The 57,671-nt window shown below is 44.3% G+C and carries 52 protein-coding genes (1 of these 52 only partly in view); 19 read left to right on the top strand and 33 right to left on the bottom strand.

Annotation, left to right across the window (positions count from 1 at the left end):
* Positions 1 to 100: 100 nt before the first annotated feature.
* Together J4N37_RS06295 and J4N37_RS06290 are read left to right on the top strand one after the other, a co-directional pair.
* Positions 101 to 730: a LysE family translocator gene (locus J4N37_RS06295; protein ID WP_252041929.1), complete on the top strand. Its 630-nt coding sequence runs from the start codon at positions 101 to 103 to the stop codon at positions 728 to 730.
* A 523-nt stretch (positions 731 to 1,253) separates the two neighbouring features.
* Positions 1,254 to 2,681 (top strand): APC family permease, encoded by a 1,428-nt coding sequence (locus J4N37_RS06290; protein WP_252041928.1) that lies wholly within the window; start codon positions 1,254 to 1,256, stop codon positions 2,679 to 2,681.
* A gap of 61 nt (positions 2,682 to 2,742) precedes the next feature.
* On the opposite strand, the gene queD is transcribed toward J4N37_RS06290, so the two are convergent.
* Entirely contained in the window at positions 2,743 to 3,105 is a 363-nt protein-coding gene (gene queD, locus J4N37_RS06285; RefSeq protein WP_010447667.1) for a 6-carboxytetrahydropterin synthase QueD, read from the bottom strand.
* Between the two features lie 300 nt (positions 3,106 to 3,405).
* Between queD and J4N37_RS06280 the strand changes: the two genes are divergently transcribed.
* Positions 3,406 to 5,031, top strand: a complete 1,626-nt coding sequence (locus J4N37_RS06280; protein ID WP_252041927.1) for a methyl-accepting chemotaxis protein — start codon at positions 3,406 to 3,408, stop codon at positions 5,029 to 5,031.
* 187 nt (positions 5,032 to 5,218) lie between these two features.
* Positions 5,219 to 6,619 (top strand): asparagine--tRNA ligase, encoded by a 1,401-nt coding sequence (gene asnS, locus J4N37_RS06275; RefSeq protein WP_045387711.1) that lies wholly within the window; start codon positions 5,219 to 5,221, stop codon positions 6,617 to 6,619.
* 108 nt (positions 6,620 to 6,727) lie between these two features.
* On the opposite strand, the gene J4N37_RS06270 is transcribed toward asnS, so the two are convergent.
* From J4N37_RS06270 to J4N37_RS06260, 3 genes are all read right to left on the bottom strand, one after another.
* Positions 6,728 to 7,141: a hypothetical protein gene (locus tag J4N37_RS06270; protein WP_038887355.1), complete on the bottom strand. Its 414-nt coding sequence runs from the start codon at positions 7,139 to 7,141 to the stop codon at positions 6,728 to 6,730.
* A 30-nt stretch (positions 7,142 to 7,171) separates the two neighbouring features.
* On the bottom strand, positions 7,172 to 7,393 hold the full coding sequence (locus J4N37_RS06265) for a hypothetical protein (protein ID WP_010447660.1): 222 nt from the start codon (positions 7,391 to 7,393) through the stop codon (positions 7,172 to 7,174).
* Between the two features lie 98 nt (positions 7,394 to 7,491).
* Positions 7,492 to 8,883 carry an aminotransferase-like domain-containing protein gene (locus J4N37_RS06260; RefSeq protein ID WP_252041926.1) on the bottom strand — a complete coding sequence of 464 codons (1,392 nt, stop codon included), beginning with the start codon at positions 8,881 to 8,883 and terminating at the stop codon, positions 7,492 to 7,494.
* Between the two features lie 177 nt (positions 8,884 to 9,060).
* Between J4N37_RS06260 and J4N37_RS06255 the strand changes: the two genes are divergently transcribed.
* The 4 genes from J4N37_RS06255 to J4N37_RS06240 all read left to right on the top strand — a co-directional run bounded on the left by J4N37_RS06255 (position 9,061) and on the right by J4N37_RS06240 (position 12,878).
* Positions 9,061 to 9,291 carry a hypothetical protein gene (locus J4N37_RS06255; RefSeq protein ID WP_010447656.1) on the top strand — a complete coding sequence of 77 codons (231 nt, stop codon included), beginning with the start codon at positions 9,061 to 9,063 and terminating at the stop codon, positions 9,289 to 9,291.
* A gap of 222 nt (positions 9,292 to 9,513) precedes the next feature.
* Positions 9,514 to 9,813: a hypothetical protein gene (locus J4N37_RS06250; RefSeq protein ID WP_045387721.1), complete on the top strand. Its 300-nt coding sequence runs from the start codon at positions 9,514 to 9,516 to the stop codon at positions 9,811 to 9,813.
* A 226-nt stretch (positions 9,814 to 10,039) separates the two neighbouring features.
* Positions 10,040 to 11,506, top strand: coding sequence for an HD-GYP domain-containing protein (locus tag J4N37_RS06245; protein WP_252041925.1), 1,467 nt, complete (start codon positions 10,040 to 10,042; stop codon positions 11,504 to 11,506).
* 181 nt (positions 11,507 to 11,687) lie between these two features.
* Positions 11,688 to 12,878, top strand: coding sequence for an amino acid aminotransferase (locus J4N37_RS06240; protein WP_010447647.1), 1,191 nt, complete (start codon positions 11,688 to 11,690; stop codon positions 12,876 to 12,878).
* A gap of 77 nt (positions 12,879 to 12,955) precedes the next feature.
* Here the strand turns inward: J4N37_RS06240 and J4N37_RS06235 are convergent, their stop codons facing one another.
* Positions 12,956 to 13,597, bottom strand: a complete 642-nt coding sequence (locus tag J4N37_RS06235; RefSeq protein WP_252042114.1) for an outer membrane beta-barrel protein — start codon at positions 13,595 to 13,597, stop codon at positions 12,956 to 12,958.
* 217 nt (positions 13,598 to 13,814) lie between these two features.
* Between J4N37_RS06235 and J4N37_RS06230 the strand changes: the two genes are divergently transcribed.
* Positions 13,815 to 15,704, top strand: a complete 1,890-nt coding sequence (locus J4N37_RS06230) for a DUF294 nucleotidyltransferase-like domain-containing protein (RefSeq protein ID WP_038887348.1) — start codon at positions 13,815 to 13,817, stop codon at positions 15,702 to 15,704.
* 8 nt (positions 15,705 to 15,712) lie between these two features.
* On the top strand, positions 15,713 to 16,432 hold the full coding sequence (locus J4N37_RS06225) for a 3'-5' exonuclease (protein ID WP_171052052.1): 720 nt from the start codon (positions 15,713 to 15,715) through the stop codon (positions 16,430 to 16,432).
* A gap of 69 nt (positions 16,433 to 16,501) precedes the next feature.
* On the opposite strand, the gene J4N37_RS06220 is transcribed toward J4N37_RS06225, so the two are convergent.
* Positions 16,502 to 18,385: a methyl-accepting chemotaxis protein gene (locus J4N37_RS06220; RefSeq protein ID WP_138942330.1), complete on the bottom strand. Its 1,884-nt coding sequence runs from the start codon at positions 18,383 to 18,385 to the stop codon at positions 16,502 to 16,504.
* A 220-nt stretch (positions 18,386 to 18,605) separates the two neighbouring features.
* Positions 18,606 to 20,177 (bottom strand): BCCT family transporter, encoded by a 1,572-nt coding sequence (locus J4N37_RS06215; RefSeq protein ID WP_010447637.1) that lies wholly within the window; start codon positions 20,175 to 20,177, stop codon positions 18,606 to 18,608.
* Between the two features lie 395 nt (positions 20,178 to 20,572).
* Between J4N37_RS06215 and cosR the strand changes: the two genes are divergently transcribed.
* Positions 20,573 to 21,049, top strand: a complete 477-nt coding sequence (gene cosR / locus J4N37_RS06210; protein WP_010447635.1) for a MarR family transcriptional regulator CosR — start codon at positions 20,573 to 20,575, stop codon at positions 21,047 to 21,049.
* Between the two features lie 61 nt (positions 21,050 to 21,110).
* Here the strand turns inward: cosR and J4N37_RS06205 are convergent, their stop codons facing one another.
* The 6 genes from J4N37_RS06205 to J4N37_RS06180 form a co-directional block, all read right to left on the bottom strand.
* Positions 21,111 to 21,749, bottom strand: a complete 639-nt coding sequence (locus J4N37_RS06205) for a response regulator (RefSeq protein ID WP_038885655.1) — start codon at positions 21,747 to 21,749, stop codon at positions 21,111 to 21,113.
* On the bottom strand, positions 21,742 to 23,097 hold the full coding sequence (locus J4N37_RS06200) for a cache domain-containing protein (protein WP_252041923.1): 1,356 nt from the start codon (positions 23,095 to 23,097) through the stop codon (positions 21,742 to 21,744). The genes J4N37_RS06205 and J4N37_RS06200 overlap by 8 nt, the downstream gene beginning before the upstream one ends.
* 105 nt (positions 23,098 to 23,202) lie before the next feature.
* Positions 23,203 to 24,489, bottom strand: a complete 1,287-nt coding sequence (locus J4N37_RS06195) for a TRAP transporter large permease (RefSeq protein ID WP_252041922.1) — start codon at positions 24,487 to 24,489, stop codon at positions 23,203 to 23,205.
* 12 nt (positions 24,490 to 24,501) lie between these two features.
* The gene (locus J4N37_RS06190) at positions 24,502 to 25,041 is read right to left on the bottom strand and encodes a TRAP transporter small permease subunit (protein ID WP_010447628.1); all 540 of its coding nucleotides are present in this window, start codon (positions 25,039 to 25,041) and stop codon (positions 24,502 to 24,504) included.
* Between the two features lie 137 nt (positions 25,042 to 25,178).
* Positions 25,179 to 26,273, bottom strand: coding sequence for a TRAP transporter substrate-binding protein (locus J4N37_RS06185; protein WP_010447626.1), 1,095 nt, complete (start codon positions 26,271 to 26,273; stop codon positions 25,179 to 25,181).
* A gap of 413 nt (positions 26,274 to 26,686) precedes the next feature.
* Positions 26,687 to 27,076 (bottom strand): hypothetical protein, encoded by a 390-nt coding sequence (locus J4N37_RS06180; protein ID WP_010447624.1) that lies wholly within the window; start codon positions 27,074 to 27,076, stop codon positions 26,687 to 26,689.
* A 269-nt stretch (positions 27,077 to 27,345) separates the two neighbouring features.
* Between J4N37_RS06180 and J4N37_RS06175 the strand changes: the two genes are divergently transcribed.
* Positions 27,346 to 28,014 carry a DUF2982 domain-containing protein gene (locus tag J4N37_RS06175; RefSeq protein ID WP_252041921.1) on the top strand — a complete coding sequence of 223 codons (669 nt, stop codon included), beginning with the start codon at positions 27,346 to 27,348 and terminating at the stop codon, positions 28,012 to 28,014.
* 12 nt (positions 28,015 to 28,026) lie between these two features.
* On the opposite strand, the gene J4N37_RS06170 is transcribed toward J4N37_RS06175, so the two are convergent.
* The 15 genes from J4N37_RS06170 to nrfB form a co-directional block, all read right to left on the bottom strand.
* Positions 28,027 to 28,683, bottom strand: coding sequence for an MBL fold metallo-hydrolase (locus J4N37_RS06170; RefSeq protein WP_005430620.1), 657 nt, complete (start codon positions 28,681 to 28,683; stop codon positions 28,027 to 28,029).
* Positions 28,684 to 28,813: 130 nt separating this feature from the next.
* Positions 28,814 to 29,362 (bottom strand): peptidoglycan L,D-endopeptidase MepK, encoded by a 549-nt coding sequence (mepK, locus tag J4N37_RS06165; protein ID WP_252041920.1) that lies wholly within the window; start codon positions 29,360 to 29,362, stop codon positions 28,814 to 28,816.
* A gap of 171 nt (positions 29,363 to 29,533) precedes the next feature.
* Positions 29,534 to 31,096, bottom strand: a complete 1,563-nt coding sequence (locus tag J4N37_RS06160) for a L,D-transpeptidase family protein (RefSeq protein ID WP_503048323.1) — start codon at positions 31,094 to 31,096, stop codon at positions 29,534 to 29,536.
* A gap of 131 nt (positions 31,097 to 31,227) precedes the next feature.
* Positions 31,228 to 32,310: a DUF1513 domain-containing protein gene (locus J4N37_RS06155; protein ID WP_088880973.1), complete on the bottom strand. Its 1,083-nt coding sequence runs from the start codon at positions 32,308 to 32,310 to the stop codon at positions 31,228 to 31,230.
* Complete coding sequence (locus J4N37_RS06150) at positions 32,291 to 33,328, bottom strand: imelysin family protein (protein ID WP_252041919.1); 1,038 nt, start codon at positions 33,326 to 33,328, stop codon at positions 32,291 to 32,293. The genes J4N37_RS06155 and J4N37_RS06150 overlap by 20 nt, the downstream gene beginning before the upstream one ends.
* Positions 33,329 to 33,338: 10 nt before the next feature.
* Complete coding sequence (locus J4N37_RS06145) at positions 33,339 to 34,721, bottom strand: di-heme oxidoreductase family protein (protein WP_252041918.1); 1,383 nt, start codon at positions 34,719 to 34,721, stop codon at positions 33,339 to 33,341.
* Positions 34,722 to 34,813: 92 nt separating this feature from the next.
* Positions 34,814 to 36,076 (bottom strand): imelysin family protein, encoded by a 1,263-nt coding sequence (locus J4N37_RS06140; RefSeq protein WP_252041916.1) that lies wholly within the window; start codon positions 36,074 to 36,076, stop codon positions 34,814 to 34,816.
* A gap of 176 nt (positions 36,077 to 36,252) precedes the next feature.
* Positions 36,253 to 36,900, bottom strand: coding sequence for a GTP cyclohydrolase II (locus J4N37_RS06135; RefSeq protein ID WP_010447607.1), 648 nt, complete (start codon positions 36,898 to 36,900; stop codon positions 36,253 to 36,255).
* A gap of 266 nt (positions 36,901 to 37,166) precedes the next feature.
* Positions 37,167 to 37,343 carry a hypothetical protein gene (locus J4N37_RS06130; protein WP_010447597.1) on the bottom strand — a complete coding sequence of 59 codons (177 nt, stop codon included), beginning with the start codon at positions 37,341 to 37,343 and terminating at the stop codon, positions 37,167 to 37,169.
* Between the two features lie 158 nt (positions 37,344 to 37,501).
* Positions 37,502 to 37,933: a cytochrome c-type biogenesis protein CcmH gene (locus J4N37_RS06125; RefSeq protein WP_252041915.1), complete on the bottom strand. Its 432-nt coding sequence runs from the start codon at positions 37,931 to 37,933 to the stop codon at positions 37,502 to 37,504.
* Positions 37,896 to 38,423, bottom strand: a complete 528-nt coding sequence (locus tag J4N37_RS06120) for a DsbE family thiol:disulfide interchange protein (RefSeq protein ID WP_252042112.1) — start codon at positions 38,421 to 38,423, stop codon at positions 37,896 to 37,898. The genes J4N37_RS06125 and J4N37_RS06120 overlap by 38 nt, the downstream gene beginning before the upstream one ends.
* Positions 38,407 to 40,311, bottom strand: coding sequence for a heme lyase CcmF/NrfE family subunit (locus J4N37_RS06115; protein ID WP_010447591.1), 1,905 nt, complete (start codon positions 40,309 to 40,311; stop codon positions 38,407 to 38,409). Before J4N37_RS06115 ends, J4N37_RS06120 begins: the two co-directional genes overlap by 17 nt.
* A gap of 9 nt (positions 40,312 to 40,320) precedes the next feature.
* Complete coding sequence (nrfD, locus tag J4N37_RS06110; protein WP_252041914.1) at positions 40,321 to 41,292, bottom strand: cytochrome c nitrite reductase subunit NrfD; 972 nt, start codon at positions 41,290 to 41,292, stop codon at positions 40,321 to 40,323.
* Complete coding sequence (gene nrfC / locus J4N37_RS06105; protein ID WP_252041913.1) at positions 41,289 to 41,975, bottom strand: cytochrome c nitrite reductase Fe-S protein; 687 nt, start codon at positions 41,973 to 41,975, stop codon at positions 41,289 to 41,291. The genes nrfD and nrfC overlap by 4 nt, the downstream gene beginning before the upstream one ends.
* Before the next feature lies 1 nt (position 41,976).
* Positions 41,977 to 42,579, bottom strand: a complete 603-nt coding sequence (nrfB, locus tag J4N37_RS06100; RefSeq protein WP_071235526.1) for a cytochrome c nitrite reductase pentaheme subunit — start codon at positions 42,577 to 42,579, stop codon at positions 41,977 to 41,979.
* Positions 42,580 to 43,030: 451 nt separating this feature from the next.
* Here nrfB and nrfA point away from each other — a divergent pair, with 451 nt between their 5' ends.
* Entirely contained in the window at positions 43,031 to 44,458 is a 1,428-nt protein-coding gene (gene nrfA / locus J4N37_RS06095) for an ammonia-forming nitrite reductase cytochrome c552 subunit (RefSeq protein WP_252041912.1), read from the top strand.
* Between the two features lie 122 nt (positions 44,459 to 44,580).
* Here nrfA and J4N37_RS06090 read toward each other — a convergent pair whose 3' ends face one another.
* The 3 genes from J4N37_RS06090 to gyrA form a co-directional block, all read right to left on the bottom strand.
* Positions 44,581 to 45,135: a hypothetical protein gene (locus J4N37_RS06090; protein ID WP_252041911.1), complete on the bottom strand. Its 555-nt coding sequence runs from the start codon at positions 45,133 to 45,135 to the stop codon at positions 44,581 to 44,583.
* A gap of 41 nt (positions 45,136 to 45,176) precedes the next feature.
* On the bottom strand, positions 45,177 to 45,800 hold the full coding sequence (locus J4N37_RS06085) for a TPR domain-containing protein (RefSeq protein WP_252041909.1): 624 nt from the start codon (positions 45,798 to 45,800) through the stop codon (positions 45,177 to 45,179).
* Positions 45,801 to 45,921: 121 nt separating this feature from the next.
* A complete protein-coding gene (gene gyrA, locus J4N37_RS06080) occupies positions 45,922 to 48,561 on the bottom strand; it encodes a DNA gyrase subunit A (protein ID WP_252041908.1) in 2,640 nt (879 codons plus the stop codon).
* Positions 48,562 to 48,870: 309 nt separating this feature from the next.
* Here gyrA and ubiG point away from each other — a divergent pair, with 309 nt between their 5' ends.
* The 4 genes from ubiG to yfaE all read left to right on the top strand — a co-directional run bounded on the left by ubiG (position 48,871) and on the right by yfaE (position 53,856).
* Positions 48,871 to 49,578: a bifunctional 2-polyprenyl-6-hydroxyphenol methylase/3-demethylubiquinol 3-O-methyltransferase UbiG gene (gene ubiG, locus J4N37_RS06075; protein WP_010447571.1), complete on the top strand. Its 708-nt coding sequence runs from the start codon at positions 48,871 to 48,873 to the stop codon at positions 49,576 to 49,578.
* A gap of 502 nt (positions 49,579 to 50,080) precedes the next feature.
* A complete protein-coding gene (gene nrdA / locus J4N37_RS06070) occupies positions 50,081 to 52,363 on the top strand; it encodes a class 1a ribonucleoside-diphosphate reductase subunit alpha (RefSeq protein WP_010447570.1) in 2,283 nt (760 codons plus the stop codon).
* 81 nt (positions 52,364 to 52,444) lie between these two features.
* The gene (nrdB, locus tag J4N37_RS06065; protein WP_010447569.1) at positions 52,445 to 53,578 is read left to right on the top strand and encodes a class Ia ribonucleoside-diphosphate reductase subunit beta; all 1,134 of its coding nucleotides are present in this window, start codon (positions 52,445 to 52,447) and stop codon (positions 53,576 to 53,578) included.
* Entirely contained in the window at positions 53,578 to 53,856 is a 279-nt protein-coding gene (yfaE, locus tag J4N37_RS06060; RefSeq protein ID WP_010447568.1) for a class I ribonucleotide reductase maintenance protein YfaE, read from the top strand. Before nrdB ends, yfaE begins: the two co-directional genes overlap by 1 nt.
* 88 nt (positions 53,857 to 53,944) lie before the next feature.
* On the opposite strand, the gene J4N37_RS06055 is transcribed toward yfaE, so the two are convergent.
* Entirely contained in the window at positions 53,945 to 55,177 is a 1,233-nt protein-coding gene (locus J4N37_RS06055; RefSeq protein ID WP_252041907.1) for a CinA family nicotinamide mononucleotide deamidase-related protein, read from the bottom strand.
* Positions 55,178 to 55,376: 199 nt separating this feature from the next.
* Between J4N37_RS06055 and J4N37_RS06050 the strand changes: the two genes are divergently transcribed.
* Both J4N37_RS06050 and J4N37_RS06045 read left to right on the top strand, forming a co-directional pair.
* Positions 55,377 to 56,279, top strand: a complete 903-nt coding sequence (locus J4N37_RS06050) for a DUF3943 domain-containing protein (RefSeq protein ID WP_010447565.1) — start codon at positions 55,377 to 55,379, stop codon at positions 56,277 to 56,279.
* Between the two features lie 241 nt (positions 56,280 to 56,520).
* Positions 56,521 to 57,033 carry a glycine cleavage system transcriptional repressor gene (locus tag J4N37_RS06045; protein WP_010447563.1) on the top strand — a complete coding sequence of 171 codons (513 nt, stop codon included), beginning with the start codon at positions 56,521 to 56,523 and terminating at the stop codon, positions 57,031 to 57,033.
* A 73-nt stretch (positions 57,034 to 57,106) separates the two neighbouring features.
* On the opposite strand, the gene nspC is transcribed toward J4N37_RS06045, so the two are convergent.
* Positions 57,107 to 57,671 carry the 3' end of a carboxynorspermidine decarboxylase gene (nspC, locus tag J4N37_RS06040; RefSeq protein ID WP_252042110.1) on the bottom strand. It continues 569 nt past the right edge of the window, so only the last 565 of its 1,134 coding nucleotides appear in the window; its start codon lies off the right edge, out of view — the gene reads right to left on this strand; it ends in the stop codon at positions 57,107 to 57,109.

Genomic DNA, 57,671 nt, shown 5'->3' with positions numbered 1-57,671 from the left:
GTACATCGACTGGAGATGTGCTTTGTTTTCTATTCTTATCCGTGTAAAGTCTCGTTTTATTTGCCTTTAACGTTACTCATCTGTCGTAATTGGAATCATAATGAACATCGACACCCTCTTAGCCTTCGGTGGCATTGTCTTTTTCCTCGCTATTGTCCCTGGCCCAAATGCACTATTAATCCTGTTCACAGCACTTACACAAAGCCGTCGTTTTGCTGTTGCTAACATTCTCGGAGTCGCTCTGGGTTTTATGATTCACGCGTTTGTATCCGCAAAAGGTTTGAGCTTACTGCTTTCTCAATCCGCACTGGCATTCAACGTTCTAAAATGGATGGGCGTCGCTTACTTAGTATGGTTGGGGATTAATAACTTAAAAAGCGGTCTCAAGCTGGCAGACCAGAAGTTAAAGCTCGAACGTAAGATTGAAGAGCAGACTCTTAAACAAGCCTTTGTGAAGGGGTTGCTAACCAATCTCCTGAATCCGAAAATCGTTTTGTTCTATCTATCAATCTTCCCTCAGTTTGTGCAACCAGCACATATTTTTGAGCAAAGCATGATATTAGGTGCACTTCAGGCAAGCATTGTCGCAAGCTGGTTTTTGTTTGTGATCTTCTTTGCCACCAAAGTGAAAACGCTGCTGACGTCGTCAAAAACCAGTAAGTGGCTGAACTATGTCAGTGGTGGGTTGTTTATCTTCTTCGGCATTGGTTTAGCCAACACTCGTTTTTAGAGCCTAATGGCAGACATAAAAAGCACGCCCGAGAGCGTGTTTTTATTGCTTTTAAGTTAGCCAAAAATGGCAGCCAACACTAAGATTCCAACAAACAAGACCGCAACTAACCCTAGTAAATACGAGAGCTTTCCGGTTCCCCCTTTTGGCGCTTGATTACAGCATCCCATCATATCCTCCACTTTCTCACATACTCTGATAGCTTTAAACCTAGGCCCTTACCCAAGGGGAGAGTCAAACGTTCATTATGGCTCCTAGCTCTCTCTTCTTTTAGTACCAAATGAATCAATATAAACACTATTGTTAACATACAAATTTTGAATCAAAATTTCGTTTTCCAACCAGAGCAAACGTTTAAATTGATTACAAATAAGCCTCTGACACATCTATTCATTTTTGGGTAAATACATACCATTTTTAGCTATATACCCGCAGATTCTGGCAGCCCTACAATACGCGCGTCTTACTTGTAGCACGCGTGTTCTCCTATTGAGGCACGAGGCTCAATCACTAAAGGTATCGAATGAGCAGTATCGCCAAATCCGCCGTCAAACTCAGTGTCTTTTCTGTCATCATGATTACGGTCACATCCGTCGACAGTATCAGGAACATTCCGGGTGCCGCCTTATTTGGTAGTCACGCCATCTCTTTCTTCCTATTGGCTGGCTTTTGCTTCTTTGTTCCTACGGCGTTGGTATGTGCAGAGCTCAGCACCACCTACCCTCAGCAAGGTGGCGTCTATTTGTGGGGTAAAGAGACCATAGGTCCTAATTTCGGTTTTACAACGGTATGGTATCAATACGCTGAGAATATCGTTTACTACCCTCCGCTCATCTCCTTTATTGTTGCGACGGGTGCGTATCCTTTCTTCCCGGAACTGGCGCAGAACAACATCTTCATGTTGATCATGATTAACGTGATTTTCTGGGCGCTTACCTTGGTGAATATCTTCGGTCTACGTTTGTCTTCACTTATCACTAACGTGTTCGGCACTTTGGGACTTATCTTTCCTATCCTGCTGATCATTGGTTTAGGCGGATACTGGGCGTACACCAATCCAAGTGAATCACATATCTCACTGCGCCATGCGTCAGATTGGTTACCAGACTTTTCTCAAGATGGCATTGGGGCGGGATTTACTGCTGTCGTACTATCATTGACTGGCCTTGAAATTACAACCTCTTACGCGAGTGAAGTCGATAATCCACAAAAGACCTATCCGAAAGCACTTATCGTATCAACAGTGCTGATTTTAGTTTCTCTAACAGCATGTTCACTATCAATTTCTTCCGTAGTATCGAGCGATCATTCAAGCTTGAGTGAAGGGGTCATTCTGGCGTTCAAAGCGTTCTTCGATGATTTGAACATGTCATTCATGCTGCCAGTTATCGCGCTTGCGATAGTCTTTGGTAGCTTAGCGAGTTTGAACAACTGGATCATAGCGCCAACTAAGAGCTTACACGTGGCAGCGAAAGACCACTTTATGCCAATGACATTAGCAAAAGAAAACAAGAACCAAGCGCCGGTGCCACTCCTGCTCTTACAAGGGGCAATTGTAAGCGTCCTTTCTTTGGTGTTTATCTTAGTGCCAAATGTTAACCAAGGCATGTGGCTACTAAACATCCTGATGACCCAACTCTACATGGTGATGTACATCTGCATCTTCGTCTGCTTCTTAGTGTCACGTCGCAAGCATGCAGATATTCAACGCCCATTTCGTGTTCCGGGAGGAAAAGTGGGAATGATGCTGGTGGCTACTCTCGGCTTAGTAAGCTGTTCTGTAACGATTTTTGTGTCGTTTGATGTCCCTGCTGGCATAAGTGCAGAAACTGGTGCATACGCATTGATTCTTGGCTTTATTGCGTTCAGTTTACCTGCCATTGCTGCCGTAATGTACCGTAACCGTCAGCGCCGCCGAGACACACAATTGATTGAAGCCGTAGCAAACTAGCCTAAATACGCAACGATCAAAAAAAGCCAGACTGTGTCTGGCTTTTTTATTGGTAGTACGCTTACTCACCGGTATAAATACAACCTGCAGTACACGTCTCTTTAATTTCTACTTTGCTTAGTAGCGGTAAATTTGGCTTAAGCTGTTGCCAAATCCACTTAGAAAGGACTTCACTTGTTGGGTTTTCAAGACCTTCAATATCATTTAGGTAGTAATGGTCTAGGCGATCATAAATCGGTTTGAACGCAGCTTTAATTTCTGCAAAATCCACAACCCAACCAGTGTGCGGATCAACTTCACCTTCAACGTAAAGGCGAACAAGGAAAGAGTGTCCGTGTAAGCGACCACATTTGTGTCCTTCTGGTACATGAGGAAGGTGATGTGCAGCTTCAAACATGAACTCTTTGTATAGTTCGGTTCTCATTTTGGTTCTCGGGCTTTAAAAAAGACACGCAATACTAAGTAATTCACCCACAAGTAACAAGTGTCGCTTCTGTTAATAAAAACAATGGTAACCAAGCAATCGGTTAGCTGTGTCGTTTTTATAAAGCAGGATGAAGTGTCGCAAATTTGGCACAGCGCCAATCGTTTGATTACATGTTACTCACATCACATTTACATAACCACATTATGTTTATGGTCACAATCATTCGTCAGCCTCATCGCTATACCTTACATAAGCCTCTAAAATTATGGCGTTTATTCCAATAACTTTATAAATATTATGCGCTCAACAATAACATTTAAGCTCTTAGTCGCGTTAATCGCAGTCTTTAGCTGTGTATTAGCTGTGTCTACCGGATACCAGTACTATCAACAAAAATCACTTATTAATGATGTACTGAGCGAACAACTGCATGACAAAGCAAGTAACTATTTTGACAGCCTAAATATGATGATGCTGACGGGCACAATGGTTCAAAAAGAAACATTGCGCCAAAAAGCCCTCGCTCAAGACGGAATCGAACAGGTTCGGGTCTTAAGAGCGGACAGCGTGTCAAAGTTTTATGGGCCAGGCAAAGAGAACCAACTGCCACAAGATGATATCGATCGCCGAGCTTTAGCTGGTGAACTCGTTATTGAGCCGTTTACTGCGGAATGGGGTCAGGGAATGGTGGTGGCTTTACCAATGAAGTCCAGTGAAAATTATCGCGGAACCAACTGTGTAGCCTGCCATATTACTCCTGAGGGTGAAGTGCTTGGTGCGATTCGTCTTGAGTACAACATGAATCATGTGAATTCAATGATCAACAAACAGGCCATGTTTGCGATTGGCATCATGTCCTCTATCGCCTTTATTGGCTTCCTCATTACCATGGGCCTAATCCGCAAAATTATCGTTCGCCCTATCCAAAAGGTTTCACGCTTTATGTCTAACGTGAGCGCAAGTAAAGACCTATCGCAACGCTTGGAGCAGAAACAGAAGGATGAAATGGGGTTACTCTCACAATCTATCGACTCATTTATGGACACCGTTTCCGATAGTTTGGAAAGAGTACAAGATACCTCTCACTCACTTGCAGATTCCGCAAGCAAACTCACAAACGTCGCGCAATCAACCGATGAAGCCGCAGACAACCAGCAAGTAGAAACCAACGAAGTACAAAGCAACATCAATGACATGCTGGATCAACAAGCAAATGTAGAACAAGCGACGGTTGACGCCACAGGGTTAATCAATCATACGGTAGACGTGGCCACACAAAGCGCGACTCAGGCTCATGGCGTGAGTGAAGATATTAAAAATCTAGTCGGCGATATCGATCATGTAAGAGAGAAAATTTCGACGCTCAACCAACAAACTGAAGAAGTTTCCTCAATCCTTGACGTTATCAAAGGCGTGGCGGAACAAACTAACCTCCTTGCACTCAATGCGGCGATTGAAGCAGCACGTGCGGGAGAACAAGGACGTGGCTTTGCCGTTGTCGCGGATGAAGTGCGTAACTTGGCTTCAAGAACAACGGAAGCAACGACTAACATCGAAAATATTATAACTCAGTTCCAACAAGGCAGCTCAGAGTCACTTTCTTCTGTGGATGCGGTTTGTCATCACGCACACCAACGTTCCGTAGATGTTGAAGAGCTATCCAATGCGATGAGAAATGTTGTCAGTGAAATGCATCAAGTTCTTCAACATGCGCAGAATATTCAGCACCAGACACAAGCCACTTCTGAAGTAAGTAAACATATTCAAACTAAAGTCGATACCATAACCAAACACGCTAATGACACATCCGAGTCAGCGACTCTAACGCGAGACATCAGTGTGGATTTAGAACAATTGTCAGACCGACTAGAGCAATTACTTAACCAATTTTGCTTATCTGAAGAGAAAAGTGGACTCAAATGATAAAAATCTAGCCTTCAAAACAATATAAAGGTTGAAGCTGACGATTTGACAGGTAATATGTTCCGTTGAATCTAAAAAATTCTATCCAGCTCAATGCTTCGCTTGTTTTTTAAACAAATCCGTTTTAAGACAACTACTTTTGCAAGCGTTGAGTTGAATTTTTACCTCAATGGAGAATATTGAAAACATGACTTACGCGCCTGTATCAGACGTTTTGAAAGGTCAGCTAGCAGTAGACAGTGAAGTTACTGTTCGTGGCTGGATCCGTTCACGTCGTGATTCCAAAGCTGGAATCTCTTTCCTTGCCATTTACGACGGCTCTTGTTTCGACCCGATTCAGGCCGTGGTCCCTAATAATCTTAATAATTACGAAAACGAAGTGCTTAAGCTAACTACAGGCTGCTCTGTTGAAGTAACTGGTAAGATTGTTGAGTCTCCAGCGGCTGGTCAAGCGTTCGAACTTGCTGCAACTGACGTTAAAGTTGTAGGTTGGGTTGAAGACGCTGACACTTACCCAATGGCAAAAACTCGTCACTCTATCGAGTATCTACGTGAAGTTGCGCACCTACGTCCGCGCACAAACGTAATCGGTGCGGTAGCACGTGTACGTAACTGTCTATCTCAAGCGATTCACCGCTTTTACCACGAGCAAGGTTACTTCTGGGTATCTGCACCACTAATTACAGCTTCTGACGCTGAAGGTGCTGGTGAAATGTTCCGCGTTTCTACGCTAGACATGGAAAACCTACCTCGCACAGACAAAGGCGATGTGGACTACAACGAAGACTTCTTCGGTAAAGAAACTTTCCTAACCGTATCTGGTCAGCTAAACGCTGAAGCTTATGCTTGTGCACTAAGCAAGGTATACACGTTTGGCCCTACTTTCCGTGCTGAAAACTCAAACACAAGCCGCCACCTAGCAGAATTCTGGATGGTTGAGCCTGAAGTGGCGTTTGCAGAACTGGATGACGTAGCGAAACTTGCTGAAGACATGCTGAAATTCGTATTTAAAGCAGTTCTTGCAGAGTGTCGCGATGACCTTGAGTTCTTTGCTCAACGCATCGACAAAGAAGCAATCACTCGTCTAGAGCAATTCGTATCTTCTGACTTTGCACAAGTAGACTACACTGACGCAATCCAGATCCTTCTTGATTCAGGTCGTGAATTCGAATTCCCAGTTGAATGGGGTATCGATATGTCTTCTGAGCACGAGCGTTTCCTTGCGGAAGAGCACTTCAAAGCGCCAGTAATCGTAAAGAACTACCCGAAAGACATCAAAGCATTCTACATGCGTGCTAACGATGACGGTAAGACGGTAGCTGCAATGGACGTACTAGCACCGGGCATCGGTGAGATCATCGGTGGTTCTCAGCGTGAAGAGCGTCTAGAAATCCTTGACGAGCGTATGCGTGAAGTGGGTATCGACCCAGAACACATGAGCTGGTACCGTGACCTACGTAAATACGGCACAGTGCCACACGCAGGCTTTGGTCTAGGCTTTGAGCGTCTAGTATCTTACGTGACTGGTATGGGCAACGTACGTGACGTGATCCCGTTCCCACGTACACCTCGCTCTGCGAACTTCTAATCACTGCTGAGTGATAAAGAATTAAAAAAGACCTCCCTTGTGGAGGTCTTTTATTTTGTAGTAATTACGGTAAATATTGCACGTAATGCTTTGATTATGCGCTTTTAACTATTGGCTCAACTTCACGCTCATGATACTTGCAGATTCTGTTACCTCCACATTGTCATTCTCATCGCTCATAACCGTGTGATGGTAGACACCACCAATCAAAACCGGCTTTTCGAGGTCTTTCTGCTTAATAACCAACGACGTGTTAATCTGATTTGTTGCATGTTTAATCTTGCTTGCTTTAATCACCGAGACATCTAATAGGTAGTCGGGATGAAGCTTCTTCACCGTTCCCGATAAATCGATACGTTCTTTATCATTGTCTACATGAGCTTCAAAATGATCATCAGCTTGGATCTCAGCCGTCAGTTTAGATTGATCATAAATCAAAGTGACGGATTTAGGCTCAACGTCCTGATTAGCAGCGCAACCAAACGTGAACACAGATAACACAAGCAAGATTGAACTCTTCATTCAATTTATTCCTAATTTTAAATGTGACTATTAAGGGTCGTTATCCTCGTCTTTATCTGCATGGGCGGCATACTTAACACCCAATACGCACAAACCAAACATAATAAAAGGGATAACTGCGGCGGTGTACTCAGTCCACGCCATATGAGAGAAAGACTTCGCCAAAATAAGATGTGCAAACACAAGTAAGAATGCACTAAAAATGGCAACGGCGATGAGCCTCAATTCATGTTTTACCAACTGCTTTTTCATTGTCACTCCTCCTTATCGATGACTCTATGGAAGAGTGAAACACAACCTTTCTAAACCGTTCTGATACAGTTAGTCGGAAAAAAGATCAAACAGTTCCGTTAGTGAAGCAAATCACCCAATTTACAGATGGCTTGCTCTACATTTTCATCTGCCGCTAATGAGGTATTAAGCCGCAGATAGTTTTCAAACTGTGCATCCAAAGAGAACAACTTGCCATGAGCAATGGTCACCTGTTCGGCAAGCAATGCTTGATAGAGCGTTTTACTACTGACACCTTTTGGCAGCGCTAACCAAAGAAAATACCCACCTTGCGGTAAATAAAAATTAACTTGCGCAGGAAGGTACTGTTCAAGAAGCTCAATAAATCGTTGTTGACGCCGTTGGAGCGTCTTACGCAACTTTCTTAGGTGATTATCGTAGCTATCGTTTTGAAGGTAATGTGCGACCCCCTGCTGAATAGGTGCACTGCCTGACAAGGTCGACATCAGTTGCAGCTTTTGGATTGCTTCATTAAAGCGCTTATTCACGACCCAACCTAAGCGATAACCTGGGCACAGGCTTTTCGACAGTGATCCGCAATGCAGTACACGCTCTTGTGTATCAAAGCTTTTCAATGCCACCGGCTTGCTATCGGAAAAATACAGCTCAGCATAAACATCATCTTCTATCACATAGACATCGTGTTGATTCGCAAGCTCAATGACACGCTGCTTTTTCTGGGCAGAGAGAGAGGTTCCTGTTGGATTATGAAAATTTGTCATCAGCCAGCAAGCTTTGATGTCGTGATTTTTAAATACTTCCGCTAGCTGCTCTAATGAATGGCCATCCTCCGCATCAACAGACACTTCTATCGCGTTTAAGCCCAATCGCTCGATGGCTTGCAGTGCACCATAGAAGGTCGGGGATTCTACGACTACGGTATCACCGGGTTGAGTGACAGCTTGTAGGCTAAGGTTAAGAGCCTCTAACGCACCAGAGGTGATCACAATATCATCATGAGTTAAACTCATGCCTTGCTGTATATAGCGCTGTGCAATCAAGCGACGAAGCGCTTCACTGCCGGGTGGAAGGTTATCTAATAAAGAATCCGGGGCCATTTTACGCCCAGAACTGGCAAGATTACGGTTTAACGCGTCCAATGGAAACAATGTCGGATCAGGAAATGCTGAGCCAAGCTTTATCGCCTCTGGTAACGCTTGATGCTTAAGAAAACCATACAACTCATCGTTGACTGACACTCGCAGAACGCTGCTTTCTGAATTTGAAGCTTCTAATCGTTCGAGCTCGGCGGTAACAAAGTACCCTGATTGCGGCTTTGCCGTCACCCACCCTTGAGCTTCTAACAATTGATAAGCTTGCAATACAGTTCCGGCACTCACCGAATGGCTCTGGCTTGTTATGCGAACTGAGGGCAATTTCTCCCCTGCTCTCCATGTGTTCTGTTGGATCTGAGTTTTAAACAACTCTGCCAATTGTCGATAGCGATTCATAATTCCCTCTTAAGCACCCGAAATGGCAAGATAGCATAAATCATCCCAAAAATTCCTAACGCTTTGTGCCAATGTTGTAAGATAACTTCTCAAACTTTGCCTTAGCATTTTACAGCGCAAAGTGTCATTTTATGTTCCATACTTTCAATGACATGAACACTCTCTCTGGAGGTAACGATGAAACTGTTTACCATGGACGATCTATCTTATAGGGGTACACATAAAGGCGTTCATAGTTGGGATCACCCTGATAGTGATACTCCGTACTACTGGCACCCCGACTGGCTCCATATTGCAGAGGATGCGTTAGGCTTACAGCCTAAATGTGAACTAGAAGTTCCGGATGGCGAAACGGCTACAGAAGAACACGCGAAAGAAGCCATTGTTAAGCATCTAAACAATGAATGATTCAGTTCACTCCGTTGGCTGCTACTCTTGTAGCGACCACCTTAAACCTTGAGTTAAGCCGTTAATTTGCGTGCTAAAATTATTAATTGAGACGTTTACACTTTATTGGCGTTAATATCGACGACATAAATAGATTACTGTCACATTATTTTTGCAGGCATCTGTTACATTTATAACGTAATGGTGACATACCTCAACTCATGAACATGAGAGAAGATAATAATGACTAAGTACAACGAAAACGATATTAAATACAAAGGTGAGACTAACGGTGTTCATACGTGGAGCACAGCATCCGGTCAGCCTTATTACTGGCATCCAGATTGGCTGCATGTTGCTGAAGATGCGACAGGATCGCACCCAAAACAAAAACTAGAAGTTGAAGCAACTGAAGCGCCAACTGAAAAGCATGCCTTAAAAGCAATTCTGAAACACATGAATGACTGGGCGACAGAAAAGCTGTCAAGCAAACCAGACATTGAAACCAATGCTGTAGAATCAGAAATTAACCTAAAGAAATAGGTTTAATGATCCATTTCAAAGCCCCGCTTAGTCGGGGCTTTTTTAATTATTGAGCTAATTAATAACAAAAATCTATCAATGCGTGCAATCTATCGATAAAATTCCTGGTCTTTGATTTTACAAATTTAATATCAACTACGTATCTATCACATCCAAAGCCGCTTCTGTCTATTCAGTAAGCCAAAAAATAGAGTGAACGGTACGCTTTGATAAGGTAAAACTAACTATGGTGAATACTAACTACAATGCACCACTGACATTTAAACTCTATTTAGCGGCTGCATTTTTCTTTGGAACCTACGGTGGGCGTGTGTGCCCAATGCTTAGTACATTAAATGCATTTGAAGTCATTCTGCATTGTACGGTTGTCTTCTCAATTCTTTTTATAGTTCGACACTATATTCTCTCTCGACATCCTCTCATTGCAGATAACAGACAAGCTCTACTTGACGCCTCTTTATTTACTATTGCGAGTATCCCTTTCGCTGCGTTTTATAATCTGCAATATGACTTTACTTTGGACAGCAACGTAAAGGTTTTATTGGGTATGGCCTTGTTTGGTTTTCTTACTGGCCTTATCCTTCAACTACAAAGTAAGCTCGTTCACTTTGATGCTTTAAGCCACAAAAAGCGCTTCGATTTTGCACTCTCTGGCCAACGTCAATCCATTATTAAACAAATGATTGGAATGATGATCGTACTGCTCATCACCTTGACGACTATATTAACCATGGTTGCTGTGAAAGATATCTATTGGCTAGAGCAAAACCCAGAGCAAATCACCAACGGGCTCGGAAAGATCAGCTTCATTAAAGAGCTTGTCTACATTGCATTAGTCATTGGTGGTTATGTTATAGCTATCATGGTGCTGTGGACAAAACTGATGCAGAAGATTCTCCTTAGCCAGGAGGATGCATTAAAAGAAGTGACCCAAGGTAGATTAGAACATCGACTACCGATATTTGAGCATGATGAACTCGGCGCGATGGCCTGTCTAACTAACCAAATGTTAGACAGTCTGCAAGTCTCTCAAAATGAGGTAAAAACAACGCGTGACGTTGCTATCGTCAGCCTTTCTGCACTTGCTGAATCTCGTGATAATGAAACAGGCGCCCATATTCTGAGAACCCAAGAATACGTCAAAGTATTAGCAGAATATCTATCCAAGAATACCGCATACCAATCTTTGCTGACTCCAAACTACATCGAGCTGCTTTATAAATCCGCACCGCTACATGATGTCGGTAAAGTCGGTGTGCCTGACAGCGTCCTATTGAAGCCAGGTAAACTTACCGACGAAGAATTTGAGATCATGAAGGGTCATGCTGAAATTGGTGCAGAAGCACTATCAATAGCAGAAAAGCAACTAGGAAGTAGTTCATTTTTACGAGTTGCTAAAGAGATTGCCCTCACCCACCATGAAAAATGGGATGGCAGTGGATATCCAAACCAACTTTCTGGGGAAGAGATTCCTCTTTCAGGCCGTCTAATGGCGCTGGCTGATGTTTATGACGCACTAATTTCAAAACGTGTATATAAACCTGCATTCAGTCATGGCAAGGCGAAAGCAATCATCTTAGAAGGAAAAGGCAAACATTTTGATCCTCAGATTGTCGATGCTTTCCTTGCGATCGAAGCTGAGTTTCAGCGTATTGCACAGCAATATCAAGATGAACAAAATATAGCCGCCTAGCCAATTATCCCCCTCTGAATCGCCAACTTAAGAGGGGTTTACATAACAAAAAACCTTGTTATGTTAGAATTCTGTTTCAAATCAAAACTTTTTTAAGTTTTCTTATCACTAACTGTTGTAACGAATATTGCTGAAAGGTATAAATGTCAGCAGACCCCTTCGATTAACATGGATGAAGATTATGTTTGAAAAAGTAGTTGCCGCTCCGGCTGACCCTATTCTTGGCCTTACTGAAGAGTTTAAAAAAGATACCCGCGCTGAAAAAATTAACCTAGGCGTTGGTATTTACAAGAACGAGCAAGGTGAAACCCCTGTTCTTGCAACTGTTAAAAAAGCCGAAGCCGCACTGATTGAAACGGAAAAAACCAAATCTTACCTAACGATCGAAGGTACAGCGGAATATGGTCTAGCTGTACAAAAACTGCTTTTCGGTGCAGATGCTGAAATCGTTGCTGGCAAGCGTGCGAAAACGGCTCAGGCGCCTGGTGGTACTGGTGCTCTGCGCGTTGCTGGTGAGTTCATTAAGCGTCAACTTGGCGAAGTAAAGATCTGGATCAGTAACCCAACTTGGGCTAACCATAACGGCGTATTCACAGCTGCAGGTATCGAGACAGCACAATACAGCTACTACAACGCAGAAACAAAAGACAAAGACTTCGATGCAATGCTAAATGATTTGCAAGCTGCTTCAGAAGGCGATGTTGTTTTGCTTCATGGATGCTGCCACAACCCTACTGGTATTGATCCAACAGCGGAAGAGTGGGAAACGCTAGCGAAGCTGGTCGCTGAGAAGAAACTACTGCCTCTATTCGACTTTGCGTACCAAGGTTTTGCTAAAGGCGTAGAAGAAGACGCTTCAGGTCTACGTACATTCGCTAAGTACAACAAAGAGATCCTAGTCGCGAGCTCTTTCTCTAAGAACTTTGGTCTATACAACGAGCGTGTTGGTGCATTTACGCTAGTGGCTGAGTCAGAAGAAGTTGCAGCAACGGCATTCTCGCAAGTGAAAGCGATCATCCGCTCAATCTACTCTAACCCACCAGCACACGGTAGCGCCGTGGTTACTCACATTCTTGGCAATTCTGAATTGCGTGCAGAATGGGAAGCAGAAGTCGCTGAAATGCGTGATCGTATCCAAGAGATGCGTGAGCTATTTGTAGCAACACTGAAGGCTGAAGGTGTAGTCGCAGACTTTAGCTTCATCGAGCGTCAAAACGGCATGTTCTCATTCTCTGGTCTGTCTAAAGAGCAAGTAAACCGTCTGAAAGAAGAGTTCGGTATTTACATCGTAGGCTCAGGTCGAATCAGTGTAGCGGGTATGACGAAATCAAACATGGGACCACTGTGCAAAGGCATTGCTGCGGTTCTATAATTAATTGCTCGTAGAGCAAACTGGATTATTAAAAAAGGTCAGCGAATGCTGACCTTTTTGTTTTAGTAGATAATGTTTTAGTAGATAAACTTGAATCCGATACCAACTTCGTTGATGTGTTCAGAGCTTGAACCACGATAGTCTGTGTCTCTTAACTGATAATACACGCCCGTTCCGATGACCTTATGCCACTGGTAATTAAACGCTAGCTTATAGTTGTTTTCATCTACAATATCACTGCGGTTAATGCTTATTTCAGCAGTGCCTATTAACTTTTCACTGAATAAGTAATTTGCACCAAAGGTCGCAGCCTGAATAAACTCGCTCTCTGATGAAATAGTGCGATCTGTGGTGTCATTTTTTGCTTTTGCTTTGATTGCACCTAAGCCATAAATGCCATACACATCAAAAACATCATTGATCCCATAACGATAACCACCCCCAAACAATAAACGGTCTATACGTAAAGTGAAGTCGTCTGGGTGGAAAAACTGAGCGGAGTAATCAACATTGAACAACCAATTGTCTGCAATTAAATAGTTGCCGCCAAGCACAATGGTTGTTGCGTTGGAGTTATCTAGCCATTCTTCATTTGTTGTTCCTGCTCCAAGCTCTAATTGGATATGCTCATACCCAAACTTCTCCGCTTGTTCAGATTCTGAGGCAATGCTCATTAAAGGTAATGCTACAAGAGGCGCAGCTAACAATATTCTTACCATTTTAATTCCTTGCATGAGTGCCATTTATAGGTGTTTTTATTGTTAAAACGGATAAAAAACGCACTCAATGATCCTAGTCACAAATCAAACCTACTCAATCTTAGCGTAAGTTTATTACTAATTTTATCACGAACTGGGGTTTTGTGTGATCCGATAAGATTCTGTTTTAAAACTAAGTTATGATTAACCTATCATTTGCGAAGAAAAAGGCACCTTCATGGATGCAGAGCTGTTAGAGATTTATAATTTTCTCGTCAAGTACCCTCCTTTCAATGAATTACCAGAAGAAACGCTGAACAAAATTACCGAGAATATCGAGATTTCTTACTATCGACAGGACACTCCTGTCATTCACTTCGGCGATCAAATTAATGACCTATATATGGTCAGAAGCGGTGTGGTAGAAGTTTATCGACGCAAAGGGGAACTGTATAACCGACTAGACGAAGGTGATCTCTTTGGCCAAATGGGCCTGCTCACCAACAATAAAGTACGCTTCCCAGTCAAAGCGATTGAAGACACCCTCCTTTACTGCATCCCTGGCGATATATTCCAAGAGCTATACGACAGCTTTGATTCGTTTGCAGACTTTGTTGAAGTTGAAAATAGCGCTCGCTTAAGACAAGCCGTATCTGAAAATAGCGATGCAAATGACCTAACGACCTCAAAAGTAAAGACATTGCTAACACGCGATGCACCTACTATTGAACGAGGACAAACCATTCAAGAAGCGGCTCAGTTGATGGCGCAAGACAATGTCTCATCGCTACTGATCGTTGATCCTGACTTTGTACTAGACGAAGAAGATCCGCAATCACCTGTCGTCGGCATCATTACCGATCGAGATTTGTGTACTAGAGTGTTAGCTGAGGGGTTGTCTCCTCTCGATGAAGTGTCAACCGTAATGACAACTGAGGTTATCTCACTCGACCACAACGCCTATGTTTATGAAGCCATGCTAACGATGCTTCGATACAACGTACACCATTTGCCAGTAGTGAAAGATCAAATGCCAATCGGCATTATTGAAGCAACAGATATCGTCCGTTATGAATCTCAAAACTCACTACTTCTTGTGAGCAGCATATTCCAACAGCAAACCATTGAAGACCTCGCTATCGTCGCTGATGAAGTGAAGAGCAGCTTTGTGCGCCTTGTTAATGAAGATGCCAACTCCCATATGGTTGGTAGCGCTATGTCTGTGATAGGCAGAAGCTTCAAACAGCGCCTAATAGAGTTAGCCGAGCAAGAGCTTGGGCCACCACCGGTCCCTTATTGCTTCTTAGCCCTTGGCTCAATGGGACGAGACGAGCAATTACTTGTTACTGACCAAGATAATGCCATCATTCTCGATGACACGTATAAAGCAGAGAAGCACGGCAAGTACTTTGAAGCTTTGGCCAAATTCGTAAGTGACGGCTTGGACGCGTGCGGCTATAAGTACTGCACCGGGGACATCATGGCAACCAACCCTATGTGGAGAATGACGCGCTCTGAATGGGAAGCGTGCTTCGCAGATTGGATTGATGACCCAAACCCGAAAGCGCTACTCAATGCGTCTATCTTTTTCGACTTAGATGGTGTTTATGGACGTTTAAAATGGGCAGAACAACTAACCAGCTTCATTGTCCGTCGTGCGCGTAAGAATAATCGCTTCCTCGCATGCCTTGCCAGAAATGCCCTTAATCGAACGCCTCCACTTGGGTTCTTTAAAGATTTCGTGATGGAGAAAGATGGCCAGCATAAAAACTCGATCAACTTAAAACGAAGAGGCACCGCTCCCCTCGTCGACCTAATTCGAGTTCACTCACTAGCAGTAGGCTCGCGTGCTCGAAACTCCTTTGAACGGTTAGATGACATAATTGATGCAGGTATTTTGCCCAAAGGACGCGCGCAGGACTTGAAGGACGCGATGGAATTTATCTCTATGGTTCGTATTCGCCACCAAGCGATTGACGTAGAGTTAGGTACCGAGCCGGATAACAACATCGAGCCAGAAAACTTATCGGACTTTGAAAGACGCAACCTTAAAGATGCGTTTCAAATATTAAGTAATGGTCAGAACTTCCTTAAGTTCCGCTATCAGGCTAGCAACAAGTTTAAGTGAGGCAAGGAATGATAAAGAAGTTGTTTCAAAAGCCTTCCATTCAATGGCCAATGAAGTTTCAGCAAAAACTGGAAAGGGCAACAGATGAGCGCCTAATCGCTTTTTATGGGACAGAGCTACCTGCGCCAGACACGCCATTATCTCAAGTAGAGTTTGTCGCGCTCGATTTCGAGACCACGGGGCTCAACCCACAGAAAAATGGCATCATCACAATTGGTCTAGTGCCCTTCAATCTCAATCGAATTTTTTTGCGCCAAGCCAAGCACTGGAAAGTTCGACCACAAGAGAAGCTGGATGAAGAGTCAGTCATCATCCATGGTATCACCCACAACGAACTCATTGATGCGCCTGATCTTGGAGATATTCTTGAAGAGCTCCTACCAAGCCTAGCTGGCAAGGTGGTGGTCGTTCACTATCGCCGCATAGAGCGAGAATTTCTCAACCAAGCTCTTCAAGTACGTATTGGTGAAGGTATAGAGTTTCCAGTCTTAGATACGCTTCAAATAGAAGAAGACATCCAGCAGAGACTCTCTGGGGGGCTTTGGAACAAGTTGAAAGGTAATAAACCCGGCTCACTGCGGCTAGCACAATCTCGTCGTCGTTATGGGCTGCCAGACTACACACCACACCATGCTTTGACAGATGCCATCGCCACTGCAGAGCTACTGCAAGCACAGATCGCCCATCACTATAGTGCTGACCAGCCTATAAGCAGCTTATGGTTGTAGTTCCAATGAGCGTTCTAGCTTAAAGAAAAAAGGAGCCAAGTGGCTCCTTTTTAGTCGGTATTCGCTGAACTATAACTTAAAGCGTTTGATTTCTTGCTCTAGTTCATGAGACAGCTCAGACAACTGTGCAGCTTGCTCTGCAGCATGTTGTGCTTCAGAAGACAGCTCGTTTGAAACATCACGAATACCTTCAGTATTGCGTGTAATTTCGGACGTTACTGATGCTTGCTCCTCAGCCGCTGATGCAATTTGAGTAGCCATATCGTTGATGCGTTCTACTGCAGAATGGATTTGCGTTAGGCTTGCCGCTGCAGAGTTCGCATCATCCACGCTAGTATCAGCCAAGCGACGACTGTCATCCATAATGCCGACAGCTTTCGCTGTTGTACCTTGCAGCATTTCAATCGTCTCTTGAATTTCTTGCGTTGAAGCGTGAGTTCGTTGGCTTAGTACGCGCACTTCATCCGCAACTACCGCAAAACCTCGGCCTTGCTCACCTGCACGCGCGGCTTCAATTGCTGCGTTCAGTGCAAGAAGGTTAGTTTGCTCAGCGATACCTTGAATGGTCGATAAAATGGTATTGATGCTGTTACCATGCGCTTCCAACTCTTGGATAACATTGGTTGCTACTTGAACTTCTTGCGCTAAGTTCTGGATAGAACCTTGTGTTTGCGTTACTTGGCTCGAACCATGTGCACATGCTTCTACGGCTTCTTCAGAATTTTGAGCCGTATTCTCTGCATTGCCCGCAATCTCTTGCGTTGCCGCAGCCATTTCATTTACCGCAGTCGCTACCATGTTGATTTCATCTTGTTGGTACGCGATACGTTGACTACGCTCTTCCGCCTGCTGAGCGGTTTGGCGTGATTGTTGAGAAAGTGCCGCTGATACATGGCTAAGCTTAGTTACCATGGTATGCATGTTACCAACAAAGCGGTTAAAGTTTTCTGCAAGCTTGCCAACTTCATCATCACTGCGAGGTTCAAGTCGCTGTGTAAGATCACCTTCACCAGAAGCGATTTCTTCTAGCGCTTGTGAAACACGGCCCAAATCACGGAACAAGAAACCGACTAACCAAGATACCGCAGCAATAACCGCGATGGTAATCAGTACAGCTGTAATCATCATTTCTCTTAGTAATTGTGAATGACCAGCTTCTTCAGTCGCGCGATCCATTTCAATTGCAAACATCCAATGTGTGCCTGGAACTTTGCTGAAATAATACAGCTTCTCTTGACCATTAATTGTCGCAGTTTCGATGGTTCCGCTATTTGCTGCACGCTCAATAGAATCTTTAGAAAAATCACTTGAAAGGTTGGCGATAGGTTTAAGCGTTAAGCTTTTGTTTGGGTGAGCAAGGAAAGTGCCATCACTCATGTCGATCAGCATCGCGTGCGCATTTTCACCAGCATCTAAGCTAATTACGTCATCAATAAGCTGATCAATCAGAACGTCAGCGCCAACCACACCAACAAAACGACCACTCTGGTATACAGGCTCAGCGATAGTCACTAACAGAGCATTGGTGATCGCATCTTGATAAGCCGTTGTAATGATTTGTTTGCCAGCGGCGTTAGCGTCTTTGTACCAAGGACGAGTGCGTGGATCATAACCTGCACGGTTGCGCTCTGGATGAGAGCGATACATACCGCCTTCCGGAGTACCTAGGAAGATGTCATCAAAACCACCCGCCTTGCGTGCTTGTTGTAAGAAAGGGACAACGTCTTGCTCAGTAGAGTAATCGTTGAAAGCCGTCGCGATGTCTTTACGAATGGCAACCCAGTCAGCAATACCTTCAGATGCTGCATTGCTTAGACTCTGTGCACGTGAATATACACCAGCACGCGTCTGATCAAACAATTGACCAGCCGACAACCACGTCAATGCTGCTGCCATGACAACAACAGCAGACAGACTAGCGCCAATGAGCTTTTGTTTTAGTGATAGTTTCATAGTTTATTTTTTTGTTGGGAGAACAGTAAGTGAGCAGCGAGTTTACACAGAATTGACGTTAAGCGCACCAAATTTCACACTTATCAATAGGCAAATAAGTCATTGTAAAAAAAGAAAATTTTTTCGCCATTTTTTTGTCGAGCGTCAGAATTTTCGCACAAAAAAAGCCAGCAATAATGCTGGCTTTAAGTTTATAAATTAAGCTTTATTTTACAGTAACTTAGTGTTTCTCTGTTCTCATACCCATCAATAGACTGACACACATCGCCAGTAAAACTAGGGTAAATGGTAATGCGGTAGAAATCGCGCCCGCTTGCAGTGCTTGAACCGCTTCCGAGCCGCCAATCCACAGTAGCGCAACTGCAATTGCGCCTTCCATGAAGGCCCAGAATACGCGCTGCAGAACCGGTGCATCCACTTTACCACCAGCGGTAATGCTGTCGATTACTAGTGAACCTGAGTCTGACGAGGTAATGAAGAATACCAATACCAGCACAACTGCAATGATTGATAGCATGTTACCGAATGGCAATACATCAAACATTTGGAACATTGCTAGCGAAACATCGGTAAGACCGTTTGCGCCAAGCTCGCCAACATTATTGATCACTTGGTCGATAGCTAGACCGCCAAATACCGACATCCAAACAAGTGTTACCGCCGTAGGAACAATCAATACCGCAGTGATGAACTCACGCACAGTACGGCCACGAGATACACGAGCAATGAACATACCTACGAATGGAGACCATGAAATCCACCAAGCCCAATAGAATACAGTCCAACCTTGGAACCAAGCTTCATCAGTACGACCAAATGGGTTACTAAGTGGAATGAGGTTCTCTACATAAGCCATCAACGTGGTAGGAATCGAACCTAAGCTCACCGCCCATCCGATCAAACCAACAAGGATTAACAGTAAAAATGCAATCACCATGTTGATATTACTAATGACTTTAACACCGCCATCAATACCACGAACGACTGAGACAACCGCTAGTAAGGTAACGACTGTAATCACAACAATCTGCAGACCTAGACCAGGCTCAACACCAAACACATGGTGAATACCACTCGCTGCTTGTTGTGCACCAAGGCCCAGTGACGTCGCAAGACCAAATAGTGTCGCGAGTACCGCAAGGATATCTACAATATGACCTGCCCAGCCCCATGCACGATCACCCAACAGTGGGTAAAAAATCGAACGCATAGACAGCGGTAGGCCTTTGTTATAAGTAAAGAAAGCTAATGATAGCGCAACGACACCATAAATCGCCCATGGGTGTAGACCCCAGTGGAACATAGTTGCACCTAATGCGAGTTTGGCAGCTTCTGGGGTATTCGCTTCAACACCCAATGGCGTTTCATACCAACCAGTGAAATAAGCCACTGGCTCAGCCACACTCCAGAACATCAGACCGATACCCATACCTGCAGCAAATAGCATTGCAAGCCACGAAACAAACGAGTAATCAGCGACAGCATCTTTACCACCTAGGCGAATCTTGCCCATTGGCGACACAATAAGTCCTAAACAGAAGATAACGAAGATGTTGCCTGAGATAATGAAGAGCCAATCAAATGAACCGATAATTTTCCATTTGATTCCGTCTAACGCGGTTTTGGCTGTATGCGCATCAAGAACTAACGCCGCAATAAGAAATAGTGCAATGAAACCTGCACTGATACCAAAAACAGGATTATGTACATCAAAACCCCATTTTTGTACGTTATCTTGACCAACCGTATAGTCGGTACTGTCGATACTGTACTTATCTATACCTTTTGTCATTGTTCCTCTCTTTTGCATTCTAATTTTTTTTGGCATAACGCAAAAAACCTTCGAACACGATACATTTTATTTTCCATGAAAGTGGAAGATCCTACCATTTTAGGCATTTTTGTCTATATTTTGCTGATAAAAAATCCAATAACTTACTTTTCAATCAGAAAAATCAACCAAAAAAAGCGAAAACAACCACAGCAATAATTAGACCACAAACATTTCTTACTATAATTATTCTAGGTCATGCTTTTTGAGCCGTAAAAAGCCATAAATTTAATAAGGAGAGCCAAGGCAAATAATTGAAAAATGGTGTCGCTAATACTAACTAAGCCCTTTTAATAGCAACGCTTTTGAGTTAGTGTCGCGTCGTTACATGATCCCTTAATGACTGGATTACTAAATTGGAAAAGTACGAAGAAGTCTTGGTCTCGATTCGTCAGATCATCCGCGCTATTGATTTACATTCTAAAAAGTTGAGCAAAGAGTCTGGTTTAACGGCTCCACAACTGATTCTGATGCGTGCCATTAGTGAATTAGACAATGTCACTATCAAACAGCTGTCTAGCCATACCAATATGAGCCAGGCAACCGCTACCACTATTTTAGACCGTTTAGAGCGCAATCAGCTTGTTGAACGCCGTCGTAGTGTCCAAGACAAACGTAAAGTGCATGCGGTACTAACAGAAAAAGGGCAAGAAGCGTTAAAGCAAGCGCCAACTCCCCTACAGGAACACTTCATCAGCCGCTTCCAAAAGTTGGAAGAGTGGGAACAAAGCTTACTGCTGTCTTCCGTTCAACGCATTTCAACTATGATGAATGCTGAAGATATCGATGTTGCTCCAATGCTAGAGCTTGGAAGCATCACTAAGCCTGAATAGTCACTTTCGAGGGCGCTCATTCATCCAGTAATGAGCGCTTTCATCACCTGCCGCTTAACACTCACTCAACCAAACCTGTCTCAAATGCGTATTTGGCCAATTCTGCGGTCGAATGCAAATCCAACTTGTGTTTTATGTTGTGGCGGTGTGTCTCTACCGTTCGATAGCTGATATCCAAAAGTGTCGCAATCTTTTTGCTACTGTGTCCCTGCGCAACCAGTTTTAAAACGGCTTCCTCACGGCGGCTAAGTGGATTTGGTTTTTGTGCAATCGGTACAACATCTTGAGTAAATAAAGTTTGAGTGACAGACTCACAAAAGTACGTTGAGCCTTGATTCACGGTTTTTATCGCTTGCACCATCTTCTCTGCAGAGATTTCTTTCAGCATGTACCCCACTGCCCCAGCCTGCATCACCTTCATGATGTATTCACGATTATCATGCATCGTCAGCATTAGTACTTTGCTCTCTGGCCTTTCCTCTTTAATCACACCCGTCGCTTCTATGCCATTCATAATTGGCATACTAATATCCATTAGAATCACATCCGGGTTGAGCATCTTAGAAACTTCGATCGCTTCTAGGCCATTGCTTGCGGTTCCAATCACATCAATGTCAGGCTCTAGCTCTAGGCGCGCCATAAAACCATCCAAAACCACTTGATGGTCGTCCACTATCACCACACTAATTGGTTTATCCATAAACTAATCCATCCAAATCTAACAATACGGTGATTTCTGTGCCTAATCCTGGCTCGCTGATCAATTCAAACTCACCGCCAATAAACTCAACACGCTCGCGCATGTTGCGTAAACCAATCCCCTGACGATGAACCGATTGGTTAACAAGGAACCCGATGCCGTCATCTCGTATCAGTAATTGCAGCATATTGCCCATCTTTTGCAAAATAACCGTGACCTTTTTCGCCTTAGCGTGCTTCTCGATATTGTTCAGCGACTCTTGAGCAACACGATACAAGGTCGTCGCAACCTCAGATTTCAACTTCACCTGATTGGTATCAAAGTGACTATCAATGTCGATACCAGAATGTGAATGAAAGTCTTGTAATAAGGTGGTGAGTGCCGCTTCAAGACCAATATCATCCAGCGCACTAGGTCGAAGTTGATGAGAAATATGACGAACTTCGTTGATCGCGGTAATTAGCGAGCGTTGAGATTTATCTAGGTGGGATTTGAGCTTTTCATCTTCGATACGATGAGCCATCAAATCTAAGTGGCATTTACTGGAGACCAATAGCTGATTGATACCGTCATGTAGCTCTCTGGCTAAGTGTTTCTTTTCGTCTTCTTGAAACATTACCGTTTTATGGGCAAGCTCTTTAAGGTGCTTGTCTGCCAAGCGATGTTCATGCAAGTTAATCGCCAGCGTTAGGACAATAATAACCGAGACAGTCACCACCAGAATGATCACGACAGAGAAAAATGTCGTTTCAATATTCTGATTTACTGCTGCACGCATATTCGCGACTTCGCGACTGACATCTTCAATATACAAGCCCGTACCGATCATCCAATCCCATTTATCCAACCAAGCGGCATAGCTCAACTTGGGAACCACCTCACCAGTTGATGGCTTCTGCCATAGATACTGATGAAACCCGCCACCTCGTTGGGCTTGATGGAGTAACGTTTCAATTAAGTGGTCGCCGTTTTCATCTTGTATATGCAATAGGTTTTGCCCAATAAGATCGGGAAGAATTGGATGAACTAAGTTTGTACCGTGCTTATCATAGGCGAAGAAGTAGCCGTCTGAACCATAGCGAAGACGATTGAGGATTGCTTTAACACGCGCCTTAGCATCACTCTCTTCAAGAGTGGGATCATTATAGATATGAGAAATTGCATCAAAAGCCAGATCAACCGTATCTTTCAATGCCGCTTCTTTAGATTGAATAAGGTTCTGATGAAAGATTTCCACCTCTCGTTGTCCCAGAGTCTTGGCTTGATAGATGGAAATCCAACTGATGCTGGCTGACACTAACACCACCGGTATCAGTGCCAGCAATATTAACTTGGCTTTGAGAGGCATCCCTTTCCTCCAATGAAACGCTGTTTGCCATTTCGACAAACAGCTTAACAACTCGTCTCAAAAGGTAAAAACTCTCAGGTCACAAATTCTCTTTTCTTACTTGCATTACGCCATGCCGTAGAAGGCAGGGAAGAATAGCAACGAAGCGAGCACAACAATTTGAATCGCGATGAATGGCATCACACCTCGGTAGATATCGCGCGTTGTCACACCTGCTGGAGCCACGCCTTTCAAATAGAACAAGCTAAAGCCAAATGGTGGTGTGAGGAACGATGTCTGAAGGTTCATCGCTATGAGAATTGCAAACCATGTCATGTTGATACCCATCAGCTCTGCAACAGGCGCAATAATAGGCACAATGATGAAACAGATTTCAACGAAGTCGATGAAGAAGCCAAGGATAAGAATCACCACCATCGTAATAATCAAGAAACCCCACTTCTCACCCGGTAGTTGTAGCATCCACTCTTCAACCAGGTAATCGCCGCCCGTGTATGTGAAAGCCATCGAAAATGCCGTCGCACCAAGCAGTATCGCAAATACCATCGCAGTCACTTTCACTGTTTCTTTGGAAGCTTCATACACCATCGACCAACTGAACTGTTTATAGAGCAGTGAAAGCACAATCGCACCGGCACCTCCCAGCGCCGCGGATTCCGTTGGTGTTGCAATACCAGCGAAGATAGAGCCTAGCACCACGATGATCAGCGCAAGCGGCGGTAGTACCGCTTTAAGCGCGGTGAATACTTCTTCTTTGCGGCTGATCGACTCATCACGCTCGATAGGTTGAGCGGCTTCTGGATTGAGCTTGGCGTAGATCAGAATATAGACAACGTATGCACCCACCAGCATTAGGCCCGGCCATACTGCCGCTTGGAATAAGTCGCCTACGGGTACGCCTAATACATCACCGAGCAAAATTAAGACAATAGAAGGAGGGATGATTTGGCCTAACGTGCCAGAGGCACAAATGGTGCCACAGGCCAATCCTTTGTCGTAGTTGTACTTAAGCATCACTGGCAAAGAGATTAGACCCATTGCGACAACCGATGCACCAACCACACCTGTCGATGCGGCTAGTAGCGCGCCTACCAATACCGTTGAGATAGCGATACCACCACGAACGCCACCAAATAGGCGCCCCATAGACTCAAGCAACTGCTCTGCAAGTCTTGTCTTTTGTAACACCAAGCCCATGAAGACAAACAGTGGCACCGCCATTAGTACCGTGTTCTCCATGATGGACTGAATGCGATATGGCATGAAAGCAAACATATCCATGCCCTCTGCCCAAACGCCAAATATTAATGCGATGCCACCAAAGGTGAAGGCAACAGGGAAACCAAGCAGTAGCGCAAATAGAGCTACAAAAAACATCACTATACCGATCATACTGACTTCCTTTTACGACTTACCGTTGTTACCGGCATAGATAAGATGAGGGTTAACAATTTTATTGATGGAGTGAAGCAGCAAACCAACACCGCTGACCGCCATAAACAAGAATGACAATGGGATCATGCCTTTAATGATCCATCGATATGGCAAACCGCCTGGGTCACCGGATGTCTCACCAAGGGCATAGCTCTCTTTGGCAAAGTCGATACCGAACCAAGCAACCAATAGGCAAAACGGGAACAAGAAAAGTAAAGTGCCTAGGATGTCGATGATGGATTGAGCTTTGTAGGACAAGCGCTCGTAGAAAATATCCACTCGTACATGGCCGCCAGATTTGATTGCGTAAGGGACACCGAGTAGAAATACAGCGGAGAATAGGTGCCATTCCATCTCTTGAAAGGCAATAGACACGTCATTAAACACGTAACGCATGACAACGTCGTACACCACGTTCGCTAACAACAAAATGAATAGGATGCTCGATAGCCACCCTAAAAAATCACCAAAGCGGTTAAAGATTCGCTCAATATAAATCAGGCTTCTCATTCCGAACTCCATGGAACTCGTGGATTGGCTCCGCTGGTTCGCGGAGCACTTTTATAGTCTTCTCTTCGAGAAGTTTTTCTTGGGCTTCATTAGCAGGCTCTATTCCTAAATAATTGGAGATAGCCTGCTTGATGAAGTTACTGTTGAGCTTGGCTGTTTAGGTAAGCTCGATGTGAAATGTCAGACCAAGGACGCACTTGCTCGATATAATTTGCTTGCGACTCTTGAATCTCTTTCGCTAGGGCATCTTTTTCTGCGTGCTGTTTAAGTAGACGCTCATTCGCTTCACGCAGTGCAGAGATAACCTCTGGTGGGAAGTCTTTTACTTGAACATCCGGGTATTCAGACTGAATCGACGCCCAGTTTTTGCCACTTTCGTGCTTAGACTGCGTGTACATGTCGTACGCTGCCGCTTTCATCGCCACTTGAAGAATCGCTTTCAGATCATCAGGTAGACGTTCCCAAGTGCGCTTATTAACTAGGAATTGCAGCTCAGTACCTGGCTCATGCCAACCTGTGTAGTAGTAAGGTGCAATTTTGTGGAAGCCCATACGTAAATCAAGAGACGGACCTACCCACTCCAGAGCATCGATCGTGCGGCGCTCAAGTGAGGTGTAAAGTTCGCCCGGTGCAATATTGGTTGGCTTCGCACCCAGCTCAGCAAGGATTTCACCCGCAAAACCAGGGATACGCATTTTCAGACCTTGCAGATCGTCGACTGATTTGATCTCTTTCTGGAACCAGCCGCCCATCTGGGTATCGGTATTACCGCCAGGGAAAGACAGTAAGTTGTGTGGTGAGTAAACCTTCTCCATCAACTCCATACCGCCACCATAGTAGAACCATGCGTACTGCTCTGTAGGCAGCATACCGAAAGGCATAGAGGTAAAGTAAAGAGTGTTTGGTACTTTGCCTTTCCAGTAATAAGAAGCCGAGTGGCCCATATCGTATTGACCCGATTTCACCATATCAAACACACCAAGTGGTGCTTTGTGTTTATTTGCAGAGTCAATACGGATTTGTAGACGGCCATTTGACATTTCCTCTGCCATTTTTGCCATGTTTTTTGTCGCATCACCGAAGATTGGGAAGTTAGGGCCCCACGTCTCCGCTAATTTCAAGCGATATACTTTATCGTCAGCAGCGTTAGCAGAAGTTGCTACGAATGCCATGGTTGCTACCATCGCCGTCGCTTTGAGTACTCGTTTCAAAGATTTTTGGATAAGACTCATCGTTCACGTCCTTTGTCACCAAGGTTATTGTTGTCATCCATTACATAAGGATTCGTATATACAATGGAATACTACAGCGGAGACCGAAATGGGCATGAACACGCAACAAATTTGTATTGCCAGGCAAGCCCTAGCCATTGGTAGTACGTAGTAATACGTAGTCTTTTTGATATCCAAAAACGATAAAGCATAATAATCATGCAGTTAAGATCGGAGTGGAATAGACGAAGTATTAGTAAGTACTTAAGTATTTGACTGCGGAAGAATTTACACAGTATTTAAGAAAATGTGACAAATAACGACTTTGTATCGTTAGAATGCTCAATTAGAAATCGAGAAAGACAAATTGCAGGTAAAAAAATACCCCGACCGAAATCGAGGTATTCAATTAAGAAATAGAATTACAGGGGTAATTAAACTGCTTTGTAGATAACTTTGTTACCTGCTAACTGCTCTTTTTGAACTAGGTTTTCTTCAAGAAGCTTTTTCAGTGCGCCTGTAGCCCATGATGCCGCTTTTGTATCTTCTTGACCTGCCGCTAGACCAATACCTTTAGGGTTAATACCTTCAGCATTAGCGACAACAATGTCCAATACTTGTTGTTGCTTAGGAGTTAGAGCAACGTCTGTTTTTACTGCAGCTACCTTCTTCTCAGCTACTGCTTTCTCAACAACAGGTTTTTCTGCAACGACTTTTTCCGCAACAGGCTTAGCTGTCTTTGGTGCTTTTGCTACGTTTGCAACTGTCGCTTTAATGCGCTTTTGCAGTTTCATCTGCACTTTACGCTTATGAGCAAGTCTCATTGAATATTTCTCCAGTTCACTGCATCTCAGCAGGGATGAAAATTTGAAGCGCGTTTTATACCAAAATTCCCAATCAATTTGTAGGTTTTGGCAGCGAAACGCTGTGAAAAATGCGCTCAATGCATAGAACGTCTATTATTTAATCAAGAAATTTGTGAACGCATTTTGTCAATACTGGGTATAAAAACAGAGGTTCGCCTTAAATCAATATGCAACCCAACAGGCATTGGGCGATTTGGTTAATTTGTCTTTTATCCCGAGGTTGAAACATGGAAACGTTACACCTTACTAACTCGCAGTTTAAAGCCGACTCTCCCATCAACAAACTGATTATGCTTTTGGTGGTCATCATTACACTGTTTCTCGTGTTGATCGCCCCAGGGTGGAAGCAAGCAATGCTATCTGTGGTTTTAATGGCAGTCATTGTTGGCTTTGCAATCATGATGATCAAAAAAAGCCAGGTAGGTTTTACTCTTACACAATCCCATTTTCAACAGCACCTATTCAAAGGCGGCTGGGTCGTCCGTTGGCAAGACATTGACTCCATAGGAATATGTACATATGAGCAAGAAGGATGGCACCAGCCTCTACCTTGGGTGGGCATTCGTTTAAAGCATTACTCCCCATATCTAGATGCTATCTGCCCTCGTATCGCGACAGACGTTCTTTTAAGTCAACGCGCACTGCTGTATCTAGGTGCTCGGCAAAATCATTGTGAAACAAAATTCGAGGATATGGTGCTGGATCCTGCCCCTTACATTAATCAAAAGGGCATACTCTACGAAGGTTTACTTGCGATGCTCGCGAATAGAATGAAGTACCAAAGGCAGTTTTATGGCTACGATGTATTTATTTCAACAAGTGACTTGGATAGAGAAGCTGATGCGTTTGTGGGATTGGCTCGACGTTACTTGGCGGCCGCCGAGCCTGATACCTAATACAAAGATGCTTTAGTAGAGTGGCATTTCGTCAGCAACGAAAGGGTTTGTTTTACGTTCGTGTCCAAACGTCGATTGCGGACCATGACCTGGTACAAATGTAACATCATTGCCCAATGGCCATAGTTTCTCTTTGATCGAGCTAATAAGCGTGTTGAAATCGCCTTGTGGAAAGTCAGTACGACCAACGCTACCGTTAAACAAAACATCACCAACAAACGCCAAACGTGCTTCTTCACTGTAAAGCACAACGTGACCTGGGGTATGACCCGGGGTGTGGATCACGTTCAGTGTTTGATTGCCAAAAGTGACCTTGTCACCTTCATTTAACCATTGGTGTGGTTCAAACGCTTCCGTTAATGGAAAACCGAACATTTGGCTCTGACCTTCTAACCCCTGTAACCAGAAGTTATCTGCTTTGTGTGGACCAACGATCTCAGTACCGCCTAAAAGAGCAGATAAAGGCTCAGTTCCACCAACATGATCTAAGTGACCGTGCGTTAGAACTAGATTTACGACTTCAACACCGAGCTCTTTGATTAGCATTGCAAGTTGCTTTTCATCACCACCTGGATCAACCACAATGCCTTTCATGGTTTCATCACACCAGACGATAGAACAGTTTTGAGAGAAAGATGTTACGGGAACAACTTGGTACTTCAGAGCCATAAATAACCTATACCGAATAAAATTGCATGAAAACTGCCGCAACTATGACACTAAGCCAAAGTGACTTCAAGCTTTGTTCAGATGGCAAAGCGCAGCATTCTTACTCGTTAAAGTGACCCTTAGCTCGGGTCTACCAAGAACGAACGGTCCCCGTATCGATGTGGACAAAATTACTACTTGGATAATAACCAACGCCACCAGCCTTTAAGCTTAACGCCGCGTCACGAACGGTAGACAATTTCACACCATCCAAACGGAAATCGATCGCCTTCCCTTCCATATGCATGCTTTTTTTCGCAACACCAGAAGAGCCATTTCGTAAAGACGCATTGGTTACCGGTGAACGGTAGCCTGAAATCACAATCACTTCAGCTTCCGTGCCGAGCAACTTTTGAATTTGGCTGATTTGGTCGAACAAGCGTCTATCCATTGGATGAACTTCATTACGGCGATGATCACGACAGAATTTATCAAGACGTTGGAGTTCTTCATCGACGTAGCTCGAGCCGTTGAAATAACACGACTCAAGTAATTCGCCGGTATTTAGGTTATTCATCGTAAGTACACGAGGCTCGTCGGGTAATGACGCCCAAGACACAGACGGCATAGTTGAAGCAACTACAACACCACCAGCGGTCATTTTAAGAAAATCACGACGAGAAAAATTACGACTTACCATTAGAAAATACTGCTCAATTACTCTACAAGCAGCGGACATTACCGAAACCAATTTAACGCGTCAAACGCATAAATCTGTCCAGCTTGTCACTTTTAGGCTGGATTTTTTGTTTACTTATTGAACAGCAAACGAATTTTATGAATTGTAACTTTTTTTAATTGAGAACGAATTTCAACCTTGATGATCGTAACGATAAATGTCATCTCGATAGTACAGCATGCCTTCTTCTAACCAAGCTGTCTGATAAATAATATGTACCTGGATACGTTCACTCAGGGGCACCGAGGTATTCGCCTCTCTACCACTTTCACGTTTTTTCTCTAGACGTTCTTCAAGGCCTTGGGTCTTAAACAACAGCTCGGCCAGCTGTTCAGCGTTTTCTACTCTTACACAACCCGAACTGAAAGCACGTCTATCTTCTTGAAACAAGTTTTTGCTCGGCGTGTCATGTAAATAAATAGCCTGAGGGTTTGGCATATTAAACTTATACAAGCCTAACGCGTTATGAGACCCAGAAGATTGTCTCATCCGATAAGGAAAGCTACGCGGGTTAACCGAAGCCCAATGTATCGTCGTAGGATCAATGATCTCGCTTGAATCCCAAGAGCGAATTATCTGAATATTTTGCTCAAGTAGGTACATTGGGTTTTTCTTAACCTTTGGAATGATGTCCTTCACCATAATCTTCCAAGGTACATTCCATGTAGGGTTAAGGATGACAGAATCAAGAGTCCCCGTCATGATAGGTGTTTTTCGAGTTGTTCGGCCTACAACGACTTTAGACTCAAATAATGCTTCACCATTATGCCAGTATGTCACTTCATACCCTGGCACGTTAACAAACACGACATTGTCTCGCTCTTTTGCCCACAAACGAGAACGCTCTGAGTTAAGTGCAAGTAAATGCAATCGCTGCTCAGGCGAAAAATTAACCCAACGAATTGTGTTTGGACCGATAATTCCGTCCTGCTTTAGACCATGAATTTTCTGGAATGCTTTTATGGCCATTTCCAGCTCTTCATCAAATTGTGGACCACTATAAAGTAAATCGTCGACATCGATGCCAACGACCTGCATTCGCTCAAGGAGTATGGGCTTATTTTCTAGCACATCACCGACTCTCGCTAAACCTTGTTGCTGGTAGGTCGGGTAATCAAGCTTGGCATAGTCTTGGAGCGAATAAAAAGATTGATTGAAGGCGGGATCGGATTGCAGCGGTGAAGATAAATTGATGAGAAATTGCTCTAACTTACCAATGGTAATTTCGGTGCTTAAAGCGGTAAGTACTTCGATGCTAGGTTCAGGCAATGACACTTCTTCAGTTTGGCCAAACAACCATTGTAAGCCATGTTCTTGGACTTGCTCTAAATAGCTTAGGTACATGAGTAGCGTATCTGTCATGACTAAATCATAATCAAGAGCATCTCCCTCTTCTTTTACATAAGCAACACGTCTGATTTGGTCTTGAAATACTGGAGAAACCTCAGCAAGAGACAATACTTGCAATTGAAACAAGAATTGTTGTGCAATATCCTCGTTTTCCCAATTTAAGCGATAGCTGGTGCTCTGGTAGAGCCGATCAATCACTTCTGGGTAATGGATCATTTTCTCAATGGATAGTTGTGCAACCGCTCCCGCCTGCTCTGTATCAGCAGTGGCGTTTTGAGAAACAACAGTAGAAAAGCTGAAAAACGGCACCATAAGCGCCGTTGTTAATAGAATTCTAGCAAACACGATCACGATCCCTCGGAAAACTTGCCTTAAAAAAAGTATGGCAAATATCTCACGGCTTGCAGGTTTAAAATTAAGAATCTAGGCAGAAAACCTCCGATAGAAGTGTCATTAGACTCTTAATGCCCCCCCAATTACGTAATCCTCGACCAATGGTTATCCCACTGGATGCCAGTAGCAGTAGAGGTGTTTGACTTCATTGGCTTTTGCTCAACAACTTTACCTGCCCCAGAGCTGACACGGAACTCATCACCGTAGACAACCACACCCGATGCATCAGGCAGCGCATTTAATTCAACGAGTCGACCAGTAGACTTAGACCATATCCCGTAGCAGCTACCTGGAGGCGACGTCGCTAAAATCCATTCATCTGTCGCCGCAATGCTTGCGACATAATGGTTAAAGCGTGCCCATTGTTCTGGCTCTGCATGAAGCTCCTGCATCTCACCACCACGAGTATGCATGGCAATGAGTGCAGGGTATTCGTCCGGCTCTCCGCGGTATTGCTGTCCACAAAGCACGGTTTCTGCCCCATCATGGGCTAAGTGACGAATACTTAGCTGATGATCCGGCAAAGAAACCTGATCCAGCAACGCACCATCTTGTGAAAGATAACTTAAGCTCGGTTTCATCGTTTCAAGGTTCAGTGGTTCACGACCATTGGTGTGTACACCGCCCACGCCAATCGCTAACGCGCCATCAGGCATCATGATCACTTCATGAGGGCCGAGGCCAAAGCCTGTTAACTCATCGACCTTCTGATATTGCTTTTGCACATCATAAACGCCAATTATTCCGCGGCTTGTATCCCTTTCGCCTTCGGTAGCGAACAATAAAGTGCCATCATGTGAGTAAACACCATGACCATAGAAATGGCGATTCGACTTTGCTAGTTGCAGTTTGATCATTTGCTCTGAGCGATAATCAAACACCATAAAGAACGTACCAGGTCTGCGGCCAAAGACCACTGCGTGCCCCTGCTGGTTTGTTGCTACGCCATGACCACGCTCAGGAATAGGTAACGTAGTGATCGGCATACCATGCTCATCAGCCACCACCGCAGCGTATTTATCTCGACCAATGATTGAACAGCCTATCAGCGCTGGCTCACGTGAGTTTGTTGAAGCACAACCAAACGGCATAACAGGTGTAGCCGCCCCAAAAAGAGCGGCTTTAAGTAAGGTACGGCGGGTTTGATCAGTCACCATCGGTTGCATTAAATCCTATAACCACGCCAAGCTCGATCGCCACTTCTTCGTGGATCAAGTACTTCAATTGTTCTAGCTTGTTGTATTGAGCTAGCACCATACGATAACCTTCTTTGCTTTGCAGCGCGACAAACAAGCTCTTATCTTCTGGCCATGTATCTAAAGCCATTTCAAACTGATGGGCAACACGATCAGCCAAATCTGCATGGCCTTGATCTCTCAACAGAGCATCCAAACCGTTACCGTTGGCAAAATAGAGTGCTTCCATTCCTTCAAGGTTCGCTTTTAAGTTTGATAACGAAGTCTCTGAACGCCACGATTCTGAGAAATAAGGACGAGGTTTGCCAATCTTCGCTAATGGACGACTCAGCTTCTTCATGCTGTATTCAAGCTGGTTAGATAACAGCGAGATATACTCAGACTCCCACTCTGTCACATCTAACGATTTCCACGGGTTTTCTGCCCAAGAATCAGCAATGATCTGTGCTTTATTATCTAAATTTTCGGCAATCGCAACACCTGTTGCACACGTCTTGCTGTCGCTAGATAAGGTCGAAGCTTTATCATAAAGCAACCACTCCAACGCGCCTAAACCTTGTACAGTTACGCTTTGCGTCGAAATCTCCTCTGCACTCCAAGCTTGGTCGGATTTCGTCAGCACAGACATCTTACGGCCTGTGGTGTTCTTTTTATCTGGCCAGAACTGAACGTTCCAACTTTGCTCTAATGCCGTCGCTGGACCACGCTCTTGACCTTGCAACGCCATCCACGCCAGCATAGTTTGATGCCATTGCTGTTTTACTTTCGCGTAATCTTTGCTCTCTGACGCACAGTAATCACTAAAGGTCTGCTCAAGATTTGTCGTTTGAACTAAAAATGCCTGCGCCGCTTGAAACTCCACTTCATACACATTTTGTGAAAGGTGGTTTGTCTTTTCTGGCTTTGCAGAGGCCAATTCGTTTGTTGCCTGACAGCCAACCAAACTTAGAGTTGCTGCAATAGCACTCGCTAACAGTCTTTTTTTCATGGTATGTGCCTTATAGAGAATTCAAAAACGCAATCAATGCGTCACGTTCTTTCTTATTCAGTGCCAAGACATTCTGCTTAGCTGTTTCGGCTTCGCCACCATGCCACAATACTGCTTCCATAAGGTTGCGCGCACGTCCATCATGTAGGAAGTAAGTATGACCGTTAACCTCCTCGGTGTAGCCAATCCCCCATAATGGCGCAGTTCGCCATTCACGCCCGTTTGCTAAGTATTCCGGACGGTGATCGGCTAAGCCTTCACCCATATCGTGTAAAAGCATGTCTGTGTATGGGTGGATAAGCTGCTCAGAAAGCGCTGGCAATTCTGGTCGTTTAGCGGTCTTCACACTTGTCTTATGACAGCTTTCACAGCCAGATGATGCAAAGATCTGTTGACCAAGCTTCACTTCTGGATCATTGACATTACGACGAATTGGCACCGCTAAGTGTTGGCTATAAAACTCAACGAAATCAAGGATATTTTGGCTTACTTCTGGCTTTCCACCATTTGGCATGTCATCACAAATAGTTTGTTTTGAGGTGCAGTTTTCATTTGGGAATAAGTGGCTCGTCAAACCGACATCGCCATTGAATGCCGCGGCATTTTGTTGCATTAGCGTCGGCTGTCCGGCTTTCCAGCCAAAACGACCAATCGAAAAGTCGTCCTTCTCAATATCCCAAACCTTGTTTGCTTTGCCTGAGATACCGTCTTTGTTGGCATCGTGTTCATCAGCCCAAGCCAGCAGCGTTTCATCGGGAATACTCTCTAACAAGCCAAGGCCGATCATTGGTGGCGCGACTCGAGCGGAAAATTCGGTGTCAGGGTGCATGTCGCCATACCCTAAATCGGTAATGTTTAGGTGCGGCTTTCTCAGCGTCACTGTCGTGCCATCTTTAAATTTCACTGGCACATCGGTATAAGTGATTTCGATTTTCCCCTCTGGGGTTTGATCTTGCAGGGCGAAATCTTGAAGCTGGCCACCATAAGTTGGCTCAGGTATGCCACCGTCTTTGATGAACGCTGCCTTTTGTTCTGGCGTCATTGCGGGGATACTCAAGCGCACTAGCATAGACACCGCATGTAAATCGTCTTTTTCTGGTGGATGACCACGGCCATCTTTGATGTGACAGTTCTGACAGCCATTGGTGTTGAACAATGGGCCTAGGCCATCACGAGCATCTGTCGATGCTGGCGCTTGCACCCAAGGATTACGGAAAAAACTGTTGCCCACGCTGAAATCAAGACGCTTACTCATTGGTAGATTGGCAGCAGGAAGAGAATAGGCATTCGCGCCATCTTTTTTAACACTGGTTTTGCCACCAGACTTAACATCGTAAGCCATGGCAGAAGAAGAAAGGATCGCGGCTAGCGCTGAAATTAGGTATGGCTTCATATCATTGCTCTACATATACAACAAGGGTGATAACAACGAGCTCAAACGTTAAAAGGGCTCACAAAGAGCCCTTATTTATTATGGTTTTCTTATTAAAACTCGTGGTCAGCAGTATCAGGGCTTAGGCTATCGATGCCGACAATGTTTGCCGCTCGCTCAATCGCACCGGTTTGGGCTACCAACGACATGATGGTGTCGTTTACTAACGCGTTGCCTTGTGCGTTACCCGCCGCAATTAGCTGATCGAAGTGCTGGTTGTTCTTCTCAGCAGAAGTCACTAGCTCACCTACTTGGCTGCGAGTAACATCAAACTGCTTCTGGATTTCTTTTGCTGCTTTTTTGTCTCTTTGAGCAACAAGATCCGCAATGCTTGGACCAGATAGCAATGTTCCATCTTCACGCTTGTATAGGCCGGTGTAAACGTTATAAATGCCCTGCTCGTTGTAGTAATGAGAATTATGAGTGTTGTCTGAGAAACAATCGTGTTCGTCTTCTGTCGAGTTTGCTTCTAGTGCAACTTTCATGCGCTCACCAGCTAGCTCACCCAGAGAAAGAGAGCCCATACCGAATAGCATCTTACGAAGACCGTTGTCTGCCGAGCCATTAAGAAGCTCTTCACGGTAGTTACCTTTCACGTCTGCAGACCACTGCTTTTCCATCCACTCGAGGTCTTGAACCAGTAGATCAGCTGCTGCTTTTAAGTACTCACCACGACGCTCACAGTTGCCATTAGTACACTCAGAACCTACAACGAAGTCAGTGTAAGCTCGTTGACCTGCACCTGCATTAGTACCGTTAAGATCTTGCCCCCAAAGTAAGAACTCAATCGCATGGTAACCCGAAGCAACGTTTGCTTCAGAACCACCTACTTCGTTTAGATCTGCTAGCAATTCTGGTGTGATTTTAGCGACATCTAGCTTCGACGCGCCAATCTGGAGACTTGTATTCGCAATGATGTTAGCGGAAGCACCTTCATTACCTAGTTCATATTGGTAATCAGTTGCAACGTAATCAATTAGGCCCTCATCAAGTGGCCACGCATTTAGCTGACCTTCCCAATCGTCAACGACCGCGTTACCAAAGCGGAAAACTTCAGACTGTTGGTATGGTACGCGAGAATCTAGCCAAGCTTGTTTTACTTCTTCAAGCTTTGCTGCGGATGGAGATTTAAGGAATTCGTCAATTTTTACATCGAGGGCTTTTGCTGTTGTCACAGAATCAGAAAATACCGCGTGAGCAACATCTGCATAATGTTCGACAACTTGTTGTTTAGTTACTGTAGCAGCAACCGTAGAACCACTGGCAATGAGAAGTGATGCAGCAATAGACTGGACTAAAACTGTTTTTGCATTCATCTGAAGCATCCTTGTTGAGCATTTTAATTATCGTATTGGTAGTGCTAATTATTCTTATTTGCACTTTTAGTCCCGAGATAATACAAATTTACAATTTATTTGCAACTCCAGATACAAAAAAAGCCTCACAAATATGAGGCTTTTAACAATCTTTGTTGTTAGATTTATCTTTAAGATTAAACCTTTAGATGGTGCTTACCGTGGGACACCTTGGCTTTCAAATAATTTTCGTTGCCATCTTTGATATGTGCAGAAGTATTGACAACTTCAGCGATTTCTATCCCATACTCAGATAATTCACGGATCTTCTTAGGGTTATTTGTCACAAGGCGGATCTTATTCACACCTAATGCTTCTAACATTTGTGCAGCTTCCGTAAAGTCACGCAAGTCATCATCAAAGCCTAGGTGGTTGTTGGCTTCATAAGTATTCATGCCTTGGCTTTGTAGACGATACGCATCGATCTTATTGTATAGGCCAATGCCACGACCTTCTTGGCGAAGATATAGAATGATCCCACCTGATTCACCCATACGGTTAATGGTCTCTTCCAGTTGCTCACCACAGTCACAGCGTGAAGAATGGAATACGTCACCAGTCAAACACTCAGAGTGCATTCTGACTAACGGTGTGTCTTGCGTTTGGTCTGCATGCTTGAAAATTACTGCAACGTGTTCTTTGTCTGTTTTCAATCCGTGGAAGGACAGAATCTCAGCTTCAATGTTACTTTTTGCCCCGACTTTAAAATCTACTCTGGCACGAACTTCCGCCATATCTATACTCACTTGATGTATTGCTTGATGCACTTTTGTAATTGCATTCATAAGAAATCTCTCTCAATCACAGACTATGGGGATTGATACCTGATTTTTCAATCTTAAGATCACTTTGAATGCAACTGCTTCACTTAAAGGGTAATCAAACTAACCAGTTATGGTTGATTCTTTTTAGAACACTTTTAGTACCTAGTTAATCATACAGCATTACCCAGCTGACAAATGTTATAATATAACATTTTAAAATAAGTACAATAAAAAACCCCAGTCCGCAAAGGCTGGGGTTTTTTATATAAAACTGGCTGTATAGTAACTTAGTGAGTTTGCTTGTTCTTCCACACAACAAGCTCAATCCAGACATTTTCGAGCTCTTGAAGCTCTTCATCACTTAAAACGGCTAGCGTTGATGTGACTTGCGGCAGCTTCGGTGATTGCAATGCTCGAATCTGCGAGTAAAAGTCCTTTTTTAATTGCGATATTACTGAATCCACTGCAAACACCTACATATAATACGTTATCGAAATACGCGTTAGCTCATCTTTTTATTTAGTTCGCTATTCACTGAATTAATCTGAAATTCTTGAAAATGATAACATCTTGCCTGTTATATGCACAATTAATTTTAAATAGTGGAACAATTATCACACTATTAACGCTTGAGTTTTTTGATCGAAATAATTAGAAAAAGGATCATAAATAGCCCTGGAAAGATCCATAATAATGCCGTTGAGAGGTTAAATGGCGGATCATACAGGACAATATTTCCATATCGATCAACTAAGTATTGCTTGATCTCTTTATCTGTATATCCCTCATTCACCATCTCGTAGACCTTCAGCCGTAGCGCTTTCGCAGTATAGGCATTCGACTCGACTAGGTTTTGATTTTGACATTGAGGGCAACGAAGAGACTTAGCCAAAGTAATTGCACGCTGTTGCATTTCAACTGATTTAAATTCAAAAAGATCAACATTTTGATCATCCTGAATAGCGTACGCATTTAATGGGAGTAAGGCGAATAATAAAGATAATACAAAAGATAAATTATATCGAGATATCAAAGAACTTAGAGAAAATAGCATTCCATTTATCCTTATTAATTTCACCACGATATTTGATCAAAATCTGCCCCTCTTGATCAATTAGGTACGTTTCCGGCGTTCCGATTATACCTAAATCGATCCCTAGTTCACCTTTGGGATCAAATATCACCTTGGCATATGGGTTACCCTCCCGAGCCAAGTATTCTTGAGCTGCATGGCTTTGATCTCTATAGTTCAAACCTATTATTGGTACACCAGCTAGCGATAAACTCAACAATTCATCATGCTCACGTTTACAGACACCGCACCAAGACGCCCAGACGTTTAAAATTTGCAAATCATGCTCTGCAAACAGCTTTTCCGTAAGTACGTCCGTTGTCGCTAAGCTGTCAGCCTGAAAATTTGGAACATAGACCACCCGATTTTTCGTTGTCTCGACGTTTGGACGATCAGCTAAAGACAGGTAACTGGTTACCGAAAATACCGCAATAGCTCCCGCTAGAATAGCTAGTTTATGCGAAGGATTCATCACTGACTCGACTCCAAGATCTTTTAGGCAGTAAGGCTGATAACATACTTATTAGTGCAACGATACCGCCACACCATATCCACCAAATTGCGGCTCTGTACTGCACTTTCACCGCATAAGATTGCTCTGACAGCTTTTCCCCAAGTGTAATATAGTAGTCACCATGCCAAAAAGACTTAATGGCAGGCTCCGTCATATTCATAACTCGTACTGAATAATGCCTTCTCTCTGGGAGCAGAGTGAAGCTGTGTTGTTCCGTTGTGCTAAGGCGTATCTCTGCTATTTCCGAAGTATAGTTCGGCCCAACCTTCCAGTGAGTATCCACATATTCGAGAGATACGTTTTGGAACTGATGCTGAGAGTTTGGAGACATGCGGTAGCTAAATTCATAAGAGTAGGAGGCATTTACTATCGCCCCTACTCCAGCAATGACAAAACCAATGTGGGCAAAAAGTTTAGGTGCAGTGCTAATCTTCGCACCACTTCTTACCCACTGAAATGCATGACTAGAAACGACGTAAATTGCCAACGCAAAAATTACACCTAGCATCAAGCCCGTGTTAACCATAATTGCTACAATGCTGGCTGTAATGACACTCAAAGAAGCAATCAACCATAGTACTTTCAGGTCCTTACCTGCCCGAGAATGTTGCCATGAACAAAACGTGGAACAAGCCAGTACAACAAGACTAAAAACAAATAATGGATAGATAAGTGAGTTAAAATATGGTGGTCCGACTGAAATACTACCAGCCCCCAATACTTGGTATATCATCGGATAAAACGTACCAAGAAACACGATAGCAGTAGCAATGACTAACAAGCCTATCGCCATGTAACATAAATAAGCTCGACTAAAAATGGTATCAATGTTCGATTGAGGAATCTGCTGACCTCGATATATCAATGACCCAAAAGTGACAAAGACAATAATCACCAATACGCACAGCAATGCCAATCCCTTAGTTGGATCAACAGCGAATGCGTGGACAGATGTTAAAACTCCGCTTCTGACAACAAAAGTACCCAATACACTGAGGCTAAACGTACTAAACGCTAATGCGTAAGTGCTCCAAATCGCCCCTTTATTCCTTGCTGACAAATGTATGCTATGGAGTAAGGCTGTGCCAACTAGCCAAGGCATCAAAGACGCATTTTCTACCGGGTCCCAAAACCACCAGCCCCCCCAACCTAATTCGTTATAAGCCCACCACGAGCCAACTAAAATGCCCGCCGTTAACGTACCCCAAGCGAAATAGGCAATGCCTCGAACAAATGCATACCACTCATGGTGTGGTTGCCTTCCAAACAAAGCAGCAAGCGCAAGAGCCAATACTGCAGAGTAACCAACGTAACCTAGGTAAAGTAAAGGCGGGTGAATAATAAGCCCAACATCCTGCAACATAGGATTGAGGTCACGTCCTTCCAGAGCGAAACTTTGGGCATATTCAAATGGATTTGATGTGGCAAGCGTAAACCATGCAAAGATCGCAATAAGAACGTTCATGATTCCTAGGCAATCACCAGTATATTGAGCATTAACAGGTGATTTAAAAGCGATCAATGACGCCCACATGCTGAGTGTCACCACCCAAAATAACATCGAACCTTGGTGCCCTCCCCAAGTAGCCGCCACCTTGAATGCGACAGGCAGCTGGCTATTGGAATGAGTAACCACATACTCAAGCGCGAAATTATCTTGAACAAAACAGACAATCAAAAGCGATAAGCAAATGAAAGAGGCCAAACTGATGATGTATGACGTTGCAGTTTGGTGCGGTAGCGCCACCGTTTTGCCAATTGCGCGACGAATCCAATACAAAACCGCCGCACACGTAGAGCCAATCGACACCAGGATGAGTAAAAATAACCCCAGTTCAGCCTCCATTACACCTCCCTATACTATAGTCATCTGACCGGCATAGAGAATGAACGTGCGTAGCATCAATACACCAACCAGGCTTAACGTCGTCACCACAAACACGTAGCTTCCCTTGTGGCGAACTTCAGAAGGCGTTAACCAGTTCAGCGTTAACGGTGTGAGCATACCGATGAGCACGACTCCAACCCAGAACCATTGCGCCCAGAAACCGTTAGATATCGCATTCCAAGCGGCAACCTCATTCTGACCGCCACTAAAGATCAGACCTGTGAAGAAGGTCACCAAGACAAACAGCTCAAACAATACAACTGGGCGTTCAAATCCGTGAACCCAAGACACACTTGGGCTACTAGTTGACTCTTTGAAAACCAAGATGCCAAACATCAAACACGCCGCCGCTCCTGAAGATAAGCTAGAGAACAAGAACAAAATAGGCAGTACTGGGTTATTCAACATTGGGTAAGTCTTCAATGCCGATAACAGGAAGCCGGTATACGCGGCTAAAACTATCGCTAAGAATCCCAGAAAGAGTTCTATCGCGTTGTTACCTTTACCGAACTTGATCAGGAGATCATCAACAAAATCGAGCAACTTGCCTGGCAACTTGCCTTCGCAGAAATTGATGATTTGGTGACGGAAAATCACACCAATCCAAACAAATAGTACGATCATGTACACTTGGAACAAGATAACGCCCATAGACATCACGGAAGTCGGATTGTAGTAAATCATGATCTTCCAAAACTCTAGCGGTTTAGTTAAGTGGAAAATCAAAATAACTAGACCAGCAATGATGCCAAACGGTGCTAACCAAGCCATCGCTTTCATGATGCCATTGTTTGCTGGGTCACCCTCGATAACCTTGCGTTTCAAATAGATGGATATCATTACCGCCCCCGCGGACATACCCGCTAAGAACAGATATATTGCGATGATCCAATCCCAAACTAACGAGTCAAAGTGGAAAGCACTCTCGAAGCCGTTCATGATGACACCTCCCCTTTGCTATGTGGAATTTTGTACAGCTTAGGCTGTGTACCTAAATGCGATTTATCACGGTACACAACGTTGCTTTCTATCGCTTTGCTCACTTCACTTGTAGGATCGTTTAAATCGCCAAATATCAGTGCTTTCGTCGGGCAAGATTCCACGCATGCCGGCTGTTTACCTTGCGCTAAATTGGTATCACGACAGAAATTACATTTATCCGCAGAGTGATCGACCGGGTTAAAGAAGCGGACTTGATAAGGGCACGCAGCTAAGCAGTAACCACAACCAACACATTTTTCTTTGTGCACATCGACGATACCAGTTGCTTCGTCTTTATACGCAGCGCCAGTTGGACAAACGTATACACAAGGCGGATTATCACAGTGCTGGCAAGAGTCTCGAGTGAACTGGTATTCCACATCAGGGAACTCCCCAATCGGCTCACTACGATGAATTTTAAGACGGGTAACGCCTTCAGGAACGTTATTCACTTCACGGCAAGCATCAGTACAAGCGGTACAACCAATGCAGGCATTCTCATCGTGAACCATCCCCATACGCTTTGCTTGCTCACTATCGCTGGCATAAAGAGAGGAGCTAACAACGGAAGTGCCTGCAACGCCAGTGGTCAATATCAAAGCGCCGCTGCCGGCTAGGAAGTTTCTTCTAGAACATTTCATGCTATCTCTCCTCTTCTTTTGCAAGTTCAGGTTCGACGGCAAATTCAGAGTGACAATCGACACATTGCTTGATCAGCTGTTTTCTGTCGTAAGACAGTGCTTTGGTTTTTGCAGCGTGAACATCATGACAATTTGAGCAAGTAAGATTCTTTGCATGAACATCGTGCGTCCAGTGGCTTTCTCTTAGCTCAGTAGGCGCATGGCAATCCACGCACTGACTATTAGCTTTGAGGATCAAACTCGGATCGAGGAACACCTTATCGTGCACTGCTTTTGATTGCGCAGCAGAAAACTTAATAACATCCGGCGCCCCTTCACGGTGGTCAGGACCAATATTGCTGTGGCAGTTGGTGCAATTAAGTTGCTTTCCTTGGCTCAATAACGCTTGTGGATCATGCGATAGATTCAGAGTGTCTTTGGCGTCCTTATGACATTGAAGACATTTATAGTCTCGGTCTCGGATCAGTTCGACTTGATGACGCTCGGCCTGAGCACCTTCAACTGACTCTGAAGAAGTCGCATGGGCGGCGATGGAAAAACCATAGAAGGCAAAGATGAAGAGAAATTTCAGCATTGTCTCTATGGTCAATTTTATATTGCCCATATTTTTCTTTCCTTAGCTCGATAATAATTGATAACCATTCTCAATTATTTATTTGAGCGACAATTAATTTCCTCTGAAGATATTTTTACAAACCTTCAAATGACATCAATTCTTATTTCGGAAAGCCACAACGCTAAACCTATATTTATAATACCCCTATTCTCCATAAGGGGTAGAAACAACCGCTCAAAAAGCGAGCTTAATCACCCTATTTTTTAAACAGACAGAAAGCTAAAACCTTAGCACACAACAAGTTACACCATACCACTTTAGGGGTATATAAATATAAACATGACTGAGATCACTGGCGTAAATTGATCTAAAACAAGACAAGTATCGCTCACTATTTCATCTATTTGATTAAGCCATATTATTAATCTTAGATCTCCGGTTCTTATTTGGAATAGCTCCTCACAACGCTGCTTATAAAAACAAATATGGAGATAACACCGTGAGCATAAAACACTGGATGAGCGCACCCATCACGGTTGCGACCTTATTCGCCAGCCAATTATTTTTGGTAGGCGCTCCTATGGCAGCGGAAGATAAAGGACTCGTCGATCCACGCAACGATGCCTTTGAACAAAACCACCCTGACCAATATCATTCTTGGAAAGCAACATCAGAAAGTGAACATATTGAAGATGCCTTAAGTGAAGACCCAAACATGGTGATTCTATGGGCAGGCTATGGCTTTGCGAAAGATTACAATAAAGCCCGCGGTCACTTCTACGCATTGGATGATGTTCGCCAAACCTTACGTACCGGCGCACCGACAGACGAAAAATCCGGACCTATGCCGATGGCGTGTTGGAGCTGTAAAAGCCCAGATGTGGCTCGCGTAATTGATGAACGCGGTGAAGATGGCTACTTCGAAGGCAAATGGGCACGCTTAGGATCGGAGATCGTTAACCCTATTGGTTGTTCAGACTGTCACGACACTCGCTCTGATGAGTTTAAGAACGGTGAACCAGCGCTGGCAATAACTCGCCCTTATGTAGAACGCGCTTTCGATGCCATCGGCAAAAAGTTTGATGAGCAATCTCGCCTAGATCAACAAGCGTCTGTTTGCGCGCAGTGCCACGTTGAATACTACTTTACCGGTCCAACCAAAGCCGTGAAATTCCCATGGGATATGGGGACCACTGTGAACGATATGGAGCAGTACTACGATGCATTGAACTTCAAAGATTGGACACACGCAGTATCGAAGGCACCAATGTTGAAAGCACAGCACCCAGGTTACGAAACATGGCGTGATGGCATCCACGGCAAGAATAAAGTCGTATGTGTGGACTGCCACATGCCAAAAGTAACTAAAGAAGACGGCACCGTTTACACCGACCACAAAGTGGGCAATCCGTTTGATCGCTTCGAAGACACTTGTGCACAATGTCATACCCAAACCAAAGAGCAGCTACAAGGCATCGTTTCAACGCGTAAAGCTCAAGTACTGAACATGAAGCTAACAGCCGAGAAGCAAATCGTAGCAGCGCACTTTGAAGCGGGTGCAGCATGGAAAGCCGGCGCAACCGAAGATGAAATGCAGCCGATCCTGCAAGATATCCGCCATGCACAATGGCGTTGGGACTACGCTATTGCGTCTCATGGTGTCCACATGCACGCGCCTGAAGTTGCGCTTGAGGTGTTAGGCACTGCGGTTGACCGTGCGGCGGACGCACGCACTAAGCTGGTTCGTTTACTTGCAACCAAAGGCATTACTGAACCAGTACAAATCCCTGATATCTCGACCAAAGCTAAGGCACAACAAGCACTAGGAATGGATATGGAGAAAATGAACTCAGATAAGAAACACTTCCTAGAAACGGTAGCACCAGAGTGGGATAAGGCAGCTGCTGAACGCGAAGCCACGTATTAGTCTAACAAACAGAGGTTAATCTATAGATACAACAAGGGGCGTACTGGACGCCCCTTTCTTTATTTCTTTGTTATCTTTATTTCTTCGTTCTCGATTCTATCGAGAGACAAAAATCGAATGTGCTAACGACGAGGAAGTCTCGGCCTAGACTGAATATTTGGGCGCGTTTTAGGCATTTGCACATTAGGTCTTTCCGCAGGACGCTGAATCTTCGTCTCTGGCAGTGCTTTTCTTTGTTGCGCCTTTTCTTTCAATGCTTTGTCTTGTAAAGCTGCGGGCTCGCTTCGCTCTGGACGATTCTCCCACTTGGTTTGAATCTCCTGCTTCTGCTCTTCAGGTAGAGATTGCCAATGGTCGTCAAGCTGGCGTTTCATGTTGTCAATGTTGGTGGACATATCATCATCCTTCCAATCTTCAACTTTGTCTTTGATGGATTGCTGTTGGTCTTCATCCAAGCCATTCCACCACTCTTCCAATTTCTCTTTGTATTCATCATCATTGTCACAACAACCCGGATAATAGTAGATCCAGTAATCGTCATGATCATACCACCATGGATCGTAGTAACCGGAAGAGTAATAAACCGTAGATGAGGAGCCAGAATGTTCGGAAGAAGTACAGCCTGCCAGTACGGAGCCGCACAGCACCACCAAAATGCCTAACGCTTTATTCTTCATTCGTCGCCTACCTTTCGTCTACTGCTTATTAAAATCTACGTCTACAACAGCTCTTTCGCTTGGTTGATAGAGTTAATAATTTGCACTCTATCTAAGTTGGGATCGTTAGAATCTAGTAATAGTACCCAAGCATCAATCGCCTCCTGAAAACGGAATGACAAAAAATGATCATTTGCGATCAAAGACAAGGCCGCTTCATTATGAGGCTCTAACTGCAACGCTTGTTCAAGCAATAAACTGACTTCGCTCGTCATCGATTGTTTATGGATGTAATACAGGGTGGTTGCTTTAGCGGCAAGTTGAGTCGCATTGACCGGGTCTGTCAACTGAATGGCATAATCGAAGCAAATCAGTGCTCCATCAAGCTCTCCTTCGACCAGATATCCCTGCCCCAACTGAAACCATAGCTCAGCATTATTTGGGTCTTCACGCAATTGGTCTTGGATTTCCTCAATGATGTCATGAGCAGTCATCATCCGCGATGCTTCGGCTTGTATTGGTTGAGGAGCAGATTGACGAAAAAGTAAAAAGCTAGCACTCGTCAGCACGAGCACCAACGTGCAGAAGCTAAACCATTGCGCTGGCTTTACTTTGGCGGCGCTCAGTGACAAAGCCACAATGAATAAACCCATCAAAGTGATGGCGACAAAAAACCAAACCGACATAGTGCATTCCATAAAACAAGAGAGTTTCAGTCTACTGGTTTAGAGCCTTCATTGCGTTGATACAAGTACAAAAAAGCCGAGCATAATGCTCGGCTTTTAAATTTAGCAGTGACTGAGAAGATTATTCTTCTTCAGAACCTTCAGCTGCGTCATCCGCTGCAGGTGCTTCAGGCGCTTGACCTTCTACATTTGCTTCTGTTGCTTCCGCTTCTTCACCCTCAGGTAATTCTACTTCTTCAACTTCGTCAATGCGTTGTAGACCAACTACTGACTCATCTTCTGCTGTACGGATCAGCGTTACACCTTGAGTGTTACGACCTACTTGGCTTACTTCAGCTACACGAGTACGAACTAGAGTACCAGCGTCGGTGATCATCATCATCTCGTCGCCTTCTTCTACTTGTACTGCGCCAACAACTGGACCGTTACGCTCAGAAACCTTGATAGACACAACGCCCTGAGTTGCACGACCTTTCGTTGGGTATTCCGCTAGTTCAGTACGCTTACCGTAGCCGTTTTGTGTAACCGTTAGGATATCGCCTTCGTTAGACGGAACGATTAGAGAAACAACTTGGTCTTCGTCTGCTAGTTTCATACCGCGAACACCCGCCGCTGTACGACCCATTGCACGTACTTTGTCTTCGCTGAAGCGAACCACTTTACCTGCTTTAGAGAACAGCATGATGTCGCTATCGCCGTTTGTGATATCAACGCCAATTAGTGAGTCATCATCACGTAGGTTCACAGCGATTAGGCCGTTTGAACGTACGTTTGCAAACTGGTTCAGTGGGGTCTTCTTAACCGTACCATCGCCTGTCGCCATGAAAATAAATTTCTCTGGTGAGAATTCATCAACTGGAAGAATTGCGGTGATACGTTCGCCTTCCTCTAGCGGAAGGATGTTTACGATTGGCTTACCACGTGCAGTACGAGTTGCATGAGGCAATTGGTAAACTTTCAGACGGTAAGTCTTACCACGAGTTGAGAAACATAGAATGTTATCGTGAGTATTTGCAACAAGTAGACGTTCGATAAAGTCTTCATCTTTCATCTTCGTTGCACTCTTACCTTTACCACCACGACGCTGAGCTTCGTAGTCGCTTAGAATTTGGTACTTAACGTAACCTTCGTGAGACAGAGTTACTACTACGTCTTCACGAGCGATCAGCTCTTCCATGTCAATGTCATGGCTAGCTGCTGTGATTTCTGTACGACGTGCATCGCCGAAACCATCGCGAACCGCTTCAAGCTCTTCACGGATCACTTCCATCAAACGCTCAGTGCTTGCAAGAATGTGCATTAGCTCTGCGATTTCATCTAGAAGTGCTTTGTATTCGTCAAGAATCTTCTCGTGCTCAAGACCAGTTAGCTTGTGTAGACGTAGGTCTAGGATAGCTTGTGCTTGAGTTTCAGTCAGGAAGTACTGGCCGTCACGGATGCCGTATTGCTCTTCTAGCCATTCTGGACGAGCAGCATCGGTGCCTGCACGCTCTAGCATTGCCGCTACGTTGCCAAGGTCCCAACCACGCGCTACAAGGCCAGCTTTCGCTTCTGCAGGTGTTGGAGCTTTACGAATAAGTTCGATGATTTCATCGATGTTCGCTAGTGCAAGCGCCAAACCTTCAAGGATATGTGCACGTTCACGAGCTTTACGTAGTTCGAAGATAGTACGACGAGTGACAACTTCACGACGGTGGTCAACGAAGCACTTCAACATGTCTTTTAGGTTGAATAGCTGTGGCTGGCCGTTGTTTAGCGCAACCATGTTGATACCGAAAGTCGTTTGAAGCTGAGTTTGTGCGTAAAGGTTGTTTAGAACCACTTCACCCACAGCGTCGCGCTTACATTCAATTACGATACGCATACCGTCTTTATCAGACTCGTCACGTAGCGCACTGATGCCTTCTACTTTCTTATCTTTAACTAGCTCAGCGATCTTTTCGATCAAGCGAGCTTTGTTTACCTGATAAGGGATTTCAGTGACGATGATGGTTTCTTTACCATTCTTCTCCACTTCGATTTCCGCTTTTGAACGCATGTAGATCTTGCCGCGACCAGTTTTGTACGCGTCTACGATGCCTTTACGACCGCTGATTAGCGCTGCCGTAGGGAAATCAGGACCAGGAATGTAATCCATTAGTTCATCAATCGTGATTTCTTCATTATTGATGAATGCAAGACAGCCATCGATCACTTCGCCAAGGTTGTGCGGTGGGATGTTGGTTGCCATACCTACCGCGATACCAGAGGCACCGTTTACCAATAGGTTAGGAATTTTAGTTGGAAGAACCGCTGGGATTTGCTCCGTACCATCATAGTTAGGTACGTAGTCCACGGTTTCTTTATCTAGGTCAGCCAGAAGTTCGTGGGCAATTTTCGCCATACGTACTTCGGTATAACGCATTGCCGCAGCAGAGTCGCCATCGATCGAGCCAAAGTTACCTTGACCATCGACCAGCATGTAACGAAGTGAGAACGGCTGAGCCATACGTACGATTGTGTCGTACACAGCGCTATCACCGTGTGGGTGATATTTACCGATTACGTCGCCAACAACACGGGCTGATTTTTTATATGGTTTGTTCCAATCGTTGCCTAGTACGTTCATCGCGAATAAAACGCGGCGGTGTACTGGTTTTAGGCCATCACGCACATCTGGAAGAGCACGACCCACGATTACTGACATCGCGTAGTCTAGGTATGAACCTCTAAGCTCATCTTCAATGTTTACGGGCGTGATCTCTTTAGCTAAATCGCTCATAGAGCCATTATCCCTCTATTATCTGATCGTAATTACGATACGTGTAAGGTGCAAAAATATAACACACAATTCATCAACGGGGCATCACTTTCCCGCTCCTTTTATCAGGTTGTGAGCTTGGTTATGGGTTAAATGAAGAGAATTTGCACATTCATCCCATATCTTTCTGAAAACTGACTATATTTCCACCAATATCGTTCAAAAATGTCCCCTATTGCGATTGTGAGAAAAGAAGCAGTTTTAACGTATCGTACCATTGGAGTATAATCGCGCCTTCCAAAGGACTATTAGCGAAGCGATATTACTATCATGACAAAAGCACAAAACGTCGATCCAAGTGAAATTAAGAAATTCGAGGAGATGGCTTCTCGTTGGTGGGATTTAGAAGGCGAGTTCAAACCACTTCACCAAATTAACCCGCTTCGCTTGAACTATGTCCTGGAGAAAGCCGACGGTTTATTTGGCAAAAAAGTGCTCGATGTGGGCTGTGGTGGCGGTATTCTTGCAGAAAGCATGGCAAAAGAAGGTGCAGTGGTAACTGGCCTAGATATGGGTAAGGAACCTTTAGAAGTCGCTCGCCTGCACGCACTAGAGACAGGAACTAAGCTGACTTACATCCAAAGCACCATCGAAGACCACGCAGCGGAAAATGCCGGGACTTACGATGTCGTGACTTGTATGGAGATGCTTGAACACGTCCCTGACCCACTCTCTGTGATTCGTTCTTGTGCAGCGTTGGTCAAACCTGGCGGCCATGTCTTCTTCTCTACACTAAACCGCAATATCAAGTCATACCTATTTGCCATTGTTGGCGCAGAGAAGCTATTGAAAATAGTTCCGGAAGGCACTCACGACCACGAGAAATTCATCAAACCAGCAGAAATGATGAAGATGATTGACCAAACAGACCTAACCGAAATGGGTATCACTGGCTTGCACTACAATCCTCTTAACGACAGCTACAAACTAGGCCGTAATGTCGATGTAAACTACATTGTCCATACTCAAAAATACTAGTCTGATTACATAGCAATCACATCAACCAAATGAGCCTATAAAAGAAGGGTTCGTTAGAGAGGCAGTAGCATAGGTTTACTGCCTTTTTTAGTTTCTGTTGGTACATTTTTCGTGCACTAGATTCCATTTTAACCAATCTATTTTTAACAAACAAAAACTGTCAAAGATCAAGGAAAATATTTTTACATGCGGTTATTTGTAAACCGATCTGAAAACTGCAATTTTCTCCAATCAATCTCCCCCTTTTCTCATCGGTTAGTGTTCACTTACTGATTTTTTTCGTTCTCATAGTTATCCACAAGTCATCCCCTGCCTGTGCCTTGAAAAATTGGGGCAATAGCACTATCTTGTAACCCGCAAACAAATTAACCCCTATATGTTGTGTTTAAGCTACAATATATAGATAGACTTTGATCACAAAGCCACCGCAATTTTTACAAGTTTTGCACATAAACAAACAAAAATACGGCTTTTATCAGTTTTCTTAGGGAAATAAAGCAGAATGAACCAACAACTTACCGTCACTAAGCGTGATGGCCGCAAAGAAAATATCGATCTGGAGAAAATCCACCGCGTTATCACTTGGGCTGCCGAAGGTCTTAACAACGTTTCAGTATCACAAGTAGAACTACGTGCTCACATCCAGTTTTACGACGGCATCACCACGTCAGATATCCATGAGACGATGATCAAGTCTGCTGCAGACTTGATTTCTGAAGAGACTCCGGACTACCAATACCTAGCTGCTCGCCTAGCGGTATTCCACTTACGTAAAAAAGCATACGGTCAATATGAGCCGCCTACGCTTTACAACCACGTGTCTCGTCTTGTTGATATGGGTAAGTACGATCAACATATCCTAGAAGACTACACAAAAGCAGAATTAGATGAGCTTGATGCGTACATCGACCACAAGCGCGATCTCGATTTCTCTTACGCTGCAGTAAAACAGCTAGAAGGTAAGTACTTCGTACAAAACCGTGTTTCGGGTGAGATCTACGAAAGTGCTCAGTTCCTTTACATCCTTGTGTCTGCTTGCCTGTTCGCTAACTACCCGAAAGAAACGCGTCTTGATTACATCAAGCGTTTCTACGATGCGACGTCGAAGTTCAAGATCTCACTACCTACACCGATTATGTCTGGTGTACGTACCCCTACTCGCCAGTTCAGCTCATGTGTACTTATCGAGTGTGGTGATAGCCTTGATTCTATCAACGCGACAGCAAGCTCAATTGTGCGTTACGTTTCTCAACGTGCAGGTATCGGTATCAACGCAGGTCGTATCCGTGCGCTAGGTTCGGAGATCCGCGGTGGTGAAGCATTCCACACAGGTTGTATCCCGTTCTACAAATACTTCCAAACAGCAGTGAAATGTTGTTCTCAAGGTGGTGTTCGTGGCGGCGCTGCGACTGTGTTCTACCCACTATGGCACGGCGAAGCTCGCTCGCTAATGGTACTTAAGAACAACCGTGGTGTTGAAGAAAACCGTGTTCGTCACATGGACTACGGTGTTCAGTTGAACAAACTGATGTACCAACGCCTAGTAGAAGGTGGCAACATCACGCTGTTCTCACCATCTGACGTACCAGGTCTATATGACGCATTCTTCGAAAACCAAGAAGAATTCGAACGTCTATACGTGAAATACGAAAACGATCCTTCAATCAAGAAAGAAACGGTTAAAGCGATCGAAATGTTCACTCTGCTAATGCAAGAGCGCGCATCAACAGGCCGTATCTACATTCAGAACGTGGACCACTGTAACACTCACAGCCCATTCGATTCAGAAGTAGCGCCAGTTCGTCAATCAAACCTATGTTTGGAAATCGCGCTGCCAACTAAGCCTCTGAAGAACGTTGAAGATGATTCAGGTGAGATCGCACTGTGTACGCTGTCTGCGTTCAACCTAGGTGCTATCAAATCTCTAGATGATTTCGAAGAACTATCAGAGCTTGTAGTGCGTGCACTAGATGCCCTACTTGATTACCAAGATTACCCACTACCAGCAGCATACAAGTCGACAATGAACCGTCGTACGCTGGGTGTTGGTGTTATCAACTTCGCATACTACCTAGCGAAGAACGGTGTTAAATACTCTGATGGCAGCGCAAACGGTCTAACTCACCGTACATTTGAAGCGATTCAATACTACCTATTGAAAGCGTCTGTAGCGCTAGCAAAAGAACAAGGTAAGTGTCCTTCGTTCCACGAAACGAACTACGCGAAAGGCCTATTGCCAATCGACACTTACAAGAAAGACGTTGACCTAATCTGTGAAGAAGAACTGCACTACGATTGGGATAGCCTACGTCAAGAGATCATGGAACACGGTCTACGTAACTCAACACTGACTGCGCTAATGCCATCTGAGACCTCTTCTCAGATCTCTAACGCGACAAACGGTATTGAGCCACCACGCGGTTTCGTATCTGTTAAAGCGTCGAAAGACGGTATCCTGAAGCAAGTTGTACCAGATTTCACTGAACTGAAAGACAACTACGAACTGCTTTGGAACATCGGTTCTAACGACGGTTACCTACACCTTGTGGGCATCATGCAAAAGTTCGTTGACCAGGCGATTTCTGCAAACACAAACTACGACCCTTCTGGTTACGAGAGCGGTAAGGTTCCAATGAAGAAACTTCTTCAAGACCTTCTAACTGCATACAAGTTTGGTGTGAAGACGCTTTACTACCATAACACTCGTGACGGTGCGAAAGACGACCAGAAAGACGCAGTTCAACCACAAGATGACGATTGTGCAGGCGGCGGTTGTAAGATTTAATCTCCCGCACCCTAACAATCTGTAGAAACAAACAATCGAACACCTCCCCTTTTGGGGAGGTCTAAAAGGAATTGAGGCATTATGGCTTACAGTACTTTTAACCAAAACAAAAACGACCAACTAAAGGAGCCAATGTTCCTTGGTCAATCAGTGAACGTTGCTCGTTACGACCAACAAAAATTCGAGATCTTCGAAAAGCTAATCGAAAAACAATTGTCTTTCTTCTGGCGTCCAGAAGAAGTTGACGTATCAAGCGACCGTATCGATTACAACAAGCTACCAGATCATGAAAAGCACATCTTCATCTCAAACCTGAAGTACCAAACGCTGCTTGACTCAATTCAAGGCCGTAGCCCGAACGTAGCACTACTTCCACTGGTTTCTCTGCCTGAGCTAGAAACATGGATTGAGACATGGTCTTTCTCGGAGACAATTCACTCTCGTTCGTACACGCACATCATCCGTAACATCGTGAATGATCCAAGTGTGGTATTCGACGACATCGTTGAAAACGAGCACATCCTAAAGCGCGCTAAAGACATCGCACACTACTACGATGATCTGATCCAAGCGACAAACGACTACCACCGTTACGGTGAAGGTGAGCACGTTCTGAACGGCGAAACGGTTAAAGTTAGCCTGTACGATCTGAAGAAGAAACTGTACGTGTGTTTGATGTCAGTAAACGCACTAGAAGCAATCCGCTTCTACGTAAGTTTCGCTTGTTCATTCGCTTTCGCAGAGCGTGAACTAATGGAAGGTAACGCGAAAATCATCAAGCTGATCGCTCGTGATGAAGCACTTCACTTGAACGGTACGCAACACATGATCAACCTGCTACGTAACGGTCAAGATGACTTCTCATTCATGCAAATTGCTGAAGAAGCAAAACAAGAGTGTTTTGACCTATTCAAAGAAGCGGCTGAGCAAGAAAAAGAGTGGGCTGAGTACCTATTTAAAGATGGTTCAATGATCGGTCTGAACAAAGACATCCTGAGCCAATACGTTGAGTACATCACTAACATCCGTATGCAAGCGGTAGGTCTGCCTGCAGCGTACCCTGAAGCGACGTCCAACCCTATCCCATGGATCAACGCTTGGTTGTCATCGGATAACGTTCAGGTAGCACCGCAAGAAGCAGAAATCTCTTCATACCTTGTTGGTCAGATTGACAATGAAGTAAGTGCAGACGACTTCGAAGGGTTTGAGCTGTAATGCCAAATATCAAAATCAACAAACTCGTGAGCATTGAATCCAACCCATCCAATACGATTTTGGAGACGATGGAACAAGCAGGCTTATTACCTGAATACAACTGTCGTGACGGGCACTGTGGAGCTTGTCGTTGTAAGTTGGAGTCGGGTGAAGTGGAGTATGTTGGTTTTGCAATGGCTTACATCCAGCCAGACGAAATCTTACCCTGTATTTGTAAGGCAAAATCTGACCTTTCGCTTAGCGGTGTGAACTACGCGATGAGAGAAAAGCGCGCGTAGACTACCGCCCTACCGAACATAAAAAAGCCAAGGCGATCGCCTTGGCTTTTTGTCATCTAGAAATATTTATCTTCTTTGCATCAAGAATTTAAAGCACACTGTTTGGAATGTGCATCTCTTTGACTTTTTCTAAAAATGCATATTGAGCTGCCATTGGCTTGCGCTCTAAGTAACGGCGTAATAAATCTAACGCTGCAGCACTGATAACTTTTACTTGGTCATCGCGCTGGTACTTTCTCGATAACTTATAGAGCGCCCCCCACTCTCCCACAGAGGTAGAAAGAGCGACGGAAAATACACCATCATCAAGTTTCCCCGTTACTAACGCTAAATCTGTGCCACATTTCTCTCGTGTCGCTCCGGCAAGGGCAAAAGTCGCAGCCAACGTATCGCCTTCATCCATTATTGTCTTATTTTGCCCAGGCAGCACCCAGCCATGACCAAATTGCTTCCCTACATTTTCATCGCCATTAAGCCAATAAGTCAGGTGCCCAGCGCTGCTTTGCTCAGAAACGGACAAGGTAAGCCCTTTCTCTAACAGTAAGCGACCAATATGCTCAACCATCGGTACATCAACACTTACAGTATTGGTTTCCAAGTGTTTATGAATAAGCTGCATTAGCTTCATACGCTGTTCCAATTGATTGGATGGGCCAAACAATTTTACTTCGATGAAAGGTAAGTAAGAGCGATACCCAAGTTCATAGCCTTGAGGTAGCTTCATTTGGTCAAGTTTGTCAGATATCCCGGATTCAGAAAGACCAAAGGTATAAATTCGACTACATGATGAGCTTTCTACGTCTGGAAAGCGTTTTTTTAAGTCTGGCAGAATTTGAGCTTCCGCCATCAACTTAAATTCACTTGGAACTCCCGGCGTAAAATAGAACACGGCATCATTGATCAGCATTTTAAAACCGCAAGCCGTACCAATTGGGTTATCAACAATCTCTGCAGTTTCCGGCAACATCGCTTGCTTCAAATTACTGTCTGGCATTGGTATACCACGACGGGCATACATTGCCTCTAGATAATCTAACCAGTCCTTAAATAGCACTAACTTACACTCTGCCGCTTTTGCTGCCGCTGCGGCACTCATGTCGTCCGTTGTTGGTCCTAAACCACCGTTTACAATAACCACATCGTTATTGAAGCTAAGCATCAAAAACTCTTCGAGTAAGCTTGAAAGGCTATCTCCAACTGTCGATCGTTTGGTTAAGCCAAATCCATGTTGATAAAATAAGCTCGACAACCAAGCTGCGTTTGTATCAACAATATCACCGTGAAGCACCTCTTCACCGGTACTAAGCATTGCAATTTTCACAACTGACTCCTGAAATTAGGCAAAATTCACTTTTTTTCGACATTGTGCCTAAATCGTTTTCATTTTATTGGACTAATCTCTTAGTCAATTCGTTGAGATTAAATGTAGGTCAAGTATTTAAATGGCTGTTCTTTTGAGGGATAATTGTGAACTCGATCATCCAACCAACAACTCGGAGACCTTTGTGTCAAAATCATCCATGTTCAAGAAAACTTTAAGTGGTCTTGTTCTGACAGCATCTGCTGCGGCAAATGCAAGTCAGTACGATATGAGCAACCATATTGAGTTCTCTTACAAGCCTGATTGCTTGTCAGGTTACTGCGAAACGACCACTCTGTATAGCTTCGAACCACAAAATCGTCGTTTTGCTATGGGACTGGATAATGATGATTCTTTAAACCTCGACGCAGGTCTTCAACCAAAACACGTTATTGTTCCAACTGACAAAGATTGGGATTACCTTATGGGTCAAACTTACACCATCCTTGGTTTAAGTGTGGCGACGGTAGGTTTGATGACTTTTCTACCAGAAAGTATTACTAAGTGGGACGAAGAAGATCGTGACATGAGTAAGCTAGGTAGCAAATGGAAAGACAACGTTTCAAGTGGTCCAGTTTGGGATCGTGATGAACACTTTCTTAACTACATCATGCACCCATACTTCGGTGGCGTATACTACACGGCAGCACGACACGCAGGTTACAACGAGTTCGAATCCTTCTTGTACTCTGCAACTATGTCGACTTTCTTTTGGGAATACGGTGTAGAAGCCTTTGCAGAAGTTCCATCGTGGCAAGACATTTTTATCACACCTTTCTTCGGTGCGGTTGTCGGTGAAATGATGCTAACAGCTGAGCAAGACATTGTTGCCAATGGTGGTGAAGTGATGGGCTCAGAAACAATGGGCGACGTGTCACTTTTCTTCCTTAACCCGGTTGGTCATATTCATTATTGGGTATCGGATGCTTGGGGCGGCAGCGCAGAGTTCCAGTTTGCTTCATCTCCTTGGTTCGGAAACCAAGACGCCGCTAAGTTTGCGATGGATGCCGGCGCTAGCTATGACAACGTCTTCTATGGTTTTGAAATGAAGGTTACCTTCTAAAATAAAATCTCCAATGAGCAGCCGAACGGCTGCTTTTTTTGTGCCCTGAGCATAATTTTCATTATTTGCATCACGAATTAGAGTTAAAAATTGACTTTAGTCAAACATAACCTCCCAGCGACACCTACACTGAAATAAAAGGCATTATTCCAAGGACTTAAGTATCGATCACTGAAGGTCCAACAACTGCAGCATTACGTATACAGTGCCGCACCCAAACCTTATTCCGGGAGGGGACATTATGAACACAGTATTTATCGTTAATTTTGTCGGTCAGGCTTCGCCAGCTACCATCAAACAACTCGCCGCAGCTACCCATGAAAATGGTGGGAAATGGTTAATCAGTAAAGTGAACTTTATCGAAGACCAAGTCGCTGGCGTAATTAAAGTTGAGCTCCCTGAAGAGAACGTAGATACCGTTAAAGATGCGTTCACAGCTTGTCAAACCTTAGTGGTTAAGTTTGTTGACTCAGAACCACACTCACATCGTGAAGAAACTATATTCCAGTTACGTTTAGACGCCAATGACCGCGCAGGTATTGTCAATGAGATCACTCATGTGCTTGATAACCAAGGTATCTCTATCCTAGATATGGACTGTCAACGGGTGTTCATTGCAGGCGGCGGCGGTATAAGCTCAAGTCTGTTCAGCGCGAAACTGGCGATCAAACTACCAAGTGAAGTTGAAGTGGATGATGTGGTGAATGAGCTTGAGTCGCTCAGTGAAGATACTCGTGTGATTATCGAAAGCTAACACGCCCTAGCTTATAAATTAAAAAAGAGCAGCGTTTTGCTGCTCTTTTTACGTTCAACCAAATGAAATAGGATTACTTCACTGTCCATTGAGACAAAGAACGCTTGAAATCTGAATAATCAAATTCATTCAGTTTTTGTACATCACCGTTTGAGCGTTCGCAGTACACAGATGGCATGCGCAGACCATTGAACCAGTTTAGCTTCACCATGGTGTAACCCGCACTGTCCAGAATGTGTAGACGCTGACCAATTTCTAATGGCTGTTCGAAGTTCGCCACACAGAACTGATCACCCGCTAGGCAAGAGCAAGAACCAATAACGTACTCGTGTTCACCATTTTCAGATGCTTCTAGGATAGACGCAGGTTCATTGTAGATTAGTGTGTCTAAGCGGTGCGCTTCCGTAGCCGAATCCACAATTGCAGTCTTCTTCACGTTCTCAACAATATCTACCACGGTAACGACAAGATCCGTCGTTTTAGTGATGATTGCCTCACCCGGCTCTAGGTACATTTGTATACCGTGCTTTTCAGAGAACGCTTTCAGCGCTAGGCCTAACTTCTCGATATCATAGCCTGGCCATGTGAAGAACACACCGCCACCCATGCTAACCCAATCGAGTTTATTTAGGTATTCG

Origin of the sequence: Vibrio sp. SCSIO 43153, from assembly GCF_023716625.1 — a bacterium.
In the GTDB taxonomy this organism is placed as follows: domain Bacteria; phylum Pseudomonadota; class Gammaproteobacteria; order Enterobacterales; family Vibrionaceae; genus Vibrio; species Vibrio rotiferianus.
Note: the sequence above shows the minus strand (reverse complement) of the source record. Positions and strands in the feature narration are given on the sequence as shown.

Bases quoted from the DNA above. Each gene is read 5' to 3' on its own strand.
- J4N37_RS06295 (WP_252041929.1), top strand. From the start codon at position 101: ATGAACATCGACACCCTCTTAGCCTTCGGTGGCATTGTCTTTTTCCTC.
- J4N37_RS06290 (WP_252041928.1), top strand. From the start codon at position 1,254: ATGAGCAGTATCGCCAAATCCGCCGTCAAACTCAGTGTCTTTTCTGTC.
- queD (WP_010447667.1), bottom strand. From the start codon at position 3,105: ATGAGAACCGAACTATACAAAGAGTTCATGTTTGAAGCTGCACATCAC.
- J4N37_RS06280 (WP_252041927.1), top strand. From the start codon at position 3,406: ATGCGCTCAACAATAACATTTAAGCTCTTAGTCGCGTTAATCGCAGTC.
- asnS (WP_045387711.1), top strand. From the start codon at position 5,219: ATGACTTACGCGCCTGTATCAGACGTTTTGAAAGGTCAGCTAGCAGTA.
- J4N37_RS06270 (WP_038887355.1), bottom strand. From the start codon at position 7,141: ATGAAGAGTTCAATCTTGCTTGTGTTATCTGTGTTCACGTTTGGTTGC.
- J4N37_RS06265 (WP_010447660.1), bottom strand. From the start codon at position 7,393: ATGAAAAAGCAGTTGGTAAAACATGAATTGAGGCTCATCGCCGTTGCC.
- J4N37_RS06260 (WP_252041926.1), bottom strand. From the start codon at position 8,883: ATGAATCGCTATCGACAATTGGCAGAGTTGTTTAAAACTCAGATCCAA.
- J4N37_RS06255 (WP_010447656.1), top strand. From the start codon at position 9,061: ATGAAACTGTTTACCATGGACGATCTATCTTATAGGGGTACACATAAA.
- J4N37_RS06250 (WP_045387721.1), top strand. From the start codon at position 9,514: ATGACTAAGTACAACGAAAACGATATTAAATACAAAGGTGAGACTAAC.
- J4N37_RS06245 (WP_252041925.1), top strand. From the start codon at position 10,040: ATGGTGAATACTAACTACAATGCACCACTGACATTTAAACTCTATTTA.
- J4N37_RS06240 (WP_010447647.1), top strand. From the start codon at position 11,688: ATGTTTGAAAAAGTAGTTGCCGCTCCGGCTGACCCTATTCTTGGCCTT.
- J4N37_RS06235 (WP_252042114.1), bottom strand. From the start codon at position 13,597: ATGGTAAGAATATTGTTAGCTGCGCCTCTTGTAGCATTACCTTTAATG.
- J4N37_RS06230 (WP_038887348.1), top strand. From the start codon at position 13,815: ATGGATGCAGAGCTGTTAGAGATTTATAATTTTCTCGTCAAGTACCCT.
- J4N37_RS06225 (WP_171052052.1), top strand. From the start codon at position 15,713: ATGATAAAGAAGTTGTTTCAAAAGCCTTCCATTCAATGGCCAATGAAG.
- J4N37_RS06220 (WP_138942330.1), bottom strand. From the start codon at position 18,385: ATGAAACTATCACTAAAACAAAAGCTCATTGGCGCTAGTCTGTCTGCT.
- J4N37_RS06215 (WP_010447637.1), bottom strand. From the start codon at position 20,177: ATGACAAAAGGTATAGATAAGTACAGTATCGACAGTACCGACTATACG.
- J4N37_RS06205 (WP_038885655.1), bottom strand. From the start codon at position 21,749: ATGGATAAACCAATTAGTGTGGTGATAGTGGACGACCATCAAGTGGTT.
- J4N37_RS06200 (WP_252041923.1), bottom strand. From the start codon at position 23,097: ATGCCTCTCAAAGCCAAGTTAATATTGCTGGCACTGATACCGGTGGTG.
- J4N37_RS06195 (WP_252041922.1), bottom strand. From the start codon at position 24,489: ATGATCGGTATAGTGATGTTTTTTGTAGCTCTATTTGCGCTACTGCTT.
- J4N37_RS06190 (WP_010447628.1), bottom strand. From the start codon at position 25,041: ATGAGAAGCCTGATTTATATTGAGCGAATCTTTAACCGCTTTGGTGAT.
- J4N37_RS06185 (WP_010447626.1), bottom strand. From the start codon at position 26,273: ATGAGTCTTATCCAAAAATCTTTGAAACGAGTACTCAAAGCGACGGCG.
- J4N37_RS06180 (WP_010447624.1), bottom strand. From the start codon at position 27,076: ATGAGACTTGCTCATAAGCGTAAAGTGCAGATGAAACTGCAAAAGCGC.
- J4N37_RS06175 (WP_252041921.1), top strand. From the start codon at position 27,346: ATGGAAACGTTACACCTTACTAACTCGCAGTTTAAAGCCGACTCTCCC.
- J4N37_RS06170 (WP_005430620.1), bottom strand. From the start codon at position 28,683: ATGGCTCTGAAGTACCAAGTTGTTCCCGTAACATCTTTCTCTCAAAAC.
- mepK (WP_252041920.1), bottom strand. From the start codon at position 29,362: ATGGTAAGTCGTAATTTTTCTCGTCGTGATTTTCTTAAAATGACCGCT.
- J4N37_RS06155 (WP_088880973.1), bottom strand. From the start codon at position 32,310: ATGCAACCGATGGTGACTGATCAAACCCGCCGTACCTTACTTAAAGCC.
- J4N37_RS06150 (WP_252041919.1), bottom strand. From the start codon at position 33,328: ATGAAAAAAAGACTGTTAGCGAGTGCTATTGCAGCAACTCTAAGTTTG.
- J4N37_RS06145 (WP_252041918.1), bottom strand. From the start codon at position 34,721: ATGAAGCCATACCTAATTTCAGCGCTAGCCGCGATCCTTTCTTCTTCT.
- J4N37_RS06140 (WP_252041916.1), bottom strand. From the start codon at position 36,076: ATGAATGCAAAAACAGTTTTAGTCCAGTCTATTGCTGCATCACTTCTC.
- J4N37_RS06135 (WP_010447607.1), bottom strand. From the start codon at position 36,900: ATGAATGCAATTACAAAAGTGCATCAAGCAATACATCAAGTGAGTATA.
- J4N37_RS06125 (WP_252041915.1), bottom strand. From the start codon at position 37,933: ATGCTATTTTCTCTAAGTTCTTTGATATCTCGATATAATTTATCTTTT.
- J4N37_RS06120 (WP_252042112.1), bottom strand. From the start codon at position 38,423: ATGAATCCTTCGCATAAACTAGCTATTCTAGCGGGAGCTATTGCGGTA.
- J4N37_RS06115 (WP_010447591.1), bottom strand. From the start codon at position 40,311: ATGGAGGCTGAACTGGGGTTATTTTTACTCATCCTGGTGTCGATTGGC.
- nrfD (WP_252041914.1), bottom strand. From the start codon at position 41,292: ATGAACGGCTTCGAGAGTGCTTTCCACTTTGACTCGTTAGTTTGGGAT.
- nrfC (WP_252041913.1), bottom strand. From the start codon at position 41,975: ATGAAATGTTCTAGAAGAAACTTCCTAGCCGGCAGCGGCGCTTTGATA.
- nrfB (WP_071235526.1), bottom strand. From the start codon at position 42,579: ATGGGCAATATAAAATTGACCATAGAGACAATGCTGAAATTTCTCTTC.
- J4N37_RS06090 (WP_252041911.1), bottom strand. From the start codon at position 45,135: ATGAAGAATAAAGCGTTAGGCATTTTGGTGGTGCTGTGCGGCTCCGTA.
- J4N37_RS06085 (WP_252041909.1), bottom strand. From the start codon at position 45,800: ATGTCGGTTTGGTTTTTTGTCGCCATCACTTTGATGGGTTTATTCATT.
- gyrA (WP_252041908.1), bottom strand. From the start codon at position 48,561: ATGAGCGATTTAGCTAAAGAGATCACGCCCGTAAACATTGAAGATGAG.
- ubiG (WP_010447571.1), top strand. From the start codon at position 48,871: ATGACAAAAGCACAAAACGTCGATCCAAGTGAAATTAAGAAATTCGAG.
- nrdA (WP_010447570.1), top strand. From the start codon at position 50,081: ATGAACCAACAACTTACCGTCACTAAGCGTGATGGCCGCAAAGAAAAT.
- nrdB (WP_010447569.1), top strand. From the start codon at position 52,445: ATGGCTTACAGTACTTTTAACCAAAACAAAAACGACCAACTAAAGGAG.
- yfaE (WP_010447568.1), top strand. From the start codon at position 53,578: ATGCCAAATATCAAAATCAACAAACTCGTGAGCATTGAATCCAACCCA.
- J4N37_RS06050 (WP_010447565.1), top strand. From the start codon at position 55,377: ATGTTCAAGAAAACTTTAAGTGGTCTTGTTCTGACAGCATCTGCTGCG.
- J4N37_RS06045 (WP_010447563.1), top strand. From the start codon at position 56,521: ATGAACACAGTATTTATCGTTAATTTTGTCGGTCAGGCTTCGCCAGCT.